Origin of the sequence: Photorhabdus hindustanensis (assembly GCF_002968995.1) — a bacterium.
In the GTDB taxonomy this organism is placed as follows: domain Bacteria; phylum Pseudomonadota; class Gammaproteobacteria; order Enterobacterales; family Enterobacteriaceae; genus Photorhabdus; species Photorhabdus akhurstii.
In genome coordinates, this window is the sequence record NZ_PUWT01000020.1 from 57672 (window position 1) to 115342 (window position 57671).

Here is a 57671-nt window from a genome sequence, read left to right on the forward strand (position 1 = left end):
AATTTGTCCGGGTACCGGTAATACTGGTGAAGGCTCGTTTGGCTCAATGTCCACTGGAATTGAGGATAACTCTCGTAAGCTGGACCGCAGCACTCCCAAAGAGTCAAAAATATCGACAAAATGAAATGCAACGGATTCGAAGTGCCAAGACAGTGCGATAATAAGGGAACTGGCCGTGATTAGTTGAGGCAGTGTCAGTTGACCTTGCTCATATTGCAAACCAATATAGAGCAAAGTCACAATGCCAAATAACCATTTATAGGTACTTTCAATCAGCAAAACAAATACCCAGTAACTGCGTACCCGTCGGCAAGCATAAAGATCTTGTCGCAATGCGCGACCGAAATTATGCCGCTCTAAGCGATAAGCAACAAAGCTCCTGATCAAAGGTACGTTAGTCACTATCTCCGCCAAATCTGAGATCACTTTGGCATGCGCATCGCTGGCATCTTCAACAATATTCATACCGGTATAAGCCAAATAGCTGGAAAGTAGTAATGCCGTTATCATCCAGATCCCAGCCGCTATTGCCATAGGTGCTGATACGCTAGCCAATACCAGAGTGGTAAGCAGCGCCACAGAGAGCAACTTGACCACTATCTCCGCCACCAAACCGACAACGCTTTGCAGACTGTTAGCAGCCAACTCAACACGTTCGACAAGATTACCAACGGAGTTCCCCGCTAGGCTCATCGGTTTAGCATGCATCAACCGAGTAGTAAGGTGGTCTGTCACGCCAATACGCAGATTTTGACTGGAGTACAGCAACGCCAGACTGTGAATAGCTTGTAGCAGTGGCGCAGTCCCCCAAAGCGAGATAATAATGGCGAGCATTATCACCACTTGCTCCCGTTGACCTTGCAAAGCAAGCTCGGTCAACCCGCCCAATACATAGGACTGACCAACATTACATATCGCTCCCAACACGGTAGCCACAATCATGATAATGGTACTTACCGGCGCACAAGCCAAGATCGCTGCACGAATATACTGATATGTACGGTTACCTGATTGTTCAAGCGGGATCGCCTTTGGCTTGGCAATATTTAAAGAGGCCAGGCGAGCAATGCTATGCCGCCAGGCCAATTGAAAAATAGATTGCATTAGAATCCTCATAGGGGCTCAATTAGCAAGCCGCCCAAGCGAACTATCGTCCTGACGAGTTCAGCCACAGCCGCAGAATTGACCTTCCCTGTAACACTGCGTTCCAATACCTCATAGGGTACCCGTTCGCCAGAGCTCAACAGTTCACACAGGGTTTTGAAGAGCTCATTAGGACGCCCCCAAATCACTCTACGCCTAACCAGCAATGCTTGTCGGCTGCCGAGGCTCATGCACAGCAAAGGACAACATGGGTGAATACGCAAAGTGCTGCGACGCAACTCTGCCTCATCCACTGGAGCAACCATCACCGTACTCAACTCGGGCGGCGTTATGATGAAACCATTGCTACGCACTGCCAAACGCCTGAGCTGGACCAGTTCCTGCAAAGAGATAGGTTGTTCAGCCACTGCCGCAAACGACTTGGCATCCGGCGCAAATAAACGTAAACCTTCCGCACTCTCAAGCTGCACATTATCAGGAAACAGCGTGAGCCCTAATGTTGCTGAGAACTGCCGCGTCTCGAGAATATGGAAATCCCCCATCGGAATGAACAAGAGATCGCCAGGTTGTAGCTCATACCTCAGCGCGTGAGGCAGAAGTGCTTCATAGTCCGTTGTAGATAGCGTTCCTCCACTCAGTTCAATGTACTTATCCCGAGGCCATACAAACGCGATTTTACTCGCTGGCCCTAGGTGCCAAAGCAAGGATTGGTCTATATCATCATGCACACCAAACGGCGTGTAACCGTAGTTGCCAAAAAACGCATAGAAATCAACACCACAGTCGGGTGCAGACCCGATGGCCTCGAACAGAGGCGTCAGCATGTTTTTTTGCATCTGCTCAGCAAAGAAGGAACTCCAGGCATTCAAACCGTTAAATGTGACACAAAACTCAGCACTTTCATTAGCCTTAGCCAAACGCTGATTCAATGTCAGATCGGTCCGCGATGCTAAAGATATCAGGGCATCCGTGATGGTGTAACGCTGTCCTCCACCAACCCAAGAGCGTACACGAGGTTGTTCAAACTGAGAAAAACGGGTGAACATCTGGCTCACCACTTCCAGAACCTGAGCATAACCAGGCATGATTGCTTTCAGATGCGCGGGCGACTTCAATCCTTCTGAAGCTTCCAAGAGTTGTAGTGCCCAGTTTCGATCAATATCCATAAGACATCATCTCACTCATTGCACAAAATGTGGATGGCGAAGATGAACCTATCAACGCCTTTTCATCAAGGCCCTACGCGGCAAGCAGCAATCCTCCTAGCCTGCGCAATTGCCCCACGGTGACAAGCAATGCATCCAGCGATACTCTTCCGTCAAGCTTCTCATACAGATCGCGCACACTGAATGGTGTATCAGGAATAACTTTCATTAATCTGGCACAGACTTCATTTCGAGCAAGGCGAATGCGGTTCCCGCGGACAAAAACCAACAAATCTTCATCCACCTCGATAGTGGTCAGTGGAAAATCCGGATCGCGAATCAAACGGGTATCTGGCGTCATCACATGGTCTTGAAAACGAACAAAGGAATAACGCAGATGCCGACGGCTTAAAGCTCTTGCCATACTCTCAGCATATATTCGCCTTAACCATTCTGCCTGAGAATACTCACTCTTTTCGGCCCGCTTGACCACCTCATCAATAGAACCTCGTAGGTGCTCTTCGGTAATAGCATGTTGAAGAATTTTTTCGGTCACCTTGGCGTCCGGATATTTTGATACCGCAAATGCGATACCGATTGAGAAACTATCCGTATTACCAATATGGTACCAATGTGGCGGCAGCAAAAAAACATCACCCGCTTCGATGACAAAGGTCTCGCCATGTGGCACCAAACGCTCCGGATGGAAACAATTCTTTCGTTCTCCATTCATTCGATGAAACTCTTCTTTACTAAAGAGCGTCATCCCCTTAGCCGAAGGACCAGTATGGAAGTGAACGACTGAGGTATAAGGATCATCAATGTGAATGCCAAAAGGAGTATAGCCGTAGTTGCCGATAAACAACGTCACTTCAACCATACTCCGCCCAGCACCTTGCGCTTCGATGATAGGTGCAAAAACGCAAGCCCCCATACGAGCCAATTGATCGGACCATTGCTCAGCGCCATTGACAATAATGCCGAACTTGCGCCCATCGGTAACTCTGGATACATAATCCTTGAACGTCTCTCCCATATGAGGTTGATTATACAAAACTTCGTTCTCGTACGGAGGGCTTTGCATGCCGTCGATATACAACCGCAACGAACCACTGATAGCCCGTTCAGCTTCTATCGACATGCTGGAGAACAAATCAAAAAATAAAGCATCATCAAAAACTGCTGGTTCGAAAACCCTCTTCAACAGAAGAGGGGCCATTTTGCACGGTGCCTTAATAGGATCATATTCATAAGAAGCGACGGAGGATTCATGAGTGCAGATGTGCTCATAAAGTGGCTCCAGTCGCTGTATAGACGATGATGGAATCAAGGCTTTATCTTGAATCACATCAGACATTATATTTGCCTAATGCTGAATCTGACGAATATGCCGAACAGGTCGGGATACTGAAATTTGGGGAATGTCTTCCACAACTTCCAAGCCGAGATCGTCGACACTAGCCTCCATCTGATTGGTGGCTACATCGCTGTCTTCCATTACTGCATTGGTGTCTTCTAGCATGATACCCTCCAATTAAATGAGTTCATTTGAATAAGTTCATTTGAATAGGTTTGTTGTTATGCCCATAACTTTTGAGCAACAATAAAATAACAAACCCACTTTAACACTTCAATATACCTGGACATTAACTGCAAACAATAGCTAAAAAAACGTCAAAAAACCGGCTTAAATAATTAGAAATTTTGTATAATAAAGAAATAAACTACTGAATTGCACCCACTTTTTTATAGACACTTCGACGTCTAAATACCTATAGGGTTCAAAAAATGCTTCACACAGGATTGATATGGATAACGATAGCAATTAAGCACGATCTGAATTTGCTGGCTATATAAAGCATGAAAGCTGGCTAAAGCTTTCCAGTTTTTTTCAAGACTTTTAGCCAACTTAGTAGCCAATGCCTGCAACGGTTATTCGTTCATAAATTCATCTTTCCTGAGATGATTGAATATATCAAAAACAGGCAATGGCAAAATCTATTTACAAGCTCATGCAATAATTCCCATCAATTTTTTCAGCCTTTTTAATCATGCTTAGCACCAAACCCTTGGGAACGGATCAACTGGTTCATTACTTTTAGATCGACCAATAGATCGTCGATATCGTTATGTGACTGCTCCCCGCCGTAAAAAACGGCGAGGCTTCCCACTTCTCAGGCCGCCACCGTCTTTATGATGGATTGACGCTGGCCTCCGTGGGCAGAAACGACGAGTCCCGCCGCCTGTAATTCTGTTATGCCCTTGCGCTGGATGTTGAGCGCCGCATTGATATCGCGGTCATGTTCGACTCGACAGAAAGGGCATGGCCAGATCCGCTTACGCAGCGGCATTTTGTGACCGCAGCAATGACAGGTTTTCGAACTGGCGAACTACTGATCCAGTTTGACCAGATGAACGCCCGCCGCTGCGGCTTTGTATTCCAGTTTCTTGAAGTACTCATAAAATAATCCTGTTAACTGAATTTGCATGGAAAACAAGGAGTTATTATATGGCGTCTAAGATGTGTTTAAAACAAGTTCTATTTTCTGACCCGTCTGTAAACATTAACACAAAAAATAAAAAATGTTTGCATAAACCTGCGTTGTAAGCCAATTAGGCAACCTTAATTGTACCAAATACGTAACATTCCCTAATCAGACCTAAATTACTCAACAAATTAAAAACACAATTTTATTATCTGGTATCTATCTCGATATATTCATCATTGCAATTTTAATTAAATATGGATTATATTTCAGGTGTTTATTCAATATAAGAGGGGTTGGAGTCATGAAAAATTTGTTTATTACTATATTACTTACCTCTGTAATAGCAGGGTGCTCCGATAAAAGTACGCCAAACAGACAAGCAGAAGAGGGATTGGAGTTTACATTTTCATCCGGTGGAAATTTTATCTTAACTCACGCCTGTACCGATAAAATCGATTATTTGGGGTCAGATGAAAGGGGTAATGATCAGATAGAAATAGCGATAAAAAACGATAAACAATGCTTTCCTCATTTTGATGCTTTAATCCATAAAAATATCGGCACCCGAATGGCAATATCATTTAAAGGTACTCATCTTGTCACAGCGACTATTCAAACCTCTTTAAATCCTTCATTCAGAATGGGGGTAAAAGATAAAGAGCAAGCCATGAATATTATAAGTACATTAAAAAAATCAAATAAATTATGATTACTTTTAATATTGGTGATGATACAGAGTTAGCTTCTATTATGAGTATTTTCTGCCAGACAATTTAAAATCTGACGTGTCGATCTGTGATAATAGAATATCTCCGCCCAATGTTGGGCGAAGATTTCCGGTAATGTTTATTACAACATATTGACTACAAAGAAAAAACTCGTCGTGCGGCTCCCACAGCACTGGTGCCATAATCTATCGCATTAGCGATCCCGGTTGTGGTCAGGACCCTGCCTCTGATCTGATTACCAATCATGCCAGCGACATGATCTATACCACCACCGACAGCACTTAACGCTCTGGAAATCCAACTGTCTCTTCCCATCACTCTGTGCAAGCCAGTTCCAATGCCGCCAGCAAGCCCGCCGAGCACACTAAATATCGGTTCAAATACAGGTCTGGCGACACTGAAATGTACTAATTGTCTGGCTAAACCGGCGGCATATGGGCTGACAGCCCGGCCTAAGAGCCTACCCAAAAATCCACCACCCATTATTCTGTTGACAGCCATTTCAGCCCCCAAACCAGCGGCATAACCCACCGCGTAATTAGCTAAATGCCCGGCGGGGTTACTGGCGACATCTAAACCAAAACCAATCCAGGAGCCATAATAGGTGCCAATACCGGCATGGATACCTGCCCGAGTACTCCCTTGTGTACCGGTGATCATCCCACCAGCCGCCCCACCCGCCGCTGCCCCGACTTCATGGGTAAGGGTAGAGGAAGTCCCTAACATAGTGTCAATGGTGCCTACCGCACTCCCGGCCCCAATAGCGCCACCAATCCCCCGGTCAGCATTATTTATCCATGATCCCACCGCCCCTGTTACCGCCCCGGCGACTGATGCAACACCAACGCCTTGTGCCCGTGCACCATAAGCCGCGGCTGAACTCGCTCCGGCAGCCGCGCCAGCCGCCGACTGTACTAACGTCGATTTCCCCTGTACGAGTCGAGCGAGTAATGCCCCGCCTTTTTCCAGCAGGCTACCGACGTTATATCCCATCAACGCGCCAATCCCTGCACCTACGGCCGCAACCCCCAAAATGACGGGGATAGCCGCGCCAGCCGTACCGGCAATGGCGGCCGCAAGACCGCCAATCGCAATCCCTCCGGCAATAGCTCTGCCAATTTTTTGCCCCCGCCTCATTGACGCAGACATTCCCTCATCAGGTTTACGAAACAGAAACGAGGCAAACCAAAATGTGTTCCGATTTCGGTTCGGAGATGGTGCTAATCCGTCATGGTCAGTCAATGTAATGGGGTTATTCCTCACCATTCGGTACAAATTCAGCCCATCCACGGTTCCCGCCGGATCAGCACTCAACCATCGACCCACCCAAGGTTGATAATAACGGTAGCCGTAATAATACAATCCAGTGGCATCCCGTTCTTTACCGGAGTAACGAACAAATTTGTAGCTGGTTTCTGTCTGATTTTTCGCCGCCCATATCGCCGTGCCGCCATACGGATAATACTCTTCCTGACTGAGAATCTGCCCTTCGCTATCCAATTCAAGCTGGCTGGAGCCGAGAAGATTATCGTAGCTGTAGCGCACCTGATTGTTGTCAATATCTGTCGGCTTACCACTTTCCCAGTGCAATACCCTTACCTGTGCGCGACCCGCTTCACCTACCGTAATCACCTGCAAACTTTCGGTTGTTTTATCTGTAACCCCAGTGGTGCGTAGCTCTAATCCCGGCAGATAAGTCACCCGTTGTACTTGAGTACTGTTGCCCGTCTGCTGTTCACTCACTTTTAGCAGCCGCACGCCATCACTGCTATAACGATACCATTCACTGTCACTGCTATTTTCGCGGTTCACCGGTGTGACTCGTTGTAATTCACCCCGGAGATTCCAATCCAGATTTTGCCCTGGCATTAACATCTTCTGATGACCGCCGGCATCAAATAGCGTATCCACTTGGGTTGGATCTGTCGTTAATGTACTCAATACCGCCCGGTTACTGCGGCTTGAAACGGTGATATCTGTGGTGTAACTATTTTGAGTCGCGGGTGAACTGTGTCGGATTTGAACTAAATTACCGCCACGGTCATAAGTATAGGTGCGAAGGTAATTGGTATAGGTACTGTCATCGGCAGGAACAGGTATAACGGGTGAGGGAAGCTGGTTGCTTTGTCGGCCGATATTGGCCATTTCACGCCCTGTCGCACTCATAAGCTGATACAGAGAATCATAAACATAGCGATTCTCCGGCTCCACTTTCTGATTGCGCCAAAAGCGGGTGGCTTCGGCATCATTATGGATACTGACGATATTCCCCACCGGATCATACTCATAGCGTAGATCCTGCAATACTCTGCTTCCTGATTGACTCCCTTCGGCGCGTCGGGTGGTGATGCCTATCAGACGTTGAGTTTCCGGTTCATAACTGTACTCCGTAATAACACCGTTACCGTGCTCTTCACGCAGCTTATGACCTGCGGCTGACCAGCTCAGGGACTTAACAATCACCTGTTCACTCTGGCCTTTCACCGTCAACCAACTCCCTTTTAACTGACCGGCAATGTCATAAGCCAGACGCTGAATATTGCCTTTCGCATCGGTTTGGGTCAGTAAAGCCCCGATGGCATTGGTGGTACTTTGTGTCGTATAAACCTCACTTGCCAGCATCCCCTGCCAGACAGTTTCATCGTCACCGCTCCAGTTAGCCTCCTGCCCTTGCGCCAGCAATTGGTGAGATTGGGATAGCATGGCGCCCGCCAGTGATTGACTCATCAATCGGGTCACTCCCGCCGTGTCGTAGTGGCGGATACACAGACCGGAGAGGTTATACTCTTTCACCACTGTGGTATTCTCAGCCCAGATAAAGCGCTCGGTCACTTGGGCACTCTCTTGGTCGAAAACTTGCTCGCTCACAGATAACAAGCGACCGGGCAAAGTATTGCCTTCATAGCGACGCGTCTGACGAATACCTGTCGCATTCATCGTCATTACCGGACGACCTTCAATATCATTTAATGCGACAGTACGACCAGCATCGGCACTCTCTGTCCGCAAGGCATGACCGGCCAGATCATGCTGCCAGACAAAATTAGGCTTTACTGAGTTATCAGCCTGCTTTGCATCATACAAGCGTGGATCAATACTCTGATTCAGATATCCGCGGACATCATACTGGTGACGGGTGACGCGGGTGTCAGTATCCCCCCCAATCACAACACGATGAAAACCAATATCACGAATGGACAGGCCGCGATTATCTAACACGCTGACTGTTGGGGTTTGAGTATAAAGAGTGGTATCAGACGTACTCATATCATATTCCTTATTTGTTTTACAGCTTCCCTTCCAATGAAATGGAGAAAGATCGCAAGATTGATTTCAGGTATGACAGACCTCTCCCACTCTGACGAACAGAGTGGGAGGGATTAGTTAAAAGTTAATTTAAGAGAGTGTTTTCTTGACCTGGTTTGCGAAACTGGCGCCGCCGTCGCAGGCGGTATAATTTACCTGCACCAGTACATCATCCATATTCGCCAACAGTGCGGCCTGCATCTCATCCGCTTTCAATGTCTTATCGTCAATATGCTCATCCACAGAACGCGGGAAGTTGAGCGTCCATTTGGAAACTGCTCCAGTCCCCTCAAATGATAGATAGCGCTCATCCTCCAGACGCAGCTCAAAGCTACCGGCATCATTAATGCCAGAAGAGAGCGCCACCTGCTGGCTGGCTCGCAAATTGGTGACAATATGCGTCGCATCACCCTCTTTACCTGTCGGATCATTGAGACGTTTAACACCATTGATATCTGCTGCTAACAATATACTGCTGCTGGTCTGAGTGAGCGTTGCCTTCACGTTTTGATACGGCCCGACTAACGTCGGCAATGTCACTGACACAGTTTTAATCTGGCGCAAATAGTGTCCCGGATAGTCGTTGTCAAATAGCTTTTCGCTTAATGGAAAGTCGACTTTGCCCTCAGTTTTTAACTTACCAAAACCATCATCACCCAATAAGCTTTTGAGCGACACAGTACGGATCACATTAAGACGGCGTTCATGACGAACCAAATAGGCCGCTTCCATCTGATGCAAATTGAGTTGCAGTGTCTCCCCCACTTGCAAACCCCGATAATGGTCATTCCAGGTACCGGTCTGGATAAACGTGGTGGTGCGATCACCCAATTCATACTGCCAGCAAGCTTGGGCAGAGAGGCAGAGAACAACCACGGCATCATAGGCTTGATAATACAACGCGGATAATTGACCACTTAACCACTGGTACAGAGTCGCTTGGGTGAAACGAGTAGTCAGGTAAGTCAGCATAGTCCGAATTTGTACCTGCTGTGCCTTAGCCTGTTGCAGGGAAGTTTGAGCTGCTTTCTCGCGCACTGCCAGCGCATCCAACTGTTTCTGTAATGCGTCGACCTCAGACTGTGCCTGTTGGTACTGGATTTGCCACTCTTCACGGCGGCGGCGGTAATTCTCCGTGGTTGCCAAACGATCGGCCACCACGCTGGTGGCTTGTCCGGCAGCCATTAACCCGATGGCAATCGCTTCCGTTACCCCTTCATAGCGCGAGCCGCCATCAGCCAAACCAAAGATATTCGGGATCACTTTCAGTGCCCCACTGGCAGTTTGTACACCGGTGGAAGAAGAAATCAGGGATTGTGCTGACGTTTGGGTGTCCATCACCAGTTGTTCCGCACTGGAGATGTTGTTCTGATACAAAGTGTAATAATGGTCATGACGCTGTTGTGCCGTAGCCTGACTAGCTAGCAGCGCCAGACGATCCGCCGCCAATCCATCCAGCGCCTGTTGTTGCAACGTGATGGCATAGCTGGACATATCCAACAGTTGCTGTTGCGCCAACTCTTCTTGACCGGCTCGTTCGCTACGTTCCAACAAGCTAAGCAGGTTCTGACCAAAACCGGTTAGCGTACCCACGGCGCTGTAAGCTCGCGGCAACATAGCGCTGAAACGGTATGGCGGCACCGTCAACATGGCGCCACTGACGCCATTCGTCAACGTGCCGGACTGAGCGCGTTGAGCCAACAACGCGACCGGATCAACAGGCGCAGCATACAGCGGCAGCGAAAGCGGCTTGCCATCAACGGTCAGGTTATGACGCAGATTGTATAACCGTGCATCCAACGTATCCCAGTGAGACAACATCAGAACATTGAGCGGTTCATTAAAGTAGCCATTATCTGCCAGTTTCAAGTAGCTGACATTGCGGCCCGGCAATGCGGGTAAATCGGTATCACTATTAGCCAACTGGTGCTCAAAATCACGTAAAACCGTTTTTTGCCCGGCTGCCAAAGTATCGAGAGTTTGCGGCGTCCAAGTGCTACTCAGCGATACATCCGGACGAGGCCCTAGCAATTCAGCGGCCAGATTGTAATAGACACGGGCCTGAGTCAGACCATCACGAGTCAATTGGCGATACCACATATCTCCCTGAGCAATCAGGTTACTGACATAGGCAATAAACACCGCTTTCTGGTATATCACCGGATGAGCATAAGCTTGAGTATCTGGGTCTATAGAATCGTCCAAATGACGTGACAAATCGCTGTTTCCTTCAACCAACGGACGTACATTCCAGTAAGCCGGGGCATTGTGTGGCTTGTTTTTCATCGCCGGATCAAAGATGTAATGCAAACTCTTTTGTGCCGGCGAAAATTGCTGTTCGTTGGCAAAGCGTGTAGCAACCAAAAACGGCAGGTGAAAGAACAATTCCCAGAAATAGAGACCGTTTGAACCGTTAAAGTCCATTGGTTCGCTTTTGCCGTCAGTCACTAAATCTGCTTCCAGAGAAGGATCTGCCTGCAAGGTGTAATCCAGCAAGCTATCCAGCCCAAGATTAGCTTTCTCAATCAAGGTACGTACAAAAGTGGTGTTAAGACGGGTTTTTGCAGGTAATGATGAGGTCCAGAAGTCCAGATATTGCACCAGACCACGTTTACTATCATAACGGGAAATTAATCGAGGAATGGCATCCGGAGCTTTGCTATCTTGCAACGCAACATAGACGTTAAACCACTTACAGACCCAAGAATAGGCCCCTTTTTTCCCTGACGGGCGGTCATAATGATCCCACACGACATTCAAACAAACCTGTAGGTAGTTTTTATCCGGATCAGTGGAGAAATCCGCTTCGGACAAGGTATAAGTTGTAGAATAAGTTGCACCGCTGGTAAGTCTGAAAGTTTGAGCACTGTAACGTTTAAACAGGTTGCGTCCATCCGCCGTCTCAGCATTGATTTCCTGATAGAATTTGCGGTTATCGGCGATTTTACTGAAATTTTTGATAGTGGTTAGTGTTGGCCAATCTGGCGACGTAAATACAGACTCAAGCTTATTAAGACCAATAGCAAAATTTATTTTATCAAACCAATCTAGCAACACGGTACCATCTGGAATATACAGATTATAACCGGTAGGTGTTTCCCCTTCCCAAGCGATATAACTGCCCTTCACAGTAACAGTATGGAGAGTATCAAGCAGGGGAGCAATAGCCCATCCCTCATTAATCCTTTGCTCTAACGCCCACGTTCCATTAGGAACAGATCCACCACCATATCCAGACGGATAGTAGTTGATTATTGCATTATGAAAGGTGTAATAATTTCCATCATGGTAATCCAGATAAAAACCTTCATTTCCTGACCACGTGAAACCATAACCAGACTTAGAATCATATACAAGATCGTTATATCCAAACGTATGACGGTTAATAAAATCCCCATTAGTTGTGGTTTGGATATGAAGCGTCAGGCCATCTTGATCGATATACACATAGGCCCCAGTAGTGCCTTGTTTCAAGTCATCAACTTTACTTACCCATCCTGTACTTTCCGGATCTTCCGTTGCACCTGTAACAACCTTAGTAATTACATACTTTTTATCGTATACCGCAAATTGCAAGCAGTTTTGACCATCCGTTTCATCACGGTAAGTACTGAACAAAAAGTTCTTACTTAACGGCCTGAGAACATGACGATTGAAAGCTGAGTCACAATAGAGATAACCATAAACAGCAGGTTTATTTTTTCTATTAGCCCCATCACCTTCAAATTGACGGACAAACACTCCTAACATCAGACGGCCATACGGGTTACTGTCCGTTTCTTCCGTCGGGTCGATACTAAAATCGGTGGTAGCCAGCAGATTGATTTGACGCAATGTGGTGCTCGATTCATCAATCAGCAGGCTGGATCGCTGTGTTTCTGAACTTTCCCCTGCTTGCTGCGTCATCAGCGTAGTCGTATTCGGTGCCGTCCAAGTATCATCATAGCGTTTATAACCAAACTTTATGCTGTAGGCATGGCTCTTACCGATATCTTTGCCGTCAGCATCCTTCTGTACTGCCGGATCACGCTCAACCCAAGCCACATATAGTCGATCATTATAAAATACCGGGCGAACTGTATGCTCCAACACCGTATCACCAGACAGCGGCAAGGTGATTTCCTGCCAATCATTCCAGCAATTTGGCGTCACCGGATTCCCTGCCGGATCTTGACGGTTTTTACTCAAATCCATCTGACGCCAGTAGTAGCGATACGGTTTAGTAGTTGTGCGACCAATAAAGTAGTAGATAGCTTGGTCAAATTTATCCTGATTAATATAACCACTAAGCACATATAGATTACTCACTGCCTCAAACTCATTGAGATACGCCAAAACAGCATCCTGCACCCGATCCGGATCGAGTCGGTTCTGGTTTAAAGTCGTCTCCAGCTCCGAGAAATAATGGCTTTTTTCCTGCCGAGTGATGGGAGAAATGTAGTTTTCAGCGTAATTTCGAACCTCAGCCCCCGCAGCCCAGATAGCATATTGGTTATCACTATCACGCCATTCGTTAGCCGTAGAAGGTTCCATCGCTTGACGCCCCGGCTCAGAACCATTGACCAAACGAGTCATATATTGCTGTATGCTGGCAATCGCTTGTGCTACCCGGCTGGTCTCAACCTCATCGGCCACTTCCGGGTCAATCAGCAAATATTCGTACAAGTCTTCCACCGTCACCGGCTGACCACCAACGCCTTTCAGCGTCGGCGCCACAAAATTCATATAGCCAGTCACCAACGCATCACGCTGGGATTCATTCAGTTGTTTTTCCATTGTCGATAACATAATTATCTGCCTTACTTAAATGGCGGTTTAAAAATAGCCTCATTGGGCCATACGGAAAAATCAAATCCACTCAGGTAGTGAGCTTCTGCCATGCTCAGTTACTGCCCTTGACATGGGATACGCCAGCTACCATCGCCTGACCGGTGCTTTGCCAAAGGGTATAATCACTGTCACGACTCAGAAGATAGCCTTGCTGTTGCTGTGTAACGCCAAGACCAGTTTGGTTCTGTGCCTGTTGCAGACGCAGAAGCGTATCCAGTTGCGGTGTGGTCTTAGCAATCCCGCCCAATACCGACCAAGCGGCTTGCAACTCGTTAACCTCCCAACCCAATAGCGTTGCCAACGTCTGTGCAGCATCAGATTGGCTCAACGGTGTAGCAGCATTAGCCGTGCGCAGGTAGGCCAGTACATCATCTTCGGTACCACCAGCTTCACCCACTTGGAGCAATAAATCGCTATAACAGCTCAGGGTATAAAGCATCCACAAACTGATATCGGTCACTGTTTCTGCGGAAGCGCCAAAATAGGCTGGATAGTCCAGCAAGGTTTGCACCATTGCAGGACTCAGCGTGAATTGTTGGGTCAACAAGGAGCGGCGTACCACTTCACGTAATTGACGCAGATAGTCAGCGGGAATATCAGCGGCGGTCTTAACGGTCTCCTTCAATGCCCAAGTCGCACTCAGCCACTGATAGGTTGTTTGTCCACTCCAGCGCAACAATAACGCAGGCAGTGACTGACTCACGTTCAGAGTCTGCGCCAACAGACTGACGGCCACGCCCTGTTGAGTTTTCTGTGCCTGATTAAACGTATTCGTCAGATTAGTGATTGCCAGCTTCTTATCTTCATCAGATAAGCTTTGTGTATTGACCACCGTTGCTATAACACTTTGTATGCCAGCATCAGTCACCAGACCAACCTTATCGATAAGCGGACTATTACCTGCTGAGAGCAGAGCAAACCAGTCAATAGCGTGGCCGTTGGTATCGACTAATGGCGCCCCACTGCGGGACAACAATGTTGCACCCACAAACGTACTGCCTAGGTTCTGCCACACCTGACGGATAAAGTTCAATTGATCGTCAGTGCCCTGCGAAGTAGAAGTAGGGTTGTCACTCAACAGCAAAAGCAGTGCTGAAAATTCTAAATCGTGCTGTTGTTGCCATTGAGCAATCGCACTTAGCGCTTGCAGCAAACTCAGAATATCCGCCGCCAGCGGGGAATCTTTTTGCGGTACCGTGATTGTGGGTTTCCCTGCCAATTGCTGCCAGACGATGCCTGTACCTGCATCTAATCGATCAACCAAAGCACAGAAAGACTCTGGATTTATCCCCAATGTACGCGCCAAATTAGCCAGACGGTAGAAAGCTGACACCACAAACAGATTACAGTTGAGTGTGCTTTGCGTGACATTCCCCTGTTGACGGGCAATATTATCCGCCAATAACAGGAACTGACGATGATTGAGGCCCAGTGCCGTGCTGATATGCTTAACACGCGCCCCATCGCCCCCGGTGGTCAATGTATAGACAAAATCCTGATTATCTATCACAAACGGTGTATCAAAGGTGCCGACGGAGTTAAACACTTGGTCTAAAAACGGCGTTGCCGGTGTAATGGCAAACGGGGCCACCACGCGCAGCCAGCCAGCAAATTGTTTAGCACTAACACCATACTTCGCCTGATAATGTTTGAACACTCCCAACATACGCAGCGTATTGTCGTTCATCGACAGCGCGGTATTTCCTGCTTCCGCATCCATAGCAGAAGTCACTAACAGGTCAATATCCTCATAAGACAGATTCAGCCATTTTTGCAGGCGCACTGTGCGGTTAACACGGTCCAACTTGTCATCTGTCAGATTGTTAACCGTCAGAGCAAAATGCGCCTCCGCACCACTGCGACTCAGGGTAATCGCCTCCGGCTTACCGGCATGAATAAAGCGGGCACCGTAAGCAAATGGCGTCGCTGTAATGTCACCAGAACTCACATTATCAGACTTAACAACCGTAGAACCCCCAACGGTTGAACACAACATCAGTTCTACCTGGGGTACAGTCAAACTTGTTCGATCAGTCATTATGGTCATGTCGCTGAAACTATTCACAGTAAGCGAACTGTCACCATAGTTAAGCTGATAGAAATCCTGACCGACAGTCTCCGTAATGATTTTCTGCTGCTCTGGCGAAAACTGACTCGCCATGATTTGCAGTCGGGTCAAAGCACTGGCAGTCGTATCGCTCAGTTTTCCTTTTGCTGTTGCCCAGAAGTTTTGCGGCAGATCCAGCGTCTGTGGCAAAGTGATATCTTGCAACGTAGTACCCAATACCGATTGAGCTGTCTGAATCTGCTGATGACCATAATGATACGGCAGATTATTCGGGTAACGGGTAGTGGAAAGTCTGGCGTTTACCGCTTCCAGATCAGTCAAGCTCAGTTTCTTCTGAATGGCTTTGGACAGAATTTCATTGACCAACTGCAATTGCGGTATCACCTCATTGATTGCTTTATCATTAATTAATAAAGCACCCAGATCGGGGCGACGCTCCGCCAACGTATTCATAATGGTAGTGGCGCCATTCTTTTCCTGTTCAAGGGCCAATTGATAAATATGAGTCAGATAGGCTACCGGCGCATCATTGGCTTCCGGTGATCCACTTGGTGCTTTATCTTTCCAACCCGTGTTTGCATCAAGAAACTGATTGGCGTAATCCGGGCCTGATACGGAGAACGGACTTCTCAAGCCAAACTGAACAGCTTCACTAAGAGAATTACGGCGAAAATGGTGTAACACCTGATGAGCATAGCCCACTGCCAGGTCATACATTTTTTCAGCACTGCGCCCGAGATCAGCACGATGCTCACGAATAAAACGCTCACGCGGCATACGTACCACATCAAACACTGAGGTATAACCAAGATCGGTCAATTTACCGGGTAAGTTGTGGATCTCTTCGGTGCGGGAAATCAGGGGACTGGCGAGTTGATTCATACGGACTCCTGAATTGAGGTTTATCATGAGAAACAGGTTTTTTCGCGCAAAAAATAATCACCATCGTTATGTATAAAAGAGGGACCAAATCAAACATGCGCATTTAGAACATCAGCTCCTCCTACCTTCTAAAGGCGCTATACACAGTGATGATGTGTGAGGAAAAATATAATAAATCACAAAACTTGCTTACATTAAAAAACAAAATGCAGACAATAAAATAACTTTACCTTTATATAATTACTTAGAATAAACATTTACGTATATTTATAATTAATTTACAAAATAATTAACAATAGTTTGCAATATCGCGTCTTGAATAAGGTAATACCTGATATGCCGGAATATTGATGAATAACGGTGGCAATGGCAGAAAAATAATCTTTTATATCAATATGATGAAGATCACTCGCGTATCTTTATTATTTTTTTAAACAAATAACCTATTGGAGGGTAATGAGAAGTGAATAAGTCAAATTCCACATACTTAAACAGCTAAGGATCTAAATAAGAGGCTCTTTATTGATTACCAACGCACTACTGATGTGGGTAAGAAAGTCACCAACCTGACCCGCTCCAGCAAATCGTAATCAACCTGCATGCTGGTCGGAATACGAGAATCCAATAAGGTATATAGCTCAGTCCAACCAATTTCTTTAGTTAACCTTCTCCTTGGCGGAAGTGATCTTTCAGGTTCACCAAACTGTTCATGAATCCATTGCCGAGACATGATAGGAATTAGTCGTGGTGGGAGTTCATTTGGAAATTGGTATGAATCTTTTTTCTCATCAATCAAGATAAGCCCTATCGCAAATAAAATCTTACCATTCCTCCTAAAAGCAAGATGTACACCTTCTTTAATCATATGCAGGGATATATTAGGATCTCCAGGATATCCTGTTGGTTTAGTTTTATAAGGAATTAGTCCTTCATCGAAGATTTCCTGATAAGACTTCCCTAAGCTATTTATTAGCGCATCTATGTTGACTGTCATTTGTATAAATTCCTACTCTTAGTTAGTCCAATTCATCTACGATTTTATTTTTCAAATTACCTGAAAATGAATTGGATTTTAAAAAAACCTATCATATATATTAATTACCAACGCACCTCTGACGTAGGCAAAAAAGTCACCATTCTGACTTGCTCCAGCAAATTGTAATCAACCTGCATGCTAGTTGGAATACGAAAATCCAATAAAGTATATAACTCAGTCCAGCCAATTTCTCTAGTTAATCTTTTCCTTAGCGGAAGTGATTTTTCAGGCTCACCAAAATGTTCATGAACCCACTGTCGAGACATCAGCGGTATCAAAGGGGGAGGCAATTCATTAGGGAATATAAAATTAGGTCGTCTGTGATTAATTAAAGTTAACGTTATCTCAGTAAGTACTTTATTTTCTCGCAAAAATGATAAGAAAGTCCCTTCTTTAGCCATATCAAGAGATATATCAGAGTCTCCGGGAAAACCTGACGGCTTGGTTTTATAAGGGATTAGTCCTTTATCAAAAATCTCCTGATAGGTTTTCCCTAAGCTATTAATTAGGGCTTCAATGTTAATCGTCATTATTTATATCACCTCTATTCTCGATTCAGACAATGCATCTGAGATTTAACTTTCCAAACTATTCACAAATGAATTGGCTTTTAAAAATAACCACTCATAATCTGTTGATTACCAACGCACCTCTGATGTAGGCAAAAAAGTCACCATTCTGACTTGCTCCAGCAAATCGTAATCAACCTGCATACTGGTTGAAATACGAAAATTCAATAAGGTATATAGCTCAGTCCAGCCAATTTCTCTAGTTAACCTTTTTCGTGGCGGAAGTGATTTTTCAGGCTGACCAAAATGTCTATGAATCCATTGCCGGGACATCTGCGGTATCAAAGGGGAAGGCAATTCATTAGGAAATATAAAATTAGGTCGTTTGTGATTAATTAAAGTTAACGTTATCTCAGTAAGTACTTTATTTTCTCGCAAAAATGATAAGAAAGTCCCTTCTTTAGCCATATTAAGAGATATATCAGAGTCTCCGGGAAAACCTGACGGCTTGGTTTTATAAGGGATTAGTCCTTTATCAAAAATTTCCTGATAGGTTTTCCCTAAGCTATTAATTAGGGCTTCAACGTTGATAGTCATTATTCATATAACCTCTATTCTCGGTTCAGCCAATTCATCTACGACTTTATTTTTCAAACTACCCGAAAATGAATTGGCTTTTAAAAATAATCTCCCATCCATTGTTGATTACCAACGTACTTCTGATGTGGGTAAGAATGCAATTGACTTCACTTGTTCCAATAGATCGTAATCAATCTGCATACTGGTTGGTATGCGAAAATCCAAAACAGTATATAAATCAGTCCACCCAAATTGACGCTTCATTATTACCTCTGGAGGCTTTGATTTTTCAGGCTCCCCAAACTGCTCATGAACCCACTGTCGTGACATTTGAGATACCAAAGGAGATGGTAGCTTATTTGGAAATTGATATAGGGGTCTCTTTTCATCAAATAGAGTCAATGTAATTTCTTTTAAACGCTTTCCCTCGCGATAAAACGCCAGAAAAACTCCCTCTCTTACCATATCCAGACGTACCACTTCACCACCAGAGAAACCTGATGGCTTAGTTTTATAAGGAATTAATCCCTCATCAAAAATTTCCTGATAAGTTTTCCCCAAACTATTAATTAGGGCTTCAACGTTGATAGTCATTTATACACAAAATCTGGCGTATGTGGAACAGAACCTATGTTAAACACGGATAATGGTTTGTTGCCCGCTATCCCACTATCCGCTGAATCTCTATTCACCACAAATCTCTATAATCAAAAGAGATTTGATAATCATAAGCTGATAAATCAATTTGATGACAGAAGTGAGGCTGTAAAACGCTCACCCATTTAGATTCCACATCAAAGCCACCGTTATTTATATTATCTTCTGTTGATATTCCCAACCCACTAGCCATAACATCAGCATTATCTCCAAAATCCTTGGAATACTCACACCCTTCCCCTAATTCTGTTTGTTTATCAAACCACTCCAATCTTAATTTCAATCCCATTATATACCTCACAAATACTGTTTAATGTTTCGTCCTTTGACAGCGGGTTTTAACTCTTTCCCAGTCTTATAATCTACAGAGCAAAGGTGCTCACCGTCACTTACCCGGTAAACCTCCAATTCACCATGTTGAGAGTCCCATTCATAAATTCGGCGGCCTTTGCTATCGATCCATCTATCTCGTTTACCACCTCCGCTTTGTTTTGGAGTTTTTTTCTTAGCTGACCGTAACCCAGAAACCCCAGTAATTTCCTCTGTTTTTGGGGCAGGATGATAGTCGTGTCCATCTTGAGGCAATCCATTTCTAGGTTTACTCAAATACACATACACCGGCGGCATATTCGGAATGGGGAATACCAGAATATAATCGCGGAAATCCTTCTCTTCCGGCATCGGCAACGATTCAATATCGCTGCCCACTTTATCCGGGATCGGCAACACGGTTATTTGCGACGGAATAAACGGCTGTTCTTCATTCCCGGTATGGGCTGGAACCTTGAATTCCTGCTCGCTCGGCGTCCATAAAAATTGTCGGCCAGGTCTCTCCCGGTTCCCAGAACTCGTAATTACCGGTGGTCCGATTCAGCGTCATCATGCGAACCGGCACTTTATCCAGACCACCTTCCGGGCTGACGTGATATCCCTGAACCGTCATCCTGCCGCTTTTTTCATCGCTGATCCAGCGAAAACGTACACGCGTTGGTGCTTTACCATACTGTTCCGCTATCTGCCTCAGGCGATACGGGTCTAAGTAATCCTCTTCACCCTGATTCAACGCCGGTGAATAAAACAGCCCCATTAGCCCAACTGTCACCGGATTCGGTGCCGCCAGCCAACGTCCTGCACTAATAGCGCCGCCACCAATGTAACGCATCACCAGCGTTTCCCCTTCCGCTACTGCGCTGCGGGCAGTGGCGGCCACGGCAGCAGCAGCCGCTTCGGCTTTATCTTCACCACCACGGAACCACCGCTTATACCACGGTAGTTTTTTATCCTGCGGCTTATCTGGTTCTGGCGGGTGTTTCTTCTCTTGTGGAGGCGGTTCTGGTTTTTGCGGCGTCACCGGAGTGGGAGATGACGGCACCTGATATATCGCCATTCTGCCAAAATTATTCGCCGGTTCAAGCTCGGTTCCGGCATCGGTACAGCCTTTACCCCGCTGGCAGGACTTTGTAAACACCGGTATCGGCGGCGGAGGCGCCTGCGTTGCGGGCGGGCTTCCCACATCCTTTACCGGAGAAGAGAAGTGCTGTTGCACCATATTTGTGGGAGCGGCAACCCGGTCAGCAGCCTTATCCTGCTTCTCATAGCTGTCCATCTCGGAATTGATAAACCTAGCCCGACAGGGGCAAGTACTCACACTGTCCAATGTGCCAGCCAGCTTGCGCCCCATGTCAAACACATCGGATACACCACCGACAATCGTGTAAGTACCGGGATGTTTGCCACAGGTAACTTTATCCCCTTCACGAGCGGTTGCCCGCCCATTAAATGTCATGGTGTGATCACCGGTGATAATCTGTCCGCCACAGGTTGTTTTATCACCAACGAGCAGGAAATACCCTATTGCCATTTATTCACTTCTCCAATGACTTACAACATGAAGAGTGAATCTAACTGAAATCATCATCATGCTTTTGTCACTTATGGATTAATAAGTGATCAATAGTGCAATGAATTTCAACTAAAAATATATAGGAATATTCTGAAAATTAGAGAAATAATGTCGATTGATACTGGTAATTAACTATGTTTTATAACAATTTTATTACAAAAATTAAACAAAAGTGAGTTTCATGAATAAATTTAAGAAACAGTGACGAGTTAGCAGAAATACACAACAGATTTTTGCAAGCCACGGTCAATTGTTAATCATTAACCGTTCAAAGTGCTGACCGAAAGACCAACACTTTGTCAACAATCTACAAAACTATTCAGGCTTTGATGAGCTTTACCAGATTGCCTCTGAGCATTGCAGGAAAACTATGCGCTTGCACAAGCAAACATGCTTTGTTGGTGCAAACGGCGAGCAAACTGACAATTTAAGGCTAACTCTTTCCTACTATGCCCGCGAACCAGTAAAGCCTCCCAACGATGATGATAACCGGGCACAAACCCTGTACAGGCAAATCCCGCCTGTTGCAAAATTTCCATCGCCTGGAGAGTGCCTTCCCCTACCGGCAGTTTCACATATACCAGTTTGTGTGCCGGTAACTCCGCTACCTCTTTTACCCGCTCGGTTGTCTGCTTTTCTATCCACACTTCCAACCGACGCCCATGATTGGTTATACGGATATCCGCATCAGCCAGCTCCTCCGGTTGCAGAGGCTCTTGACCAAACACTTGAGTCACCGATGTCAGCCACCTTTGCCAACCGGAAGGCCAATGTAACTCTGGAAACGGCCAGCTTTGTAAAGGCAAACACCCCAGTACAATGCTTTCCGGCCGTGCCTGATCAAATGGTGACGTTACATAATCCGGCAGTAAACCCGTCGTGTGAAAGCCCAAATTTTGGGCCAAACGTTGGCTGTGGTTATGTGACGACACCTGTTTAATCGTGAGTATGCTTAACCCCATTTTCTTAGCCTGATGACACAAATATCGGCCCAATGCGGTGGCAATACCTTGCCCACGCGCCTGCGGGTGTACCGCGATCAACGCCAATTCAGCGCTTAATGGACACTGTTCATCCCGCCACAGCGCCGCATGCCCTAATACTTGTCCATCCTGTACCGCAACAGCAGAATACCACTGTTTAGCCGCGTTATAGCGGCCAAGCATCGTGGGTAAATAGACTTCCGGGTAGACATAATCTTCGCCGTAAACAGCCCGAAATAACGCACTAACACCGGTAGAATCCCCTTCCCGGAATAATCGAATGAATGGCATTACTGGATTTATGCTCATGCCGCCTTCTCTTCAGCACTATAACCACGATTATCAACCACCCGCACCAACTTACCGGATCGAGGATGAGTGACCATATTTTCCAAGGCGCAGTAAGTGACCTCCACATGCAGGAAGCCCTGATCACATAACTTTGCCATAGCGGGTTGGTCCGTCAGCAATGCTTGACGCATTGATGTTGCCGATGGCATCAGTGATAAATTTCCGGCTAACAAGAGTTGTATGTTATCCATGCCGTTCTGACGGCTCAGCAATAACTGCCAAGCGAGTACACCCGCTTGCTGTCGCAGTAAACGCGCAATATGGTCAGGAAAAATGGATAGTGAACCAACTCGAATTCGGTGAGCGCTTCCTGCCCGCCCCTGCAAAGCGAATTTGCGTCGCGGCTGCCCCGGCGCTTCACACCAACAAGCCATATCTCCGGTAGGGTAACGGATAATCGGCATCAGGCGTCGTTGCAGGTTGGTGACAACTAATAGGCCATTTTGGCCAGGCTCCGTAATCGGCTGACCGTTGGCTTCGTCAACAATTTCAATAATGGTTTCCGTATCAAAAACCCGATGTTCGCCATAACAACAATCGGGAGACGCCGCCCCAATGAGACCCGCGTCAACGCTGGCGCAACCCACTGAACCAATACGCGCATTAGGAAATACCTGATTCAACAGTGTCAATTGCTCTGGAAACAGGCTTTCGCCACCGTACAACAGGCGCTCAACGCCCGGCATAGACTGGCCGCGCTGCTGCAAGGCACTGGCAAAACGCAGCAATTGCACCGGCATCCCAGCCAAGACATTAATATTCAAGTTAATAATAGCGTCGGTCAGTATCCGATCATCAACGGAGCTGGTAAACGGATACTCCACCACCGGCACCGGTGAATAGGACAAGGCACCGTGAATAAACAGCAAACCGGTGTACAAATCACCAGAAAAAAACAGATTAGCAAAGCGGTCGCCAGGTTGTAATTGTTGTGCAATCCCTTGACCAAATGCGCGTATAAAAGCGCGCCATTCACTACAACTGAATACCGACAACCTGCCATCACTGGTTGAACCACCGGTTTTAAAAACATGACCGCCGTTGACAGGGCCGGTTAACACCGGCCAGTTCTCCAGCGATTGCGATTGTTGCCAATAATCAGCTGGATTGATCAACGGCAGATCAATTAGCTCCCAGCCAGATCGAGGCAGATCACGGTAAAGATCCCTAAAAAAGGGGGAATGATTGCGGACGTATTCAACCAGATCGTGTAATGATAGTGTCATGATTTACCCAAAAAGTAGTATTATTGGTCTCAGAATCGGCTATCCAGCACCAGCGGCGTTTTGCCACTTTGCGGGTGACGACGGAACTGCCCCATCGGCGTCGGAATAACTTCCAATTGAAGCAATCCACCACTGACAACTTGGTTCAGCATCTTATGTTGCAACAAATGTGTACGCACCTGGTCAACATCCCCATCGGCTAACACATGGATGTAATCACCGCCATCGGCGTTGTTTCCTACCAACCACTGCACCGGAAACGCCAGCTCGGCTGACAATGCTGTTGGGTTCACAAAAATAGACCCCACCCGCAGCAATGCACCATGACGACCTTCCAATTTAAACCGCGGCGTTGGTAATCCGCAGTCACAGAGAGCGGGAAGCCAATAACCCAAGTCACCTACATCGTAACGCTGAACCACCTGCCCTTCCCTTTCCAGAGGGGTAAACACCAGCCGACCGCTTTCCCCTGTCGGAACAGGCTGATCACTATCAAGAGCCAAGATCTCCAGCCATTGAATATCAGACAACAGATGGAATTCGCCCTCGTGACAACAGGCACAAGCATGGCCTAACGGACCGGCATCCACGGAACCATAAATTGCCGAACGAATCACCTCTACACCAAAACTGGACAGAAACTGACGTCGCTCTTCGTTAATATGCTCACCGCCAGTAAAAATTTTGCGCACCCCGCCATAGGCACGCAACGCAGCCTCTTCACATTCAAACAATCGGTGTATAGTGCTCGGCATCCCGACCAGCGTATTGACCCCTTGAGTAATAATAAAGTGCCTGATTTGGCTAAAATCATCGTCTATTGGGCCGCCCATCGGGTAATGCGGCACAGATAATTTATCCAGAATAGTGAAGAAACTCATCAGACCGCCATACAAATTACCGCCATACAGCAAATTCATTACCCGGTCTCGTGCTGGGTCCAGACCAGCAGCAAACAGGCCATCTGCCGAAGACTGCATTTGGCTGTGATAATCTCGATGACTGAAACCCGCCAGTTTTGGCTCGCCGCTACTGCCGCCGCTACGGAAAAACACCTGTGCTTTCGCCGTCGTGCCGCCACTTTGAAACTTTGCTTTATCCATCACCGGAATCCCTGCCAGTTCCGGCGGATTAGCTGACAATTTATCCAATGAGACATGGCCCGGCAGTTGTTCTGCTTTCAAGCTGACGGAGACGCGTCGCGCCAGACGAGTCAATGCATAAACACCATCATGGGGTTCACCTTCATAGCCATCATGCATAGTTCCAGCCTGACATATCCGACTAACACCGGCTGCTAACAACTGACGACTCAGCATCGGCAGCTCTTTTTCTTTAGCTATCAAAGCACAACTTTGTAAATAGGGACGCCACGGCAACAAAACCTCGACCAATTGCGCACGCGGTGCCGGACGGACTTGCAAAGTACGATACAGTGGTGATGGTGCAAGCTCTTGACGCTGTATCCAGGCTACCCGCCAACCATTACCCTCTTCTATCGAACCGCGAAGATCAGCAAAAGTGTGATCTAACTGTAAAAATGCCATCTGACTGCTTATTTCAGCCGCTTCCTGTATGTCCGGCTGTAAAGCAGGCCATGCCGTTGTGCATCGTGTCAGTGCGGCGGCCACAGCACTAACCACTTGTCGTAGAACGTTCTCGTCAGTGCTATCCACCAATAAACACTGTGGACTGGAGCACGCTTGTTGGTCAAAACGACAAACATCATCAGCCAGTGCGTCATAGTCAGCATCACTAGCAACCATCGGGTCCAAATAAGCAAAACTGATACGATGTCCCCAATCTATCCAACGGCAACCGGGCCGTAGTTGGCTACGGATAGCGGTCAACGCGCTATTACTACCCCAGGCGGATACGGCATCAGCACACGCCAATAATTCTGATAATTGATCAGACGGCAAAGGCAACACAGAGATATAAGGCGCCAACGCGCCGCTCTGGTCATAACGTAGAAACTCAGCCAATATCCGCGCATTAAGGCCGTGATCACTGCTACTAGGACGCAACCAGTTGACATTACCCACCAGCAAGCTTTCCAACACTGCCATAAATGGCAGCAAAGGCGCGTTGGACGGCGTGATATGCACCACCAATCCCAACGGTTGCCAGGTTTCAAAACGGGGCTGTGTATAGTCAAAGCGACGCAGAGAAAAGGGTTGTTCGCCTAATTCGTGTCGCAACTTCGCCTCTAAAGCATCACGATGACAGAAGTGACGTAACGCGGCGACTGCGGCTGTATCCAGCGTGAGCTTAGCCGCGACAGTATCGAGATCATCAACAAAGCGCTCAGCACACGCCAATACCTGTTGTACACTTGGGGGACACGCCAACGTCTCGGCCAACTTACCTTTCAATTCCGCCAATATGCTAGCGGGTTCCAAGTCAGAGATAACCTTACCATTCACTAAATACATTTCAGGACTCCTTGATCAACTCAGAAGCGGCAATCGCACAACTGCGGCTTTTACTGGTACCGGCACGACCCAATAACTCAAACCAATCGGTCGCTAACTCACAGCCACATTCAGCAGCCGGATATAACACCGCCAAATCGCTCACCACAATACTGTGTGCCGGGCTGGAAGTGATGTAGGGTGACGCCAGATGCAGGAAACCGGGCTTACCGTAGGGTTGAACCGCCATGTTGGCCGTATCGCGGACATAAGCACGGGCATAGGTCGGCACATGAAAATGGTGATTTCGGCACTCAACATAAGGCACGGGATGTTCCACCGAACCGTAACCATCCCGGCACCGCTCGTCAGGAATACCCAGTTGTTCCCCCAAACGCTGATACAGCAAGGATCTTGGAATAGCTTTATCAGCGTGCGTTTTCCAACCTCCCCCCAAAAACACCAGTGACTCAGGATGCAACTGGACCGGCGGCAACCCCATTTCCTGCATCCGTTCCAGCGTGAACCACAAGAATGCCGGAAAGCCCAAGATACGCACCGGCAACCCTTGTGCTGCAAACTCTTGTAAGGATCGGATGACGCCAAAAGGATCAAACTCATTGCTTTTTCCATTGTGGCGCAGTGCATAACAGACTTGGTTTACCGGTGCATATTTACACAGATATTGATCGGTATACGCGGTTCCCAACGTAACCGCACCGGCAGGTTCATAACTTAGCAGCAAGTAATTGCAAGGCTGTTGCGGCGTATTCCAACCGTAATACTCAAAAATTCGTTCAACCATATTTTGAGCCGCGCGTATACTGCGTGCATCGTAACGCATGCGGCTCTTTTGGCCGGTTGTCCCGGAAGAGGTCAACTCCAATGCATTCCTGCCGGTACTACTAATTAGCAATTGGCGTTTGAAATAATTAGCGAAAATAGGCGGCAAACGCGACCAATCGTCCAGTTTTTCCAGTCTTTCTACTTCCAAGCCATTAGCCTTCAACCACTGAGAATAACCGGGAGTATTTTCACAGTGGTACAGCGTCAACTCACGCATGGCAGCATCAAATAGTTGGTCACAAACACTATCGACTTGATAAGGATGATCAAGCGCACAAAGGGCGTCAACATAAGCAAGAGAGGTCAAAAGTCATCTCCAGAAATTAAAGAAAAGGGCATTTACTCCCTTAAAATAATAGGTATGTTGCTTCAACCTCCGGCAAGTAAAGCCCGAAGAAAAAATAACGACAGTTGAATACAACTTCTTCACCAAATTAAAAATAGGTCACCGTTTTTGGAAAAAAATTTCAATCTTGTTAATTCCTTGTAAATAAAACAATAAAAATATAACAATTATGATTTAATGAAGGATAATATAATAACGAATTTATATTTAATAACCTTATCAACGAATTTAGTCATCATTATTCATGTATCAATAACGCCAATAATAATTTGGAATTATTCATCAAATACGAATTTATAATCAATATGTAACATTTAACAAACAACTAGAATACTGAGATCTCCACGATATTTATACAATTATATAGTTAGCATGATAATCAACAACGTTACTTCTTTATTTTCGTCAATTTTTTTAACCGGGAACGTCTATCAATTCGGAATACGGCCAACAAATCCAAGGTAATAAACTTATTGTTTCTCAACAAGTAAGCTATTTCTAGCGAAACATTATATGGTCTATTTCTATGCAATGATGAGCAATTTTAAGAATTATTCACAATATAATAATAAGAACAGATTAGTCATCTGCATTTATATTTTCGATATTTACAACACCTAAAAACAAGCAATTTGTGATATTACTAATACCAGTCAAGTTCTTATCAACGTGAAAAACCCATTAAAAAATTTAAAATAAAAAAACACATTTCTATGCACACGATAGAAATTTTATTCTATACGATTACCTTACTTATCTTAACAATCATTCATATCAACATTTTTTTATCAACCATTATCACTACCGGGAAGAATAAGATATTCTAATAACAACCAAAATAAGAATTGCCAATAAGCAATATTATATATAATGATATTTCAATAAAAAACTAAAAGTTTTTATTTTTAAAAAATCACAAATATATAAAATATAAAACTAAAAATTATATGCTTATCCAATTTATAATAACGAAAATATCACATTTATATTTATAATTGCCATCCAAATCATTTCATCTCACAATTTAACCAAGAATTACAACAAAATATTATTTATATTGTAAAAATAACAATGGTAAATTAATCTCTTGTTCTAACCAATAATACATTTCATTACTTTATATTAACTCATGTAATAATTTACATTACTTACCAAATTTAGTGTTTTATACCATTATAATAAACCCCATATAAACTCCATATAAATTTAAATCTGGCCGATTCATTTTAAATAATTTCCTATTTAATAAACCCAACAGAAAACCAGATAATAATTATGGTAATTTATACTGTATACAATAATATCTCAATGACAAATCACACTGTAAAAAACATCAAAAATAATATAAAAATATACTCCAGTCCTTATCAAATTTAATCCATATAATTTAATTAAAATTAAAACCGTATATTTATTTAAACAAAACAATAAAATCATTTTCCATGAAAAATGTTACCAGTGAATTTAATCAATTATGTTTTATTGCATTAGAGCATTTAATTAAGAATGTATCTTACAATACCATAACAGGCACAATAGCTTTATTCCACCATGATACACAAGATAAAATTTAAGTCGGTGATTGTGGTTAGAATATGTGCCTGACACAATAATCTGATACATCCGGTTAGTCTGGCGTCATGATTGACGTCAGACTAACCAACCCAAATCTCGTATATAGACGAACATCAAAAATTATTTAACCAATAAAATAACTCACATTTATAATCGATAACTATACATCTAGTTAATATTCACTATACGTAACTATATGTTAAATAAGGATAGGTTATTTCTCCTTTTTAGCAAAACAGAAAAAACAACCATTAGCGATAGCAAAAGATCCTGGCGCTGTTTTCTACGATACTTGTGCTCTTCTACCTATGGTTGCTACTGTTATTCAGTTGCAGAGCAGTATGCTTTTGAATAAGGTCATTCCTGCTTATTTCCTGAAATCTTGCATGCTACTGGCATTTCAATGGAAAGATTATCCGCCCTTATTATGTGGAAGAACTGAACTTAGCGTTCATTCGCTGCTATGTAGACAAAAAATTATTCAATATAACGATTATTCAGTACCACAAAGAGGTAAATTATGAACAACTTTGACCCCAAAACTTATCAACACACCCCCACAATCACGGTTCACGATAACCGTGGGTTGAATGTCCGCGAAATCCGTTATCACCGTACTACCGCAAAAGAAAACAGTGATATCCGTATCACCCGTCATCAGTATGATGCTTTCGGGCACCTACACCAAAGTATTGATCCGCGCCTGTATGACGCCAGGCAAAAAGATCATACGGTGAAACCCAATTTTCTCTGGCAGTATGATTTAACCGGCAACGTCCTGCGTACAGAGAGTGTCGATGCAGGCAATACTGTCACTCTCCATGATATTGAAGGCCGTCTTGTCCTGACCGTAACTGCAACGGGTATCAAGCAGACCCGGCAATATGAAGACAACTCTCTGCCCGGTCGCCTGTTATCCGTAACCGAACAAGAAACAAAGGAAAGGGCAGCCCATATCACCGAACGTCTCATCTGGGCTGGAAACACACCGGCAGAAAAAGACCAAAATCTTGCTGGTCAATGTGTGCATCACTACGACACAGCGGGAGTGATCCAACTGAATCGCCTTTCCTTGACCGGCGCGGTTTTATCACAATCCCGTCAGTTACTGGCTGACAGTCAAGAAGCAGACTGGTTCGGAGATAATAAAAAGATTTGGGATAAGCGATTAAGTAGTGATGTATACACCACCGAAAGCAAAACCGATGCCACCGGCGCTATGTTGACGCAAACCGATGCCAAAGGAAATATCCAGCGTCTGGCTTATGATGTAGCCGGTCAGTTAAAAAGGAGTTGGCTAACCTTAAAAGGTCAGAGTGAGCAGGTGATTATCAAATCCCTAACCTATTCAGCGGCAGGACAAAAACTACGCGAAGAGCACGGTAACGGTATCATCACCGAATACACTTACGAACCGGAAACCCAGCGACTAATTGGCATCACTACCCGTCGTTCAAACGATGCCAAGGCTTTGCAAGACTTACGTTATGAGTATGATCCGGTTGGCAATGTAATCAGTCTCCGTAACGATGCAGAAGCGACCCGCTTCTGGCGCAATCAGAAAATAGTGCCGAAGAATATCTATACTTACGATTCCCTGTATCAGCTTATCAGCGCAACCGGACGCGAAATGGCGAATATAGGCCAACAGAATCACCAGCTCCCCTCTCCAGCGCTAACTTCCGACGACAACACTTACACTAACTATACCCGTACTTATACCTATGACCGTGGTGGCAACCTGACCCAAATCCGACACAGCTCGCCTGCGAACCAAAACAATTACACCACAGACATAACCGTTTCGAACCGCAGCAACCGTGCGGTACTGAGTACCTTGACCACTGATCCAACCAAAGTGGATGCGTTGTTTCAGGCGGGCGGTCATCAGGAGACATTACTACCGGGACTAAACCTAAACTGGAATGCGCGAGGTGAACTACAACAAGTGACTCCGGTAAAACGGGATAACCGCACCAACAGTGGCAACGACGTAGAATGGTATCGCTATGGCAACGACGGGATGCGGCTGTTAAAAGTCAGTGAACAGCAAACGCAAGATATTCTCCGGCAGCAACGAGTCGTCTACCTGTCAGGACTGGAACTGCGTACAACCCAAAATGGTGCTACTGCAACAGAAAAGTTACAGATCATTACAGTGGGTGAAGCCGGTCACGCGCAAGTGCGGATTCTGCACTGGGAGAGCGGCAAACCAGAAAACATCAACAATAATCAGATACGTTACAGTTACGATAATCTGATTGGTTCCAGCCAACTTGAGTTAGATAGCGACGGGCAAATCATCAGTCAAGAGGAGTACTATCCATTTGGCGGTACAGCGCTATGGACCGCAAGAAACCAGATAGAAGCCAGTTACAAAACGATCCGGTATTCCGGTAAAGAACGGGATGCCACCGGACTCTATTATTACGGCTATCGATATTATCAGCCGTGGGCGGGAAGATGGCTAAGTGCGGACCCGGCAGGCACTATCGATGGATTAAATCTTTATTGTATGGTGATGAATAACCCAATTACGCTGGCGGATAATATGGGACTCTCAAGTTTAGACTGGCTTGATCTCGCCATGCCGCAAAACAGACCTGATATTTCGCCACTTTTGTATAAACAAAATCCAAGAGTTGAAAAGAGATACCAATATTTCACCAGAAGCACCGGTGAAATATTACAAGAAACAGAGAGAAATGAAACAACGCTCAAGCCTATGAAACCAAAAGATAGAGAAAAGAAATCCAGAAATATGAAATATACAAATGCAAAATTAAAAGGATATGCCGCCCATGCCGGTATTATGGGTCATGGCACCAACATAGATCACGATACCTATAAAGATAAATTTTTAAACTTGAGTGGTAGCTTAAGTGCCAAAAATACCTTCCCCGGAGTGCAACTTATCAGCGAAAAAGCGAAGCCCGGTTTCGAGCAATATCACCCTGACAAACTTCAAACATCCAAACGCTGGAGGCCAAATATCGATCTTGGCAGCTATCGTGTTACTGATATAGAAAAATTTATATCTGGTGTAAAAGATGCCTATAAATCATCGGACATTGAATTACATCCACTGATTGAGCAGCGGATCAGAGAGCATATTAAGGAAAACAAAAACATTTTACCTAAAATGGCGGGTATTGCGGGCCTGCATGCTGAGGTACAAGCCTTAAATTATATGGTCACTGAACTTGCTAAAAGGGGAGAAAATATATCAAGTCATTTGAGTCAGAGCTATATATTTACACAACGACTTGTTGGTGAAACAAATAAAGACTTCCCGGCCTGTCATAATTGTTCTGGAATATTATCCGGCATAGAAAATGTCATGACAGGAAGGGTAGAAAATTATAGAAGAATGACACGCAGAAACTCCGTAGCGTAAGTAATAACTTGTACTAGAACTCAAACCTGATCTGACAGCTATCGAGAATGGATGTCAGATCAAGTTTCGACTCACATAGGGATATGTTACATCACATCTACTCTTTTTATTCATGTTACCCCCGACACTACTTTCAAATAGTTGTTCAGCGCTGGCTCACCACAGTCAAAATTATTTCTATCGTGTTTGTTTTTATCTAAACGTTTTATTTTCATCTGTTATTGTTTCCTTATATCTACGAGCAGCACGAAGGAAACGTTCATTTACCTTGACTGGTCTTTCCAATGCATGAACAAACGCCAATGCATCTTCTTGGCACAATCGAATGCGCATATTTTGTTCAATAACTCTTTTTGCCTCTGCTACAGCAGCATTTGCAATAAAGGCCATAAGCCTTACCCCCACTGCATTGCGGTTATTCGTTCTTTAATTATTAGTTTGCTATAAATATCCACTACTCACTTACATGATTTATTCTGAGCCGACGGAATATACTATTTGGTGAATTTGACACCGATTTTAACAGAAATCAATATGCGCGCCAAAATGACGTCACATTGTGAGACAGAACAAGCTATATCAGATTCTCATGATTTTTTTCAGATACTTACCTGCCATTTTAATCCAACTTACCGGAAATAACGATTTGCATTAATTTAATATTCATGCAAAACATTCATGATGATATACTTTACATTCTGTATTTTTACACTACTATAAAAATATATGATATATAGTTTCTGATTTATTCTGATAAATACAATTAGTTTATAGTCAATAAATTATACAGAAATAAATTATCAAGAATAGTAATCAAATGCTGTGACAATCAGATCAAAAAAAGTCATGCAAACCAAAACAATATCAAATAAAAATATATTTATTATGGTTCTATTGCTACCGTAATTATTAATTAAACCATTGCATTTATAGCAATAAAAATAGAAATATCAGAGAAACTATTGTTATTTCTATAATAATCACCCATTTTATCCACTAATCAGGAGCCAGAGATGAAAGAAACTGAGGAAAAAGAAAAGGGTGAAATGCTTGAAATTAATAACCATTATTTTTTCGTTGTTAATCTTACCAATGAAAATTTAATCGGTGATGTGATTTGGAGCAGCTCAGGGAATACAAGTACTCTCAATGTTGATGGGTTACATCCAGCAACCGCTTCATTTATCCAAGAATTCTATCCAGAAAGTCGGAAAAATGATTATTGGCAATGGACGGCAAAAGGAAGGAGGTATCAATTAAATTGTTATGGTAATGATATCTATGTCGCTGTTGTCATTAGCGATTTTGGCATTTGTGTATTACCTACCGGCACCAGCCCGGATGCATGGAAATGGTAGCTTTTCTTCTACTTCATTATTTATGTAAGAAAAATGCACATGTGGAAAATATCGATAGCACTCTTACATAAAGACAAGCTCGCAAGTCGACAAAACAAAGATCGTGATTCTATCACGATCTTTGTTCAATCGATTTAAAATCTTACCTTTAAAGAATTCTTGAACTTTATTATCCACAATCTCAAGCCCACTCTATGTTGTTCGTTGCCCCAGATTACCAAATTAAGTGATTTATCCTACCATTCACAATTAGCACTCTAGGGCGGCGCTTTCCTAATAAAATCACTAAACTTTTTAAGCCCTCAGTATAAATGACAGCAGAAAGTTCAGATAATCATCAGAATCTACTATATATTTTCAACTATATATTTAGTAGAAATAACAATTAAACATGTATAGGATAAATACCTATATAAATTATTCATCTGTAATCATCTATTTACGATAAATTATTATCAGACAATCCTTCTTTCTCACTCCATTTTTTTAATAATAACATTCTATCTTGTATATATTTTTCAGACAATACTTCCAGTTTCTCTATTTTTCCCACTTGTAACTTAAGAAAGTTATGACTGAATTCACACCAAGAAACTAAAAAGAACTCATTATTGAAAAAGATCGACAGTGGACAGATCGTCTTCACAGTATGTGTATTATTTAAATCAATAAAAGTTATCACTATTTTTGATTTATGGTATATCGCTTTTCTAATATCAGATAACATTAAGTTATTATCTGTAACTTTACTATAACCATCTGTTTTTACAAACATTGGCGAAGAATATAGTTGATCACGCTGTTCTGCCGGCAATACTGCGGCAATCTTAGATATAAAGCTATGGGCAGACTTAGCCAAAACAACATCACTCTGTTCAATAACCCATTTATTGCCCAAAACTAAGGCATCAATCTCATCCATCGTAAACATTAAAGGAGGCAACATGAAACCTGGCCGTAATATATAACCCAAACCTGGCTCGCCTTCTATATTTGCCCCCTGACTGTTTAGTAAAGCAATATCGCGATAAAGCGTGCGCAAGCTTACATTTAAATCACTAGCGAGTAATTTACCACTGACAGGGTACCTTCTTTGTCTCAAGTATTGCAATAATACTATAAGTCTTTCGGTTCTTGACATTTCCGAACTCCTCATTTTAATAAAAATCAAATAGGATAAGGCTTTACTGAATAAATAGTATTGAGTTACTAGTCAGTACCCCAACATAACTATTTATTCTTAATTATCTATCATGGAACAATGTCGAGATTTCTCTATAAAACCATCAACTCGAAATCCTATATTTAATATAGACCTCAATTGTCTGGATTGACGAAAATACTATTGCCGTCTTACATAATTACCAAACTCTGTCAAGAGTAAATGTTCTATGCATTACGCCGAAACCAGGTTGAAGTAAGCATCGGGCATCAAACATAGAGCAAATATTTAAAAGCTTAATATACAGCTAATTAATACAAAAAATAAAATTCACATTCAATAAGATAACTTATCATAAGTAAACTTACTATGTATTAATGATATAAGAAAACACAAATATTAAAGTCAATTTTCACACTGCCGGTTAATACCTCAGCAGAGAAAGTATGGTCTTATTTTATTCGAACATATCTCTTCGTAATGCCTGGGAAGATGTTTTGATTTTATTACTCATAGTAAAAGAGCCGTGGAACTAAAAGGTAATACCCCAAATAGGTTTAACCTTAACTTCTGTTGAAAAAATAAAATCTTTTAGAGAAGATAATAATAACTAACTTATCTTCAATTTATGTCTGATATCAGATTATTAATATCTAAGGATAATATTACATAAATACACTATTATGCTCACTAAAAATAAATGTGAAACCAATATTTATCCATAACAATATCTCTATTGATTAATAACCTTAAAATTTAGCTCTTGATAATTATCTTTTCCGCTAATGATAATAATCCCGGTAATCTGATGAATCTGTATAAATTTTACAATCCCATAAAAACAGCTACTATCAGCCTGATGTTTATGATTTAACCCTATTTAACGCCCATCCCATTAAACTATTTCATTTACCATTCTTTATAAAAAGAGAGAACCAAGATAATACCTAAACAAAAGCGCTAACTTCTAAACGCATGTTAGTAGAGGAGAAATACAACTCATTCTCACGTACTATATATACGCAGCGACTCCTGCACGCTATCCGTATTCACTATTAACTTACAAAATAATAGTCCACAATAATGAGATATAATGGAATAGGCAGTTAGTATAAAATAAGTTATCCTTTCTTATAGCCATTAAGCCAAAATTGTTCACTAACCCAATCTGAAACTTGTATCATATATTCGTTTATTTTATTTAAGCAAACATGAGCTTCTGATTCATAACATAATAATGTATGACTATCACCCCATATCTGGTCTAACTTTCTCACCTTATCGATTGGAAATATATCATCCAATGCTCCATGAACAGTAAAAACCTTGGTTTTACAAGGTAAAGAGACGTCCAATTTAATTTCATCAAAAAGAGATTGCATACGACTATTATCTTGCATAAATGCAAACTGGAAATCTTCTTTAAGCCTTCTTGGCAACTTATCAAACTCTGCTATTTCAGGTCCACCGGATAAATTGACGATACAGCAAAATTTATCGCCAATTTTTTGCGCAACGCGTAGAGCAAAATAACCACCAAAACTAATTCCTAAGAAGCAGAGGAGATCACTGTTAATTCTGACATCATCCTCTAACAATTTAACTATAGATGAAACATATAATTCCATATCGATAGCTATTGGTGAGTTCCCTAGATTTATTCCCTGTCCTGGTCCATCAAATATAGCTACCGCCATATTTTTCATTAAGAAAAACTCAGCTAAAGATAATATTTCAATTTCAGTCATTGAATCCAATCCATTGGATAAAATAACACAAGGCAAAGGATGATTCTCTTCTTCTTTATACCCTTTAGGGAATATAAGGAAAAACGGCATACGAAATTTATCAACGACAATATATTGATGCTCAACTAGCAAGTCACTATATTTTATACTAGATAAAAAACATGAACGAATATACTCTCTGAGCTGTACCTTTCTACTCCTATCACTGAAATACATAAATTCTGCCCAATGATAACAGGCGGCGGCACTCCTCAAAGCACGAACATGGCTGACTTCGCTTTTAGCCGAGTTAGCGATACAAATATAGCTATCACCCACTTTTGACCAATTAATCATCCATTCATACCAAAACTCTTCAGAGGATAAATCTAAGTTTTCCTGCTGAAAATCACTCAATGCTGCAACAACATCTCCCCAATGCACTTGGGGAGCATATTGAGAATTTAAGAAAAATAGTCTTGGCATAAAATAACCACAAGTAGCAAGAAGTTCTGGCGAAATTCTATTGGGTTTATTTTTATTATTCATCTTATTTTCCTTTAATTTACTAAATACGAGTGTCTAACCACTCTTTACAAGCAAAGACCATTTTCTTACTATTTTCTGAAATAGCATTTTTTACTATCTCACGCTGTTTTTCTTTATCTTCCGTACCAAATTTAACTGCACACAAATCATGATTTAATTCAACATCATGACTAGAAACAATGTACGAACCACTTCCTTTACTGAATATCCTCCATGAACCACTATGAGATTTTAATACTAAAGGAGGCTCTGGTTGAAAATATTCAATTGATAAATTATCCGCATCACAGAATCGTATACTACGGAAAGTCTCATTTCCATTTGGTGTTGATACTTCCATATTAAATTCTTGATGTTTATTATCATTATAAATAACTTTTATTGAATCACAATGCGGCAATATTTTGCTCCAGTCATCGATGTTTAAAAATATATTATAAACATCATCAAATTGGTGAGGAATATAATATCCTGCTGTGAAAGTTAATAAATTTGATTTTTTATGACGTTCTACCTGACTCTTGAAACTATCCATTTCCATTCGAGTATTATCATTGATAAATGAGATAACAAAGGAATTGGCCTGATCATGATTATCAATACCATCAACGATACCACTGACATCTTCTAACAAAGCCCAGTTCCTTTGTACCGTTATAATACAGCGTTGATCATTAACAGGAATAATTTGCCACCTGCCACTCATTGTTTTGAATAATGGCATCGGTGTAGGCATAACATAATCAACTCGGTAAATAGCATCAAAATAATATCGCCGCGTTTGCCAACTTACTGCCTTATTATTTTGTTTTGCTTTGATTTCAACCAATTCTTCATTACCTGATCTCTTTAAAACTTCCGCACCATCACAGAATGAAAAAATATCGGTCCAACAAGAGACATCTTTAACTAAAGCATAGACCTGCTGTGCCGGCGCCTCACATACAACTGAGTGAGTAATCGTTCCTTTTAATACTTTTTCCACTCCCTCTGTTGACTCAACGATATTTTTTATATTATTGAGCTCTTTAACTGAATTGGTATCAATAGCTTTACTAATAAATTGGTGCGCCTGCTCTATTGTTTCAACACCATCAATTAATCCGGTTATTTCAGATTCAAGATCATACAAATGCTCTAACAACAACACACATTGCTGGGAATTAATTTTAATCACGCGCCATGACGTTTCCATTTCTTTAACTAATGTCATTGGGGGATTCAGTTTTGATTTTATACTAAATGTTTCTGGATAAAATTTACGATTTGATTCCCATTGCATTAAAACACCGTTAAGTAAAGCTTTGACTTCTATTTTTTCACCCTCCTTATTCCTAAAGAGAGCTTTTACTTCTTGGCAAGGCTCAAATATTTCTGGCCATTTTTCAGAATTTAAAACAATTTGATATACATCTTCTACCTGAGCATTACAAATAATTGAATGTGATTCTACATAATTCATTATTGATTCCTCAATGTAAATAGTTTTTTAGGATCGATTGATTTAATTAACTCTGATTTCAATATTTTATCATTATGGCTCTTTGGAAAGTATTCATCAGTGACATAGAACCAATCCGGCCACTTTTCCCGACTTAATTTACTCATTAAAAACGATGAAATAATATCTTCAATTTCAGCTAATGATTTCTTCGATATCTCTCCACTCATACAGGCAACCGGCTGATCAATAGCAACCCCATTTTCATGAAAAGAAAAACCAACAACTGTAGCCACATTCACATTGGGTATTCGGGATAAAATAGATTCAACTTCTTCAGGATAAATTCTATGTCCGTTAGCACTCATAAAAGTATTCTGCTTACGTCCTTTTAAAATTAAATAACCCTCTTCATCTATATAACCGAGATCACCAGTGACAAACCACTCATCAGGAGACGTTATTTCCCCAGAAAGGACATCGTAATATCCCTCCATAATACTTTCTCCTCTTAATATAATTTCTCCGATATTATCAGATGAGCCAATAATGGGTTTAACCGCCACTTCCAATGTATTATCAATCTTACCAACACAATAAATTGAATTGAGATATCTTTTATCACGATGATCTTGCTCATCTACCCAACAGAAAGGACCATAAGTTTCACTTAACCCATATCCCTGCACCCATTCACAGCCAATTAATTGGCGCCCTTTTTCAAGTACGCTAGGGGGCATAGCCGCGGCGCCATAAGCAACAACCTGTAAACACGAGAGATCGATATTATGTTCCGCTGTCGATTTAACGAATAATTTCATTGACTCTGGACGCAACATAATATGAGTGATTTTATTGCGAGAAAGATAATCAGGCCATCTCTCTACATTTCTATCTTCAGGTATAAAGAGTGTTGATTGATGTAATAATGAACCGAAAGAAAAAATCACTCCCGTTGTATTATTCAACAAACCTGACATGAATATCTTAGCACCTTGAGTAAATTTTAATTTCTCTGTCACTGAATAAATTCGACGACACACTAACGATTCTGAAATGCTAATGGCTTTCGGTTTACCTGTACTTCCACTGGTGAACAGAACAATAAAGTTAGCAATAGATTGCGGCGAATAAGTTATCATTGGAATTTCCGCTGTATCATCACTAACCCTAATCTTATGATCTGAAATATCAATCACATTAATGTTGTTTTCTTTTAATTTTCCAACAAAATGTCTATCTTTTTTGAGATAAACAACAAAATCGTATTGCACTTCATTGGTAAAATTAATCCATTCATCGATTGTTGCTGATGATAAATTATAGGGCATTAATAAATGCAGCCCCATCGCACTGGCGGCGGCCAAAAAGAAAACACCTAATTCATCATGTTCAAATATAACAATGACTTTATTACCTTTTTGAACTCCTCGACTACGTAAATCATCAATTAAATGGGAAACAGAAGATATTACCTCTTTTCTTGTATAATGATAATCTTTAGTGACAATACAATCATGATGTAAATTATCACGCTCTGAATGTAACAACATAGAGATTAGTTTCATTTCTGTTTCCCTTTAATTAGCAATTAATTTTTATCATTTAAACTTGATGAGACGAAATCAAGAACGGCTCTTCCTGTATCCCAATGACTGAATTGACTTTTCACCACAGAAATACCGAACTCTTTCTCAATCTCTTTTGCTAAATCAGCTAATTCCGTAGAATCCATATCATAAGCGTCAGAAAGATTCGCATCCATATCGAAATCATCAATATTAACGTTAAGAAAGAGAGATAAAATTGTTTTTATTTTTACTTCTGGATTATTACTCATATATTTTTCCTCGCGTACTTAAATATCTTAAAGATTAAATAGTTGAAAAACTCAACGCACATACATGACCTTGGTTACTGAGGCGCTGAATGATTATTTGGTTAGTATTTGAAAACTCATTTATTTTATTAGATTGTTGTTCTCCATCCCCGTTATTTTCTGACAAGAATGATGATGCCAGGACTGAATCAATCACGCCACTGACTGAAAATTGATTATTCAAATAGGGCCTCAGATTTATAAATGATGTTTTTATCTCTTTATTTGAGAAAGCCTTACTGGTTATCTCTTTTTCATCATCATATATTCCATCCATAATAAATACAGCATTATCATTATGGTTGAATAGCTCAGCAGTATATTCTAAAGTGTAATTTCTGGTATTTTTATCCGGTGCGAAATAATCAACAAAACCGGTTAATTCACATAATATCGAGGCACCGCGCTCTAAAGCATGTTGCCGCTCTTCCAGCACCAGAAATGCAGCGCCTTCGGAAAAATCTCCTGGCCGTTTTTCGCCAAAAACCTCAGAGTGTTTCTGGCTTGATGTTTTCTCCAGTAAATTTTTAACTAACGGGCTGGAAAGATGTTCTGACGCGCCACATAACATCACCTCCGCAACACCATTAGAAATCGCTTCCGCTGCATAACCTATTGCTTGCATCCCTGCCACATCGGAGGTGGAAAACGTTTTAGATTGCGCACTAAAACCATAAAGCAGCGACAATTGCCCTTGAAGCGCCGCAGGGAACCATGCCGTGGCGACATAAGGTCCCATTCCCTTTATGCCTTCAATATGGAGCGCTTTAACTTCATCCTCAATATGTTGCCATCCACCAAAACAGTTTCCGACATATATTCCAACGCGATTAGGATCAAGCTTATCTACATCTAATCTACTCGCTTTTAATGCCATTTCAACGGCGACGATACCATAAACCGAAAATTCATCAATTTTGCGTCTTAGGCGGTTATTGATATATTTCGCGCCATCGAAATCACTCAATGTTCTTATTATAGAACTTGCGGTCGTATTATTTTTCGATTCTTGGCCCAATAACTTCTGAATGACGTTTGATTTTATGGCGGTGACATCATTGCCATCAGGATGTACTGCACCAACGCCGGTAACGACAACTCTTCTACGCATTGTCTACTGCCCTCATAACAATAACACTGTGAATACCAGAAAAACCACTTGATAATTTTAACGCGGTCTTAATTGGATATGCGCAACCTTGATTAGGGATATAATCTAAATCACAATCAGGATCTGGGGTTTGATAATTAATTGTTGGGTGAACATACTGCTTTTCTATTTCCAGACATAATGCGACAGACTCGATCGCATTAGCAGCAGCTAAAGCATGACCTGTCATTGACTTTAATGAGTTAACTGGAATACCAAATGCATTTTCACCCAAAACAAATTTAATCGCATTTGATTCGTTAATATCATTTTGAGCCGTAGAACTGCCATGAGCACTAATATAATTTACCGTTGATGGCGATACCTGGGCATCCTTCAATGCCATATCAATGCATCGCGCCATTGCCATTCCATCCGCAGGCAAGTCAGTCATATGATAAGCGTTATTGACGGATGCATACCCTGCTAATTCAGCATAAATATGTGCTCCACGCTGCTTAGCGTGTTCATAAGACTCTAAAATTAATATTCCACACCCTTCAGCAATCACAAATCCATCCCGCTCAAGGGAAAAAGGACAGGTCGCCGCTTGCTGATTTTCCAACTCTCTTGATGATAGCGCCCCCAAAGCTTCAAAAGAGCCGATAGAAAGCGGACAAAGTGGCGCTTCACTTGCACCAGCCAGCATAATATCCGCTCTGCCATAACGGATATGCTCCATCGCAATACCTAATGCATCAAGTCCTGCCGCACATCCGGTTGATATGTTGCTGACGGACATAGATGCGCCATATTTTTTCGCAACAGAGGTTGCAGCTGAACTAAAATCAAAGCTGTCATAATCTTCTGATTTAATTAAATCAGGGTGAATATTCTCTTTGCCCCCGTTGGTGATTCTGAGTAAACACTCTTCCATTCCCGCAGCATCAGCAATCGCCGTTGCTATCGCAACACCAAAACGCCGACCATCAATGTCTGAAGGTTTTAAATTCGCATCTTGCATCGCCATCTCTGAGGCGTCTAATGCAAATTGAAGATATTTACGCTCACTTTTCAGAACAAACTCTTTGTTATTGCTATCGTCACCGTGAACCTTTCCTATTGCTCCGCTTTTAAAGCCAAATCTTTCTCTTCCCCACTCATATTTACTCACTCCTGATTTACCGTTATGAATATTGTTCCAGAATTCATTAACGCCAACACCTGTCGGCGCAACAACACCTAGCCCTGTCACCACAACTCTACGCGGTTGAGATTCATTTCTGTTATTTATTATCACAATAGTTATCTCGATAGAAATAGAATAAACATTTACTCAGGTAAGTTTTATTAATATAAAAGCTACCCATTTTCATTGAAGAAAATCATTATCTGAAAGTAGTAATATTAAACTACTTTATTTATCTTTAAATTTATATTTATCATATATAATATTTGATTTTTATCTCCTAGCCAAAATTCTTGAAAATAAGCACCAAACCACAACTCCATTTGAATACCCATTTGGTTATTTCACTGATCTTTCATCTATTTAAACTGCAAGAATAATATGAATATTTCAGGTTAAACCAAACTAAGTTAACTCCCTTCGATCTGCATATGGATAGAATAATTAATCTTTTTCTTAATGAACCAATTTATTCTTAAAAATCATCCAGAAAGGAGATGACAAATTTATTATCATAGAGCTGATATACCCGCTCACAGTACAATATAACCAAACGATATAGCCAAACAACATAGCAAAGATAATGTCTCTTTTGCTAACCTATATATCGCCTTGCTCACTGGAATCTCCGATTAAATCGGCGTATCTACTCTACCTCTAGTTATTAATTTACACTGAGCTGTATCTTTGTGGATTCGATACAAGTAAATCATGCCATGCACAATTCATACCTCAAGCACCTTTTCTAAACATCTAAGGTATGCCCAAGTTATTAGATTTAGTTGTATGATCTTGAAGTCTCTTTTCTGCTCATATTTCCCCCGTCTTACCCTATAATTATATATTATTATTATAATATTGCGACCACTCGACTCCATGAAGCATCTGCTTTCTCTAACTTTATTGGAAAACAGCACACTTTAAATCCATAAGGTTTAGGAATACTGGTTAAATTACAAAGCCGTTCTATCTGTAAATAGGGATGATCACGTCCGATAAAATGAGATGGCCATAAGCAATCTTTATTCCCGGTTCTTTTATAATCGTTAATCATCTCTATGAATGGCCGATCAAAGCTGAATGCATCTGTCCCAATAATCTTTACCCCTTGCTCCACTAACCATTGAACAGCACTACTTTCAATCGCTCTATAGTGAGTAAAATAGGATTTTGCTCCCAAGAGTTTATCAGCTCCGGTATTGATAAGGACAATATCATTTTCTTTTATTTTATAATTAATTTTCTTTAATTGGTTTTCTACCGCCTGTTTATCAATTGACTGATTATCATGACTAAAATCAAGTAATACACCATGACTATAAAACCAATCCAAAGGAATATCAGTAATGGTTGCTGGCTGATCTTGCCCTTCATGCCACCCATAGTGATAGGGAGCATCAATATGCGTTCCGGTATGTGTGGTCAAGTGATAATACATCAGTGATAATCCCATACCATCAGGAAAATCGTTGTGATCAATGATCCACTTTTTGCGTTTAAACAGTTTTACAAAGGCTCTTTTCCACCATGAACTGGTATGGAAATACAAGTAACTCTCACCTAATTTATTGGCGCCCTCTTTATGATCAACGATCCCCCTGGTTACTTTCTCAGGTTCCCAAAAATCACAATCTATAGGAACACTTAAGTCAATAATATTACTCATCTTTGTTCCTTATAATTTCGGAATAGTTTATTTCCTTGATATTTGGTGTAGAAATTACCTTCTTTTGAGAGAAGGCACAAACAAATTGCTGATTATGAATCAATAATGTGCTCGCTTCTAATTCTTTCATATCTTTAACAGAATCAGGGTTATTAGCCAATAATTTCTCATGTAAAGTCGAAGCAAATAATTTAATATATGCTTCAAGTCTAACCCAATAGTATAATGACATTAAATGATAATAATTATGAAATCCGGGACTTACTCCTGATCGTTGTTTTAACATTACACCTTGCATATATTCCAGCTCCTCATCTTTAATAAAAGATTCAATAATTTCTGAAAATTTTACCTTAGAAGGAGTGACTTCAATATCAACACCTATTTCCCTTGAGCTAAAACCGATGGCACAATAGTTTCCTGAGGCACTCAATGAAAAATAATATTTGAAGTCTTGCTCCGTGGATATATAAGGTTTCCCGTTATCATTCGTTATGATTTCATAATCAGATAAATACTGACTTAAAACATAACGTAATGCAGCCCGTCTAAATATAAATTTTTTTCTTCTATCCGCTAAACAAATTTGATTATGGCGAACTATATCGGAACGGTGAATTAACTGTTCAATAGAAGCTAAATCAATATCGTCGATTTTTACAATCCAAAGATCAAAAAAATCAGAGGATAAAGAAACACCGTCCATGATTAGTAATTACCTAATCCACCACACACATTAAGCGCTTGAGCGGTTACGGCCCCGGCGAGAGGGGATGCAAGATAAGCAACCATTTCAGCCACTTCATTAGGTTCAACATATCTTCCGATAGGAACACGCTCCTCTACTCTTCTTTTCGCCTCTGCCACATCAGTGCCCCAAATTCTGGCGTAATGCTCTCTGACACGCTCCGCCATCTCACTCTCAACAAACCCAGGACAAACCGCATTAACCGTAACACCTGAACCATTACGCGCTAATTCAAGCCCTAATGATTTAGTCAGGCCAACAACGCCATGCTTAGAAGCAGAATAAGGCGCGCCATGAATAACACCTTGTTTCCCGCCGGTGGAGGCAATATTGATAATTCTGCCGCCAGATGACATTAATTTTCTTTTCAAAACTTCATGTATAACAAAATAAGTGCCATTTAAATTAATGTTTATGACATTTTGCCAAGTTCGTGGGCTTATTTCAGCAGTAATACCGCCACCAGAAATGCCAGCGCAATTCACAAGCACCGCCAGCTTATTATCTTCAAGCTCTAGTTGGTCAAACGCTTTTTTAACATCTTCATGATTAGAAACATCACAAACTATTTTCTTTGCAAATTGACTACCATATTTATTGCGTAACTTGTCAATCGCACTATCAAGACGCTCAGGAGTACGCGATAATAATATTGGTTCAAAGCCGTCCTCAGCTAATCTTTCTGTAATTGCGAAACCAATATCTCCTGTCGCACCGGTAATAAAGGCATATTTCATCTGAACTATTCCTATCGTTATTTATACCCGTCATCTTTCAAGTTGCCTCTTTGTTGGCTGCACTCACTCACCCCGGTCACAGAGTTATCTATGCTCCCGGGGATTCACTCCCTTGCCGTCGCGATGCATCTTGAAATCTATAGGGTTATATTATTGCTATTCACGGAAAAACACGATTACCCCTAACAAGCATTATTCATAAACTAGTGACAGTTTTTGTCAGCATTTACAAAAAATATTAACTGATTCTCGTAAAAATCAATAATATAACAATGTTACATTTACTACAACGTATTAATACCAAAATACTTTATCATACCGCTATACAAATTCATCTTTTTCTGACTAATCAGAGAATCAAATAAATAATCAGTAATAACCACTTTATTTACAATTGGTTGGAAAATAAGATGTTATGAATTAAACGTTAGGTTATTTTTTCATGGAATGACAATTGATAGATGGGACGACGTGTAATATAGGAAAATCTGAAAGCTTTTACTACCTATCTCTTAAACAGGTTTATGTGCCCAATTAACCCCATTGTCAGCATAGATTGATGATACATCTTCTAATAACACATTCTTACTGTCAGGATGTCAGACCGTTTAAAACCGGCGATATACCAAAGTTAATCACCGGCCAGCTTATGTGACAGTTTAATGTATACCGGATTCCTCTATAAAATATAACTTTTGGTTATATTAAATATAATCAATAAATATATTCCAACAACGTTATTAAAAGGAATTAAATATAAAGATCATAATTTCTCAATATTCTCTATCAGGATAGTTTAGATCTTAACTTTATAACAAATAATCCACTTATTAATAAAATCCTTGCCAGATATTTATTATAGTATTTACGCGATTTTTATTATTTTATCTACCGCGACAGTCACCACACCTTCGTGATAACTAAATTCAAAATTCCAACCAAGCCGATTTAGCATATTGAATAATTTATCAATAGTGTGGTTTTCCAGCTTTCCATTAATGATTTCACTAATTCTCGCTTGAGTCGTTCCCAAAAGCTCCGCCGCTTTTACCTGACTTAAACCACGCTCCTGAATCATCTTGCGGATGATCACCATTAATTGAGCGCGAATATGTTTATCATTTGCCTCGTTAGGATTATCGCTTGATGAAGCATAAGGGTTTTTCGTTACTATAAATTCCATAATCTCCGCCTTAATTAGTACAGTGCCGGTAAGAAAACGATATCAAGCAAGAAAATATATCAAATTTGATATAAACGCAATATCTATCCAAACACGGTACACTCATTCATAAGGGCCAAGGAAACGCACCCCGTTAAAATGAATGAGATGAGATGGTGCATCTGCAACCCACACCTCACTCTCCCATGCAATTTCGCCAAGGTAGCGGCTCATAATACTTCGGTTCGGAAAAGCGGTAACGTAGACTAGGCCAGCTTTCGATCCAGCAAACAATTCGGCAAGCTCGGCATGCCGCTTGCCATCAACTGGGCCATGACTAGTGACAGACTCAACCAACAACAACCAATTTTTCGCAGTGTAATGCAGTACCACATCCGGCATCTTACCGTGTGAATCTACATCAACACCTAACCCAGATAACAGCTCAGAGTCAAAGTAACCCCATTTATCGCCAGTATCACCAACATAAACCAACACACTATCCGGGGCAAAGCGTGGGGCAAAATCCTCGATAATGGCCCGGATCAGCGTGCTATGCTCTCCGGGGCTGAGAGCAATCTTCCTCCCCGGAGCAATCTCAACAGGAATACGATTCTGTTCACGCTCTTTGGCATAACGGGCGATCAACGTTTCCCGCTCGGCCAGATAGGCTGTTAGGTTGTCATACCACTCAGGCATACCAAAGGTTCGTAACAAAGCTAAAGTAGCGGGTTCAATCTGATAAGCCGCCTTGGGACTGTTCACTGAGCGATCGGGTTTATCTGGATTGTAAAGGGCAATACCCGCATGACAGAACTGATGCATAGTCTGACGGCGAAACGTCTCGCGGGTATTCGGCGCGTATTCTTTGTTATAGAACTCTCGTACCCAATTCATGATGGGTGTGATGCCCAAAAGCGGATTTTCCGCAGTAGCCCACGCCTTACCCGGCGTAAGGTTTAATAGGGCCAACAGACACAAAGCAGAACGCTCATTCTGCTGTGCACGCGGCAACCCCAAAGAAGTGATGATATGACACGCAGCTTCGATATAGTCGTTTTTGTCGTTCATTCGATTAGGCTCCCTAATTTGGCATCAATCATAACTTGCGTGAGTTCTCCTTGCTGCATGGCCCACTCGCCAAGTTCAATCAACGTGTCGCGGCTCGGGTACTTCATCATCTTGAGGTCAGTTGCATTAACCTGAGTATGACCGTTGAAACGTCGAAAATTCTCATCAACAACGGTCGTGTTCAGAAACAGAGCCAAACCACGGGCCAATCGTTCGGGTAAACCATGCTTGTTCTCATGAAATAAGTTCAAATGGTTCTCGAAGCCCAGTACGGACGCGTCGCCAAATGTATCTGGTTCAACCACATTCGCCATGATTCGACGCTTTTCCTCTTTGGACGAAAAACGCCGTACCACGCAGTAAAAACCGCTTGGGTAAAGCCATTTTTCAGTGTCAGTGTTGCGTTCAATAGCGTTAGGCTTTTTCATACCTTCGATGGGCCATCGAGTAACGTTGCTGCTGAAATGGCCGGGGTAGAGTAAAGGCACCGTCCCCGGCCCTGGCATGCTGCGCAGGTGCGCTTTCAGCCGGAAGTCAACTACAGGCCCAGTAGATACCTTGATACCAAGGTCAGCCAGCGTGTAGCGGATCGCCGAGGATAGCTCAAGGGGGCTTTTCTCCGGCGACGTGGGCACATGGATAAATTGCTCGGGATCATCCGGGAATACAATCCGATCAAATGGATACTCATGGGTAACAAGATCAGTGAAAGTGTCATCGGTCGAAGTTGATACCGTTACTGGCCCTTGCTGACCACCACACTCAAACCGGATGATGATATTCTCCTGCAAAACTTCGTCATCTTTGAATGCTTTGCTGCGCGATTCGAACAAGTGCATATGCCGGATAGCTGCACGCTCTAGAATGAAATTACGGAACGGGCGGTAATAGGGTCCGTTGCAGAAACTGCGCGGGATGATCGCCACAATCTGCCCTCCCTGCACCACCTCAGACACGGCAAGCGCCACAAAAGCCGAATAGAGGTTTACTGTCTCAATACCAACACGGCGCAAAGCCAGTCGATGCGCTGAATTGCTGTTGATCTTCTTGTAAGGAGGATTGAGGATCGCATGTGTATAGCCTTGCCCCTGCTGACCTTCGGTAGTTGCCAATTCGATATAATCACCCACGATGATACGCGGCGTGACACAATTGTATCCAGCCAAGTGCTGTGACAGATAGCCACACAGGTTGTCATCAATCTCGTAAGCCGTCACCTCGGCGGACTCAAAGTCAAAACCGCCCGCCACCCATCGATCAAGGAAGGCACACGACAATGCTCCCACTCCGGCTCCCGCATCTAATAGACGGCAGGTACGCAAGGTGCTAGGCGGAAAAAGGGATGCCATAAAACGGGCTATGTTAGCAGGGGTCATGAATTGACCGAATTCAGCCTTGCGTTTCTTAGTAATCCGAGGAGCAATCTTACGGCGCACACTGTCTGTGGTGTCTAATTGTTGGAGCATTATCATATCTGGATAGTGAGTTTCGTTCAGTGTAAATGATACACCACCAAGCAACAACGAAACCTGATTTTACATCAATATGTCTTCTACACCGTTTTAATTTCTTAACCCGCCACAAACTTACCCTCCTACTTTCAACAACAAATAATAGCGATTCAGCAATTGATTAAAACGGGTATTAATTTGCATCAGTAATGCCAGCGATACGGTACCGCTCTTTTTTTGTTCCGCCAGTTGACGCAGTAACTCCTCTAGTGGCGGAGTATTCGCCAACGGCTGCCGAATACCAAACACCATAGACTTCAATTCAGAACCGGTGAGATAACGACCACGTTTCTCGTCCAGTGCGTCAAGTCGTTCTGTCAGATGTTGCAGGCGTAATTGGGCCTGATGGTAATTTTCCAACGCCTGCATAGGCAGTGCCGCCGCTTCACGCCGGTGTAACCACTGATTTTGCATATCCTGTACTGCCTGGCTGGCCGGCCACAATGTGCGTAGCTGTTGCAATAGATGAGAACCATAATTCAAGGGCCACAAGGCCGGTAAATCGTTTAAATTTGTCAGTTGCGCACGACTTGCATCCAACGTTTTATCCTGTAACCGGCTCAGTAGCGCCGCATTGTCCGATTGGTGTAATTCGGCAAGTTGAGCTGGCAGCAGTGTCTGCGGTAATGGATAGGTCGTCGCCAGCAAAGCCTCAACCAATGGGGACGGTTGTTGCAGCTTGTCCACCAGCCAACTGCCTGTCACCACTAACGCACAAAATACAACTCCCGCTACAAAACCGTGCCAAACTTTCCAGCGCGAAGCAGCCAAGATCTGAGCGACTTTGACTTGCGGTTGCACCGATGAGGTTGCCTCCTGTACCACATAGATCAGTTGCAGCGCAGACGATTCCTCGGGCAGCAAAATAGCATTGCCTTCTACAGGCTGCGCAGAGGCGAGAGATACCGGTACAGAGCCTTTTTCCTGCTCCAGACACTCTAATCGTCGGGCGCTGTTGTGAAGCTGTACACGCAAGCTGTCAAGTTTACTTACATGTTTCAGCTCCAGACGTTGAAGCACCCCGCACAACTGTTCAAGCACCTTTTCCACGCTGTAAATGAGCGGCAAGTCAAGATAAGAGAAGACGCAAGTGCGCAATACCTGCTGTAAACGTGCAACCAGCCAAGCGAAAATTTCAATCCGCGCATGAGTCGGTTGAGGCCAGAACCGCGCCCATTGATGGCTCACTAATCCATCAATCAATGCTAATCCTTCATCAATACCGGCTAATCCGGTGCGTTGAGCTCGGGCCAATGTGTACCAGGCGGCACTTTGTAGCTCTACGCCATTTAATCGAAACAATGACAAGCAAAGTTGTTCAACTCTGGCCCAATCAACATCGGGCCGAGCCGGATGGTTCAATTTACCTATTTCTTCTTTCAGCGCCCTGAATTCCGGCAGTGCGCGTGGGTCATCCCCGGTATGTATCGTGTTACCGGACGATATTGCAGTCATAACAGTTATCCTTATCAGACTATTTCAGCAAGCTAGCCTAATGAAACAGAGGGGTTAATCTATATGGCCCTGTTGACGTAAATGGCGGATTAATACCTTTCCTTCCGGCACAAATTCTGTACTAAAACGCACTAATCCTATCTCTTTCAACTCAGCGTTGATGTCATAACGCAAGTGTCCCGGCTCAATTTGCGGCAATAACGTGATATAGACCTGTTTCAAACGCGGCTCATAGGTCAACAACGTGTGTTCGATTGTGGCAATCAGATCCTGTGACGACGCGGGCAGCCCCTGCAAGATGACGTTGAAATCAGGCAGACCATAATCCGGCAAATGAGCAATCGAACCCGCACGACTGCTAAGGATACGTTGCATATTATCCATCACGGATAAAATCACTTGATTTCGTTCATCGATCTGTTTGAGATCCAGCCCGCCGTTAAAGTTAAACATCAACATTTCGTAAAGCGAAGGTCTTAGATGTTTCATTGATCACCCCTTCACATTCAATGTCAGTGTGCCTTTATCCAACTCGATGGTGCGCGGTTTATCAGCATCCAATTCATCACGTCTGATCACCAACCGCCAACTCTTATTGGCGGCATCCGGTGTGTGAAATAGCCCCACAACCCCAACAAACCGTGTCGCTTTCTCCATCGGCATATCCAGTGACACACTCCCCTTCGGCGCCACTCGGATATCCCGCTGCGCCAGCCGATCCGCCTTAAGCGCTTCGCTATCGCCTTTCACCAGTTCCGCATAACTGGCACGCTCAAACGCTTTATTGTCTTTAAGCTGATAAACACGTATTACCGTGCTCAGCGGAACTTGCGCGCCGGTAGTGTTAAGTGCGCTGCGCGCACTGAAATCCAGACGCAGCGTTTTCACCTGCTTATGGAAAATGGAATGCGTAACAGCTGCCGTGCCATCAGTTACGGTCTGTGTCAGACCACATCCGGCTAACCCAACCGTCATCAAACACACTATGCCGCCCATCATGACGGATTTAAAATTGATAGCTGCCATTCTCGGCCTCCCTATATTGATAACTCGATAAAAGCCCTTGATAGTGCCCCAGATTAATTTTCACCATGCCAGAAACCGTTTGTGATCCTGGTTTCAACCCCAATACGCCTGTTCGGCCTAACCGAACACGCTGTTTCCCCAACTGCGCTGGCGGCAATACCCATTTGGGTAAGGTGAGCTGTAATCGCACACTGCAACGCCAGCCCAGATAAACACGCAACAACACCAACAGGTCGGTATGCAGTTCCCCCTGCGGTAACCATCCCTGAGCTTCATCGGTATCTTCGGTATAGAGCTCCAGCTCCATTTGGCTGTTAACATCCGTCCCGACTTTGCCCAATACTGGGCGTTGAGAAAGTTGAACCGGATGGCGACGACTTAAGCGAACCGGCTGAGTCAACCGCACTCGCCTGCGATCATGAGGAACCACTTGTACCTGCGTAAGAGGAGCCAGCAGCTTAACCAGCGCCATCACCCCTTCCGCTATCCGGGTCGGCAATCGCATGATGCTGAGTAGGGCCAAAAAGCGAGAAACCGGCGTTGCAATATGTTGCTGGCTGCCGGTGATCCCCAAACCAATCAGCCCAAGCAGACATTGGGATGTTTGATCTTGACCGCTCGGTTCATAAGTCGCGGGATAGGAATATTTACGCCAGATACGGTAATACTGGGTCATCATTCGATGGTTAAAAATATCCAGAAAGTCCGCCACATCTTCATAGCCTTCACTCTGCTGGACGATATCGTTCAGATAAGCAGTCGGCAGCGGTGAATCTACGCCATACAGGCCGAGAAACGTCGTGCGTACTGTTGGTGGCTGTTCAGGTTGTTGCTCATCCCACTCCACATTTTTCAGCTCGCCGGCGGGAAAACCCATACCAGGATCAGGCCGGAAACGGATCGGATCATCACCGGGCGACATCGTACTGCCCAACGGCGGGCATCCATCTCGCATACTCTCCAGCAACTGGCAGAAGCGATAAAAGTTAAAATCGTAAATATTCGGCGCCAGTTGCTGCATTAGCCGGGAATACGCTGATTGTGATTTTCTTGCCATCGCAAACATCTCCCAGAAGGTTGAAGGATCAGTGTCAATTGGTTAAACAGATGAATATCGGTATACAGCGAGAAGAAACGGTTAAGCAGCTCGCCGAACAGGAAAATATCGCCCTCGCCGGAGAAGCCGTTGCTATTAAGGGTTATCTCAATATCAACGCCCCGTAGCAGAAAGCCCTGTTCAAAACGTTGGATTAAGGCGTGTTTCACCCCAACAATGGCGTCCAGACAGCGGCAGTTCATCTCATCATCGGTCCAGTTATAAAGACCTAACGTGCCGCGCAGCACCTCTGGGTTATCCATCATGCTAAGAAAGTTAGAACCGAGATGGCTCAATATCCGCCAGTGGAAACGGTCATTCGCCGGGGGATAACAGGGTAATGTCGGCGAGCAAAGGTTTCTTACGCGCAGCTGGCCTGCGGCGGAGTGTAATGTCTGCTCAAGTTGGGTGTTACGTAATGCCTGACGAGGTAACTGCCCGTTGGTACCGGTAATACGCAGTGAAAGGGTTTCATCATCAAGCTCAGGGTCGGTTTCAAACGATTCCCCACCGAGGATCAGCCAGGTATCGTGCAAACCCGAGGGGCCTCGACATACACGAGTATGGAAATAACGCTCCGGCGCGGAACTACGCATAATGCCGCCCCGATGGCGAAAGCTGCTAAACGGTACAAAACACTGCGCATCACCTCGTCGGGAAGAGGAGACTTCATCCACCGAGTAAATTTCAGTATGACCATCCTGAATACGCATTGGGCGCAGTAGATACTCATTTTGCATACGCGAAATGTGCATCGGATCAGCTTCAACACGGAACAAATTGATTACCGGCACACAGTGCAATCGGATATTTTCCGCTGAAAATTTCAACTCATAAGGCCACGGTTCACTCAGTACGATATCTAACTCAAACCAAGGCGTATTGGCTGGAATGTCTAGCGTGTCGAGGCCATTGAGCGCCACAAACATAAATTTTTCACGGAAAGTAAAATATTCCAGCAACAATTGATAACCACTGAACGCGCTCTCTTGTTTCGGCCACAAAACATCATCGTTGTCGAATCCCATTGGGGAAAAAGAGCCATTATCAAGACGAGAACGTCCTTCCCGACTGGGCAAGCGTGCGTAAATGTGTTGAGTCTGTCGGGTCAACGCCAGATGCAAGGCAGAACTCACCGGACGGCCAGCTTTGAGATACAGAGGCAGCCGTGACAAATCCACCTTATCCCACTCCGTCAACTGACCGCAGTCAAAACGCAAACGGATCACTGAACGACCGTCGGCTTCATTTTGCAACGTCGCAGAAGCGATATGCAGCGGTGTAATCGGTATATCACGGGTAGTCCGGTAATAGCAGCGGGTCTGGCTTGGCCCTACGGGCTGAGATATCACTTCAAACCCTTTGGCGATCACTTCGCTTTTTGGCAAAGTCTGATAATCAGGCGCCAATTCAACAATAGAGAGTGAAGGAATAGTGCGCAGATAGTGCGGCCACAGCAAACTCACCAGCCCTTCCGTCAGTTCCGGCAAATCATCATCAAGTTTCTGACGCATCCGCCCCATCAGGAAAGCGAAGCCTTCAAGCAATCGCTCTACATAAGGATCGAGATCCCGATCGTCACTCAGATTCAGCATGGCGGCCCGATCCGGGTGCGCCTGCGCAAACTCTTTACCCGCCTCACGCAGATAGTGCATTTCCGCTTCGTAATAGCGGAGAATTAAATCATCCATATCATCACTCTTATGGTTGTTATAAAACGAAAAAAAGGGATAAAAACTCGTCGAAAAGGTGTATGACCGCACCTATATCGGACAGACAGCATCAACCACAAAGCACCGAAGCTCTGACCGGATCAATCGCCACCAATCCAGCCAGCAGGGCCTCCATCCGTTGCGCCATCCTTGCCTTATCATGTTCACTGCGTTGGGCTTTCATGCGCAGCAACTTAAGCAGACACGCTTTTACCTCAAACATCAGCTCCGGCTCCCATTCGCCAAGATTGAATTGCTCATCGGCGTCAAGCTCGGTCAATAAATGCAGCGCCATTTCATTTTTGCCGTATTGCTCCGCCACCCGCGCCATCAGCAAACGTTGTAACCAGCGGTGACGCGCTCCATTGATGCCGGGCAATTGCCCCAACCAGCGTAACGCCGTATCAATGCCGTCGCTGTCCGCCAGTTGCAACGCCTCCGCTTCCAGCGACAAAACATCATCATCGCGCCGAGGTTGCGCCGGTAAATGCTCAAACTGCCAGTCGGCCTGATTGTCATGAACCTGTTGGGCTATCCAATCGGTTGTCACCTCATCAGCAAAGGGCGTTCCGTCGTTATAGGCCATACTCTCCAGCCCCGGCAGCCGTTCAAGCAGGATTCTCAGATCGTGTTTCATGATGTCCGCCCAACCTTCGTAAGGGCAGCCCAATCGGTTTAATGCCTGACAGAGATACCACTGCAAATCCAGCCAGAAATGATTCACCCCTTCCGCAAACATGCGCTCGGCCTGCTCCAATAACTCATGCCAGTTCTGTTGCCGGTAGAGCCGCTTTAACTGGGCGCGATATTCGGTGCGGGGAGGCACCAGACGAGTGCGCTCATCGGCATCCTGTGGCGGTAGCTGATGTACGGTATCCCAACGAACACTGCGTATCAGCCGGGCGGAAGAGAGCCAGCCCTGAGGCTGATCACTGAGATAACGCACCAATTCCCGCGCCTGATTCAACAGATCACGCCCAGATTGCACCTGACGCCATACCGGTGGTTCACCCGGCGCTGACGCATTGCTCTGTCCCCCCGATGGCGCTGCCGGAGCGGCAGTTTGCGGCACCACTGCACTCACGCCGCCGGACTGAGCTAACCGGTTCTCTAATGTTCTTGCCAGCCCAACGAGGCTTGGACGAGATTCTTCATCCCAAGAGGAAAATGAGTGTTCCAGTAACACCAACGCCGCCAGAATGTGGTCAAAATCAGTCCGGTTGACCTCTGGATAGCGAGATAAACTGTCCCGCATTTTTGCGCCGGTCAGCCACTCCAGCGCGGCTTTACGGCTGCTAGTCCGACTGGGCAGCAGGGCTTCGCCAAAACGATCCACCAGCCCGGCCAATAGCGCCAACCCTTCTGCCAGACCACGCTCCCCCTCACAATGCAGCCTGGCCCACACATAGTAGGTCGCCACGCGGACATCTTTACATTTGGTGGTCAACAACCTTTCCGCCAGTTGACAAATCAGAGCGGTATCAATGCCACTGATTTTGTTGACCTCCTCCCGCATATGCTGAAAATCGTCTTCATAGACCGGATCATTACCTGTGGGCGCATCGGAACTAATGGGTAACAACCAGTTTTCCCACAGCGCCGCGTTCTGCCGTGCTTCTGCAAGCGCATCGCGTTCAACAAAACAACTCGCAATTAGCTGTTGCAGCATCTTTATATTCTCCTTTAATGCTGAATATCTCTGTCAGCCACTGGAATTCTGCTCATTAATAAAGAGACAGAAATAGCTCCACCATCGCTATTGAGCTGATTACTCAAGCGAATCGCACCTTTAAACATCATCATCCCTATATTATTAAGAATAAATTTTTCACATTTCCAAGGTAATAATATTTCCTTGATTATTAGATGCCGCCTGTGAAAGAGACTCGATGATTTTTACCAGATCTTCTCTGGCAATAAATTTCTTCGAAAATACGATATCGATTTTCTGATTTAAATAAACAGCGACCAGCACACTGTTTTCACGTTCCTCAACCTTATTAATACATCCATAAGGCAAGAAAATAGTTTTACTCAAGGCGGTCGGTGTTAACAAAAAACCATCCTCTTTCTCGGCAAAGAAACAGCGATCTTCTGTTTTACGATATGAAACAAAATGCATCGCCGCTATCATCATACAAATATTAATCGCGCCATGAATTAACATCACCAGCGTCAAACCACCAAAAATACACGCTTTTTTCCAATATCTGTCCCGTACAAAATAAACTGCGGAATCAGCAGCATTATTACCTTGATATTCAGAGAATGGGGATAGCGTAACTCTTTGAATCGACAACAAACAGCCAATAAAATAAACCGCGCCAAATGGAAAGAAACTCGACACAATAAAAGAGCTGATTTTTGCATACTTTGGCATTTTAAGAATAACAAATAGATTAACCACCTCCAGTAAAATAAAAACCACCATCAAAGCATTCACTATTAATGACTTATCAACAAGATATTGCTCTCTAGAAGAGAGAACAGAATAATCAGCACTAAGTACTGTTATTGTCGCCAGAAAGACGAAACAAGTTAATACATTAATAGCCAAACCTATCCAAGCTATTTTATAGATCTGATTCACAAAAACTCCCCAATTTACACAACATTACATATCAAACAGATAAATTTATATAAAACTTTACATTGGATAATTCGCGACTGAATTTTCCAAAGATAAGCAATCTATTAATATCTCTACGGCTGGTTATA

The 57671-nt window shown here is 43.4% G+C and carries 41 protein-coding genes and 2 pseudogenes (1 of these 43 only partly in view); 3 read left to right on the forward strand and 40 right to left on the reverse strand.

Features of this window, described 5'->3' with window-relative positions:
- From C6H66_RS08250 to C6H66_RS08265, 6 genes and pseudogenes are all read right to left on the reverse strand, one after another.
- A protein-coding gene (locus C6H66_RS08250; protein ID WP_046396921.1) for an ABC transporter ATP-binding protein crosses the window boundary here: on the reverse strand, positions 1-1104 show its 5' portion. 750 nt of this gene lie to the left of the window's left edge; the window shows 1104 of its 1854 coding nt (coding positions 1-1104); its start codon is at positions 1102-1104; its stop codon lies off the left edge, out of view.
- Positions 1105-1112: 8 nt separating this feature from the next.
- Complete coding sequence (locus C6H66_RS08255; RefSeq protein WP_146111032.1) at positions 1113-2219, reverse strand: cupin domain-containing protein; 1107 nt, start codon at positions 2217-2219, stop codon at positions 1113-1115.
- A 124-nt stretch (positions 2220-2343) separates the two neighbouring features.
- The gene (locus C6H66_RS08260; protein WP_181150165.1) at positions 2344-3303 is read right to left on the reverse strand and encodes a cupin domain-containing protein; all 960 of its coding nucleotides are present in this window, start codon (positions 3301-3303) and stop codon (positions 2344-2346) included.
- Between the two features lie 312 nt (positions 3304-3615).
- Entirely contained in the window at positions 3616-3771 is a 156-nt protein-coding gene (locus tag C6H66_RS25870; RefSeq protein WP_157297595.1) for a hypothetical protein, read from the reverse strand.
- Positions 3772-4294: 523 nt separating this feature from the next.
- Entirely contained in the window at positions 4295-4420 is a 126-nt protein-coding gene (locus tag C6H66_RS27235; protein ID WP_282183112.1) for a hypothetical protein, read from the reverse strand.
- Between the two features lie 3 nt (positions 4421-4423).
- Positions 4424-4705 (reverse strand): annotated as a pseudogene (locus C6H66_RS08265) (zinc ribbon domain-containing protein); the annotation flags it as partial.
- 334 nt (positions 4706-5039) lie between these two features.
- Between C6H66_RS08265 and C6H66_RS08270 the strand changes: the two are divergent.
- Positions 5040-5447, forward strand: a complete 408-nt coding sequence (locus C6H66_RS08270) for a hypothetical protein (RefSeq protein WP_046397168.1) — start codon at positions 5040-5042, stop codon at positions 5445-5447.
- A gap of 154 nt (positions 5448-5601) precedes the next feature.
- On the opposite strand, the gene tccC is transcribed toward C6H66_RS08270, so the two are convergent.
- From tccC to C6H66_RS08335, 13 genes and pseudogenes are all read right to left on the reverse strand, one after another.
- The gene (gene tccC / locus C6H66_RS08275; RefSeq protein WP_105395319.1) at positions 5602-8733 is read right to left on the reverse strand and encodes an insecticidal toxin complex protein TccC; all 3132 of its coding nucleotides are present in this window, start codon (positions 8731-8733) and stop codon (positions 5602-5604) included.
- 129 nt (positions 8734-8862) lie between these two features.
- The gene (tccB, locus tag C6H66_RS08280; protein WP_105395320.1) at positions 8863-13560 is read right to left on the reverse strand and encodes an insecticidal toxin complex protein TccB; all 4698 of its coding nucleotides are present in this window, start codon (positions 13558-13560) and stop codon (positions 8863-8865) included.
- A 94-nt stretch (positions 13561-13654) separates the two neighbouring features.
- Positions 13655-16552 carry an insecticidal toxin complex protein TccA gene (tccA, locus tag C6H66_RS08285; protein ID WP_181150166.1) on the reverse strand — a complete coding sequence of 966 codons (2898 nt, stop codon included), beginning with the start codon at positions 16550-16552 and terminating at the stop codon, positions 13655-13657.
- A 526-nt stretch (positions 16553-17078) separates the two neighbouring features.
- The gene (locus tag C6H66_RS08290) at positions 17079-17546 is read right to left on the reverse strand and encodes a DUF6392 family protein (RefSeq protein WP_105395322.1); all 468 of its coding nucleotides are present in this window, start codon (positions 17544-17546) and stop codon (positions 17079-17081) included.
- A 104-nt stretch (positions 17547-17650) separates the two neighbouring features.
- Positions 17651-18118 (reverse strand): DUF6392 family protein, encoded by a 468-nt coding sequence (locus C6H66_RS08295; RefSeq protein ID WP_036778196.1) that lies wholly within the window; start codon positions 18116-18118, stop codon positions 17651-17653.
- A 108-nt stretch (positions 18119-18226) separates the two neighbouring features.
- Positions 18227-18694, reverse strand: a complete 468-nt coding sequence (locus tag C6H66_RS08300; RefSeq protein WP_105395323.1) for a DUF6392 family protein — start codon at positions 18692-18694, stop codon at positions 18227-18229.
- A 108-nt stretch (positions 18695-18802) separates the two neighbouring features.
- Complete coding sequence (locus C6H66_RS08305) at positions 18803-19270, reverse strand: DUF6392 family protein (protein ID WP_105395324.1); 468 nt, start codon at positions 19268-19270, stop codon at positions 18803-18805.
- A gap of 94 nt (positions 19271-19364) precedes the next feature.
- The gene (locus C6H66_RS08310; RefSeq protein ID WP_036778200.1) at positions 19365-19622 is read right to left on the reverse strand and encodes a colicin E3-like toxin immunity protein; all 258 of its coding nucleotides are present in this window, start codon (positions 19620-19622) and stop codon (positions 19365-19367) included.
- A gap of 8 nt (positions 19623-19630) precedes the next feature.
- Positions 19631-21194 (reverse strand): annotated as a pseudogene (locus C6H66_RS08315) (S-type pyocin domain-containing protein).
- 410 nt (positions 21195-21604) lie between these two features.
- Positions 21605-22528 (reverse strand): GNAT family N-acetyltransferase, encoded by a 924-nt coding sequence (locus C6H66_RS08320; protein ID WP_105395325.1) that lies wholly within the window; start codon positions 22526-22528, stop codon positions 21605-21607.
- Entirely contained in the window at positions 22525-23796 is a 1272-nt protein-coding gene (locus tag C6H66_RS08325) for a phenylacetate--CoA ligase family protein (RefSeq protein ID WP_105395326.1), read from the reverse strand. The genes C6H66_RS08320 and C6H66_RS08325 overlap by 4 nt, the downstream gene beginning before the upstream one ends.
- A gap of 29 nt (positions 23797-23825) precedes the next feature.
- Positions 23826-26231, reverse strand: a complete 2406-nt coding sequence (locus C6H66_RS08330; RefSeq protein WP_105395327.1) for an acyl-CoA reductase — start codon at positions 26229-26231, stop codon at positions 23826-23828.
- A gap of 1 nt (position 26232) precedes the next feature.
- Positions 26233-27363 carry a LuxE/PaaK family acyltransferase gene (locus C6H66_RS08335; RefSeq protein WP_105395328.1) on the reverse strand — a complete coding sequence of 377 codons (1131 nt, stop codon included), beginning with the start codon at positions 27361-27363 and terminating at the stop codon, positions 26233-26235.
- A gap of 2134 nt (positions 27364-29497) precedes the next feature.
- Here C6H66_RS08335 and C6H66_RS08340 point away from each other — a divergent pair.
- The gene (locus C6H66_RS08340) at positions 29498-32374 is read left to right on the forward strand and encodes an RHS repeat-associated core domain-containing protein (protein ID WP_105395329.1); all 2877 of its coding nucleotides are present in this window, start codon (positions 29498-29500) and stop codon (positions 32372-32374) included.
- A gap of 192 nt (positions 32375-32566) precedes the next feature.
- Here C6H66_RS08340 and C6H66_RS08350 read toward each other — a convergent pair whose 3' ends face one another.
- Positions 32567-32764: a type II toxin-antitoxin system TacA family antitoxin gene (locus C6H66_RS08350; RefSeq protein WP_105395330.1), complete on the reverse strand. Its 198-nt coding sequence runs from the start codon at positions 32762-32764 to the stop codon at positions 32567-32569.
- Between the two features lie 623 nt (positions 32765-33387).
- Here C6H66_RS08350 and C6H66_RS08355 point away from each other — a divergent pair.
- A complete protein-coding gene (locus C6H66_RS08355; protein ID WP_036779577.1) occupies positions 33388-33732 on the forward strand; it encodes a hypothetical protein in 345 nt (114 codons plus the stop codon).
- Between the two features lie 439 nt (positions 33733-34171).
- Here the strand turns inward: C6H66_RS08355 and C6H66_RS08360 are convergent, their stop codons facing one another.
- From C6H66_RS08360 to C6H66_RS08455, 20 genes are all read right to left on the reverse strand, one after another.
- Positions 34172-34873 carry a helix-turn-helix transcriptional regulator gene (locus C6H66_RS08360; RefSeq protein WP_036779575.1) on the reverse strand — a complete coding sequence of 234 codons (702 nt, stop codon included), beginning with the start codon at positions 34871-34873 and terminating at the stop codon, positions 34172-34174.
- A gap of 1142 nt (positions 34874-36015) precedes the next feature.
- A complete protein-coding gene (locus tag C6H66_RS08365; RefSeq protein WP_046396658.1) occupies positions 36016-37170 on the reverse strand; it encodes an alpha/beta hydrolase family protein in 1155 nt (384 codons plus the stop codon).
- A gap of 19 nt (positions 37171-37189) precedes the next feature.
- Positions 37190-38632 (reverse strand): SRPBCC family protein, encoded by a 1443-nt coding sequence (locus C6H66_RS08370; protein ID WP_105395331.1) that lies wholly within the window; start codon positions 38630-38632, stop codon positions 37190-37192.
- A complete protein-coding gene (locus C6H66_RS08375) occupies positions 38632-40179 on the reverse strand; it encodes a class I adenylate-forming enzyme family protein (protein ID WP_105395332.1) in 1548 nt (515 codons plus the stop codon). The genes C6H66_RS08370 and C6H66_RS08375 overlap by 1 nt, the downstream gene beginning before the upstream one ends.
- 23 nt (positions 40180-40202) lie before the next feature.
- Positions 40203-40451: an acyl carrier protein gene (locus C6H66_RS08380; RefSeq protein WP_046396661.1), complete on the reverse strand. Its 249-nt coding sequence runs from the start codon at positions 40449-40451 to the stop codon at positions 40203-40205.
- 34 nt (positions 40452-40485) lie between these two features.
- Positions 40486-41601 carry a beta-ketoacyl synthase N-terminal-like domain-containing protein gene (locus tag C6H66_RS08385; protein WP_105395333.1) on the reverse strand — a complete coding sequence of 372 codons (1116 nt, stop codon included), beginning with the start codon at positions 41599-41601 and terminating at the stop codon, positions 40486-40488.
- On the reverse strand, positions 41594-42880 hold the full coding sequence (locus C6H66_RS08390) for a beta-ketoacyl-[acyl-carrier-protein] synthase family protein (RefSeq protein ID WP_052105790.1): 1287 nt from the start codon (positions 42878-42880) through the stop codon (positions 41594-41596). The genes C6H66_RS08385 and C6H66_RS08390 overlap by 8 nt, the downstream gene beginning before the upstream one ends.
- Before the next feature lie 739 nt (positions 42881-43619).
- Positions 43620-44435 (reverse strand): cyclase family protein, encoded by an 816-nt coding sequence (locus tag C6H66_RS08395; RefSeq protein ID WP_046396663.1) that lies wholly within the window; start codon positions 44433-44435, stop codon positions 43620-43622.
- A complete protein-coding gene (locus C6H66_RS08400; RefSeq protein ID WP_105395334.1) occupies positions 44428-45141 on the reverse strand; it encodes a 4'-phosphopantetheinyl transferase family protein in 714 nt (237 codons plus the stop codon). Before C6H66_RS08400 ends, C6H66_RS08395 begins: the two co-directional genes overlap by 8 nt.
- 2 nt (positions 45142-45143) lie before the next feature.
- Entirely contained in the window at positions 45144-45920 is a 777-nt protein-coding gene (locus C6H66_RS08405; RefSeq protein ID WP_036809543.1) for an SDR family oxidoreductase, read from the reverse strand.
- Between the two features lie 865 nt (positions 45921-46785).
- On the reverse strand, positions 46786-47103 hold the full coding sequence (locus tag C6H66_RS08410) for a helix-turn-helix domain-containing protein (RefSeq protein ID WP_105395335.1): 318 nt from the start codon (positions 47101-47103) through the stop codon (positions 46786-46788).
- A gap of 102 nt (positions 47104-47205) precedes the next feature.
- Positions 47206-48153, reverse strand: a complete 948-nt coding sequence (locus tag C6H66_RS08415) for a BsuBI/PstI family type II restriction endonuclease (RefSeq protein ID WP_105395336.1) — start codon at positions 48151-48153, stop codon at positions 47206-47208.
- On the reverse strand, positions 48150-49619 hold the full coding sequence (locus C6H66_RS08420) for an Eco57I restriction-modification methylase domain-containing protein (RefSeq protein ID WP_105395344.1): 1470 nt from the start codon (positions 49617-49619) through the stop codon (positions 48150-48152). The genes C6H66_RS08415 and C6H66_RS08420 overlap by 4 nt, the downstream gene beginning before the upstream one ends.
- A gap of 120 nt (positions 49620-49739) precedes the next feature.
- Positions 49740-51119, reverse strand: coding sequence for a VasL domain-containing protein (locus C6H66_RS08425; protein WP_105395337.1), 1380 nt, complete (start codon positions 51117-51119; stop codon positions 49740-49742).
- 54 nt (positions 51120-51173) lie between these two features.
- Positions 51174-51608, reverse strand: coding sequence for a type VI secretion system baseplate subunit TssE (gene tssE / locus C6H66_RS08430; protein WP_036809547.1), 435 nt, complete (start codon positions 51606-51608; stop codon positions 51174-51176).
- A gap of 3 nt (positions 51609-51611) precedes the next feature.
- Positions 51612-52145 carry a type VI secretion system lipoprotein TssJ gene (gene tssJ / locus C6H66_RS08435; RefSeq protein WP_046394545.1) on the reverse strand — a complete coding sequence of 178 codons (534 nt, stop codon included), beginning with the start codon at positions 52143-52145 and terminating at the stop codon, positions 51612-51614.
- Complete coding sequence (tssG, locus tag C6H66_RS08440; RefSeq protein ID WP_105395338.1) at positions 52126-53202, reverse strand: type VI secretion system baseplate subunit TssG; 1077 nt, start codon at positions 53200-53202, stop codon at positions 52126-52128. Before tssG ends, tssJ begins: the two co-directional genes overlap by 20 nt.
- Positions 53166-54932, reverse strand: a complete 1767-nt coding sequence (gene tssF / locus C6H66_RS08445; RefSeq protein WP_105395339.1) for a type VI secretion system baseplate subunit TssF — start codon at positions 54930-54932, stop codon at positions 53166-53168. Before tssF ends, tssG begins: the two co-directional genes overlap by 37 nt.
- Positions 54933-55023: 91 nt before the next feature.
- On the reverse strand, positions 55024-56622 hold the full coding sequence (gene tssA, locus C6H66_RS08450; protein ID WP_105395340.1) for a type VI secretion system protein TssA: 1599 nt from the start codon (positions 56620-56622) through the stop codon (positions 55024-55026).
- Between the two features lie 159 nt (positions 56623-56781).
- Positions 56782-57543, reverse strand: a complete 762-nt coding sequence (locus C6H66_RS08455; RefSeq protein ID WP_105395341.1) for a hypothetical protein — start codon at positions 57541-57543, stop codon at positions 56782-56784.
- Positions 57544-57671 lie beyond the last annotated feature (128 nt).

Bases quoted from the DNA above. Each gene is read 5' to 3' on its own strand.
- tssE (WP_036809547.1), bottom strand. From the start codon at position 51,608: ATGAAACATCTAAGACCTTCGCTTTACGAAATGTTGATGTTTAACTTT.
- tssJ (WP_046394545.1), bottom strand. From the start codon at position 52,145: ATGGCAGCTATCAATTTTAAATCCGTCATGATGGGCGGCATAGTGTGT.
- C6H66_RS08375 (WP_105395332.1), bottom strand. From the start codon at position 40,179: ATGAAACTAATCTCTATGTTGTTACATTCAGAGCGTGATAATTTACAT.
- C6H66_RS08405 (WP_036809543.1), bottom strand. From the start codon at position 45,920: ATGAAATATGCCTTTATTACCGGTGCGACAGGAGATATTGGTTTCGCA.
- tccC (WP_105395319.1), bottom strand. From the start codon at position 8,733: ATGAGTACGTCTGATACCACTCTTTATACTCAAACCCCAACAGTCAGC.
- tssF (WP_105395339.1), bottom strand. From the start codon at position 54,932: ATGGATGATTTAATTCTCCGCTATTACGAAGCGGAAATGCACTATCTG.
- C6H66_RS08290 (WP_105395322.1), bottom strand. From the start codon at position 17,546: ATGACAGTCAACATAGATGCGCTAATAAATAGCTTAGGGAAGTCTTAT.
- C6H66_RS08380 (WP_046396661.1), bottom strand. From the start codon at position 40,451: ATGAGTAATAATCCAGAAGTAAAAATAAAAACAATTTTATCTCTCTTT.
- C6H66_RS08420 (WP_105395344.1), bottom strand. From the start codon at position 49,619: ATGCTCCAACAATTAGACACCACAGACAGTGTGCGCCGTAAGATTGCT.
- C6H66_RS08360 (WP_036779575.1), bottom strand. From the start codon at position 34,873: ATGTCAAGAACCGAAAGACTTATAGTATTATTGCAATACTTGAGACAA.
- C6H66_RS25870 (WP_157297595.1), bottom strand. From the start codon at position 3,771: ATGCTAGAAGACACCAATGCAGTAATGGAAGACAGCGATGTAGCCACC.
- C6H66_RS08365 (WP_046396658.1), bottom strand. From the start codon at position 37,170: ATGAATAATAAAAATAAACCCAATAGAATTTCGCCAGAACTTCTTGCT.
- C6H66_RS08425 (WP_105395337.1), bottom strand. From the start codon at position 51,119: ATGACTGCAATATCGTCCGGTAACACGATACATACCGGGGATGACCCA.
- C6H66_RS08325 (WP_105395326.1), bottom strand. From the start codon at position 23,796: ATGACACTATCATTACACGATCTGGTTGAATACGTCCGCAATCATTCC.
- C6H66_RS08330 (WP_105395327.1), bottom strand. From the start codon at position 26,231: ATGTATTTAGTGAATGGTAAGGTTATCTCTGACTTGGAACCCGCTAGC.
- tccA (WP_181150166.1), bottom strand. From the start codon at position 16,552: ATGAATCAACTCGCCAGTCCCCTGATTTCCCGCACCGAAGAGATCCAC.
- C6H66_RS08320 (WP_105395325.1), bottom strand. From the start codon at position 22,528: ATGAGCATAAATCCAGTAATGCCATTCATTCGATTATTCCGGGAAGGG.
- C6H66_RS08400 (WP_105395334.1), bottom strand. From the start codon at position 45,141: ATGGACGGTGTTTCTTTATCCTCTGATTTTTTTGATCTTTGGATTGTA.
- C6H66_RS08295 (WP_036778196.1), bottom strand. From the start codon at position 18,118: ATGACGATTAACATTGAAGCCCTAATTAATAGCTTAGGGAAAACCTAT.
- C6H66_RS08270 (WP_046397168.1), top strand. From the start codon at position 5,040: ATGAAAAATTTGTTTATTACTATATTACTTACCTCTGTAATAGCAGGG.
- tssG (WP_105395338.1), bottom strand. From the start codon at position 53,202: ATGGCAAGAAAATCACAATCAGCGTATTCCCGGCTAATGCAGCAACTG.
- tccB (WP_105395320.1), bottom strand. From the start codon at position 13,560: ATGTTATCGACAATGGAAAAACAACTGAATGAATCCCAGCGTGATGCG.
- C6H66_RS08300 (WP_105395323.1), bottom strand. From the start codon at position 18,694: ATGACTATCAACGTTGAAGCCCTAATTAATAGCTTAGGGAAAACCTAT.
- C6H66_RS08385 (WP_105395333.1), bottom strand. From the start codon at position 41,601: ATGCGTAGAAGAGTTGTCGTTACCGGCGTTGGTGCAGTACATCCTGAT.
- C6H66_RS08340 (WP_105395329.1), top strand. From the start codon at position 29,498: ATGAACAACTTTGACCCCAAAACTTATCAACACACCCCCACAATCACG.
- C6H66_RS08310 (WP_036778200.1), bottom strand. From the start codon at position 19,622: ATGGGATTGAAATTAAGATTGGAGTGGTTTGATAAACAAACAGAATTA.
- C6H66_RS08305 (WP_105395324.1), bottom strand. From the start codon at position 19,270: ATGACTATCAACGTTGAAGCCCTAATTAATAGTTTGGGGAAAACTTAT.
- tssA (WP_105395340.1), bottom strand. From the start codon at position 56,622: ATGCTGCAACAGCTAATTGCGAGTTGTTTTGTTGAACGCGATGCGCTT.
- C6H66_RS08410 (WP_105395335.1), bottom strand. From the start codon at position 47,103: ATGGAATTTATAGTAACGAAAAACCCTTATGCTTCATCAAGCGATAAT.
- C6H66_RS08370 (WP_105395331.1), bottom strand. From the start codon at position 38,632: ATGAATTATGTAGAATCACATTCAATTATTTGTAATGCTCAGGTAGAA.
- C6H66_RS08415 (WP_105395336.1), bottom strand. From the start codon at position 48,153: ATGAACGACAAAAACGACTATATCGAAGCTGCGTGTCATATCATCACT.
- C6H66_RS08355 (WP_036779577.1), top strand. From the start codon at position 33,388: ATGAAAGAAACTGAGGAAAAAGAAAAGGGTGAAATGCTTGAAATTAAT.
- C6H66_RS08350 (WP_105395330.1), bottom strand. From the start codon at position 32,764: ATGGCCTTTATTGCAAATGCTGCTGTAGCAGAGGCAAAAAGAGTTATT.
- C6H66_RS08395 (WP_046396663.1), bottom strand. From the start codon at position 44,435: ATGAGTAATATTATTGACTTAAGTGTTCCTATAGATTGTGATTTTTGG.